At 64.0% G+C, this 47,173-nt stretch carries 54 protein-coding genes and 1 rRNA gene; 29 read left to right on the top strand and 26 right to left on the bottom strand.

Translation table 11 applies throughout. The features are described 5' to 3' along the window. The first annotated feature begins 3 nt into the window (after positions 1 to 3). Positions 4 to 125, top strand: a 5S ribosomal RNA gene (gene rrf / locus RBH26_RS18370). Between the two features lie 151 nt (positions 126 to 276). On the opposite strand, the gene RBH26_RS18365 is transcribed toward rrf, so the two are convergent. Further along, positions 277 to 699: a DUF3006 domain-containing protein gene (locus tag RBH26_RS18365; protein ID WP_306759833.1), complete on the bottom strand. Its 423-nt coding sequence runs from the start codon at positions 697 to 699 to the stop codon at positions 277 to 279. 169 nt (positions 700 to 868) lie between these two features. Here RBH26_RS18365 and RBH26_RS18360 point away from each other — a divergent pair, with 169 nt between their 5' ends. After that, positions 869 to 1,744 carry a universal stress protein gene (locus RBH26_RS18360; RefSeq protein WP_306759832.1) on the top strand — a complete coding sequence of 292 codons (876 nt, stop codon included), beginning with the start codon at positions 869 to 871 and terminating at the stop codon, positions 1,742 to 1,744. A gap of 113 nt (positions 1,745 to 1,857) precedes the next feature. Here the strand turns inward: RBH26_RS18360 and RBH26_RS18355 are convergent, their stop codons facing one another. From RBH26_RS18355 to RBH26_RS18330, 6 genes are all read right to left on the bottom strand, one after another. Further along, a complete protein-coding gene (locus RBH26_RS18355; protein WP_306759831.1) occupies positions 1,858 to 2,658 on the bottom strand; it encodes a ZIP family metal transporter in 801 nt (266 codons plus the stop codon). A gap of 62 nt (positions 2,659 to 2,720) precedes the next feature. Beyond that, the gene (locus tag RBH26_RS18350) at positions 2,721 to 3,143 is read right to left on the bottom strand and encodes a universal stress protein (protein ID WP_306759830.1); all 423 of its coding nucleotides are present in this window, start codon (positions 3,141 to 3,143) and stop codon (positions 2,721 to 2,723) included. A gap of 121 nt (positions 3,144 to 3,264) precedes the next feature. Further along, positions 3,265 to 3,744, bottom strand: coding sequence for a universal stress protein (locus tag RBH26_RS18345; RefSeq protein ID WP_306759829.1), 480 nt, complete (start codon positions 3,742 to 3,744; stop codon positions 3,265 to 3,267). A gap of 117 nt (positions 3,745 to 3,861) precedes the next feature. Next, positions 3,862 to 4,284, bottom strand: coding sequence for a universal stress protein (locus RBH26_RS18340; protein ID WP_306759828.1), 423 nt, complete (start codon positions 4,282 to 4,284; stop codon positions 3,862 to 3,864). A gap of 84 nt (positions 4,285 to 4,368) precedes the next feature. Further along, positions 4,369 to 4,668 (bottom strand): HalOD1 output domain-containing protein, encoded by a 300-nt coding sequence (locus RBH26_RS18335; protein ID WP_306759827.1) that lies wholly within the window; start codon positions 4,666 to 4,668, stop codon positions 4,369 to 4,371. 134 nt (positions 4,669 to 4,802) lie between these two features. After that, positions 4,803 to 5,471 carry a helix-turn-helix domain-containing protein gene (locus RBH26_RS18330; RefSeq protein ID WP_306759826.1) on the bottom strand — a complete coding sequence of 223 codons (669 nt, stop codon included), beginning with the start codon at positions 5,469 to 5,471 and terminating at the stop codon, positions 4,803 to 4,805. 132 nt (positions 5,472 to 5,603) lie between these two features. On the opposite strand from RBH26_RS18330, the gene RBH26_RS18325 reads away from it, so the two are divergent. Continuing rightward, positions 5,604 to 6,473, top strand: a complete 870-nt coding sequence (locus RBH26_RS18325) for a universal stress protein (RefSeq protein ID WP_306759825.1) — start codon at positions 5,604 to 5,606, stop codon at positions 6,471 to 6,473. 99 nt (positions 6,474 to 6,572) lie between these two features. Here the strand turns inward: RBH26_RS18325 and RBH26_RS18320 are convergent, their stop codons facing one another. After that, positions 6,573 to 7,301 carry an SDR family NAD(P)-dependent oxidoreductase gene (locus tag RBH26_RS18320; protein WP_306759824.1) on the bottom strand — a complete coding sequence of 243 codons (729 nt, stop codon included), beginning with the start codon at positions 7,299 to 7,301 and terminating at the stop codon, positions 6,573 to 6,575. Between the two features lie 103 nt (positions 7,302 to 7,404). Here RBH26_RS18320 and RBH26_RS18315 point away from each other — a divergent pair, with 103 nt between their 5' ends. The 3 genes from RBH26_RS18315 to RBH26_RS18305 all read left to right on the top strand — a co-directional run bounded on the left by RBH26_RS18315 (position 7,405) and on the right by RBH26_RS18305 (position 11,845). Then, positions 7,405 to 8,568: a thiolase domain-containing protein gene (locus RBH26_RS18315; protein WP_306759823.1), complete on the top strand. Its 1,164-nt coding sequence runs from the start codon at positions 7,405 to 7,407 to the stop codon at positions 8,566 to 8,568. A gap of 2 nt (positions 8,569 to 8,570) precedes the next feature. Beyond that, complete coding sequence (locus RBH26_RS18310) at positions 8,571 to 8,939, top strand: OB-fold domain-containing protein (RefSeq protein WP_306759822.1); 369 nt, start codon at positions 8,571 to 8,573, stop codon at positions 8,937 to 8,939. Between the two features lie 143 nt (positions 8,940 to 9,082). After that, positions 9,083 to 11,845, top strand: a complete 2,763-nt coding sequence (locus tag RBH26_RS18305; RefSeq protein ID WP_306759821.1) for a cation-transporting P-type ATPase — start codon at positions 9,083 to 9,085, stop codon at positions 11,843 to 11,845. 207 nt (positions 11,846 to 12,052) lie between these two features. Here RBH26_RS18305 and RBH26_RS18300 read toward each other — a convergent pair whose 3' ends face one another. Then, a complete protein-coding gene (locus RBH26_RS18300) occupies positions 12,053 to 12,517 on the bottom strand; it encodes a pyridoxamine 5'-phosphate oxidase family protein (protein WP_306759820.1) in 465 nt (154 codons plus the stop codon). Between the two features lie 124 nt (positions 12,518 to 12,641). On the opposite strand from RBH26_RS18300, the gene RBH26_RS18295 reads away from it, so the two are divergent. Next, positions 12,642 to 13,385, top strand: a complete 744-nt coding sequence (locus RBH26_RS18295; RefSeq protein WP_306759819.1) for a sugar phosphate isomerase/epimerase — start codon at positions 12,642 to 12,644, stop codon at positions 13,383 to 13,385. A gap of 215 nt (positions 13,386 to 13,600) precedes the next feature. On the opposite strand, the gene fer is transcribed toward RBH26_RS18295, so the two are convergent. Further along, positions 13,601 to 14,836: a ferredoxin Fer gene (gene fer, locus RBH26_RS18290; RefSeq protein ID WP_306759818.1), complete on the bottom strand. Its 1,236-nt coding sequence runs from the start codon at positions 14,834 to 14,836 to the stop codon at positions 13,601 to 13,603. Positions 14,837 to 15,107: 271 nt separating this feature from the next. On the opposite strand from fer, the gene RBH26_RS18285 reads away from it, so the two are divergent. Then, on the top strand, positions 15,108 to 16,478 hold the full coding sequence (locus tag RBH26_RS18285) for a chloride channel protein (RefSeq protein WP_306759817.1): 1,371 nt from the start codon (positions 15,108 to 15,110) through the stop codon (positions 16,476 to 16,478). 198 nt (positions 16,479 to 16,676) lie between these two features. Here RBH26_RS18285 and RBH26_RS18280 read toward each other — a convergent pair whose 3' ends face one another. Then, on the bottom strand, positions 16,677 to 17,327 hold the full coding sequence (locus RBH26_RS18280) for a hypothetical protein (protein ID WP_306759816.1): 651 nt from the start codon (positions 17,325 to 17,327) through the stop codon (positions 16,677 to 16,679). A gap of 173 nt (positions 17,328 to 17,500) precedes the next feature. Between RBH26_RS18280 and RBH26_RS18275 the strand changes: the two genes are divergently transcribed. Then, a complete protein-coding gene (locus RBH26_RS18275; RefSeq protein WP_306759835.1) occupies positions 17,501 to 17,734 on the top strand; it encodes a hypothetical protein in 234 nt (77 codons plus the stop codon). A 33-nt stretch (positions 17,735 to 17,767) separates the two neighbouring features. On the opposite strand, the gene RBH26_RS18270 is transcribed toward RBH26_RS18275, so the two are convergent. Beyond that, entirely contained in the window at positions 17,768 to 18,238 is a 471-nt protein-coding gene (locus tag RBH26_RS18270) for a universal stress protein (RefSeq protein ID WP_306759815.1), read from the bottom strand. Between the two features lie 186 nt (positions 18,239 to 18,424). Between RBH26_RS18270 and RBH26_RS18265 the strand changes: the two genes are divergently transcribed. The 8 genes from RBH26_RS18265 to RBH26_RS18230 all read left to right on the top strand — a co-directional run bounded on the left by RBH26_RS18265 (position 18,425) and on the right by RBH26_RS18230 (position 25,118). Next, entirely contained in the window at positions 18,425 to 19,186 is a 762-nt protein-coding gene (locus RBH26_RS18265; protein ID WP_306759814.1) for a PAC2 family protein, read from the top strand. 124 nt (positions 19,187 to 19,310) lie between these two features. Next, on the top strand, positions 19,311 to 19,769 hold the full coding sequence (locus RBH26_RS18260) for a universal stress protein (protein ID WP_306759813.1): 459 nt from the start codon (positions 19,311 to 19,313) through the stop codon (positions 19,767 to 19,769). 91 nt (positions 19,770 to 19,860) lie between these two features. Continuing rightward, positions 19,861 to 20,808 carry a diacylglycerol kinase family protein gene (locus RBH26_RS18255; RefSeq protein ID WP_306759812.1) on the top strand — a complete coding sequence of 316 codons (948 nt, stop codon included), beginning with the start codon at positions 19,861 to 19,863 and terminating at the stop codon, positions 20,806 to 20,808. Between the two features lie 149 nt (positions 20,809 to 20,957). Further along, the gene (locus RBH26_RS18250; RefSeq protein WP_306759811.1) at positions 20,958 to 22,058 is read left to right on the top strand and encodes a glycerol dehydrogenase; all 1,101 of its coding nucleotides are present in this window, start codon (positions 20,958 to 20,960) and stop codon (positions 22,056 to 22,058) included. Positions 22,059 to 22,117: 59 nt separating this feature from the next. After that, positions 22,118 to 22,528: a universal stress protein gene (locus RBH26_RS18245; protein WP_306759810.1), complete on the top strand. Its 411-nt coding sequence runs from the start codon at positions 22,118 to 22,120 to the stop codon at positions 22,526 to 22,528. 162 nt (positions 22,529 to 22,690) lie between these two features. Next, entirely contained in the window at positions 22,691 to 23,110 is a 420-nt protein-coding gene (locus tag RBH26_RS18240; protein WP_306759809.1) for a universal stress protein, read from the top strand. Between the two features lie 101 nt (positions 23,111 to 23,211). After that, a complete protein-coding gene (locus tag RBH26_RS18235) occupies positions 23,212 to 23,697 on the top strand; it encodes a PKD domain-containing protein (protein WP_306759808.1) in 486 nt (161 codons plus the stop codon). Positions 23,698 to 24,623: 926 nt separating this feature from the next. Next, positions 24,624 to 25,118, top strand: a complete 495-nt coding sequence (locus RBH26_RS18230; RefSeq protein ID WP_306759807.1) for a universal stress protein — start codon at positions 24,624 to 24,626, stop codon at positions 25,116 to 25,118. Between the two features lie 93 nt (positions 25,119 to 25,211). Here RBH26_RS18230 and RBH26_RS18225 read toward each other — a convergent pair whose 3' ends face one another. After that, positions 25,212 to 26,690, bottom strand: coding sequence for an AMP phosphorylase (locus RBH26_RS18225; protein ID WP_306759806.1), 1,479 nt, complete (start codon positions 26,688 to 26,690; stop codon positions 25,212 to 25,214). Positions 26,691 to 26,705: 15 nt separating this feature from the next. Further along, complete coding sequence (locus tag RBH26_RS18220) at positions 26,706 to 27,173, bottom strand: coenzyme F420-0:L-glutamate ligase (protein ID WP_306759805.1); 468 nt, start codon at positions 27,171 to 27,173, stop codon at positions 26,706 to 26,708. Positions 27,174 to 27,319: 146 nt separating this feature from the next. Between RBH26_RS18220 and RBH26_RS18215 the strand changes: the two genes are divergently transcribed. Further along, positions 27,320 to 27,775, top strand: a complete 456-nt coding sequence (locus RBH26_RS18215) for an Hsp20/alpha crystallin family protein (RefSeq protein ID WP_306759804.1) — start codon at positions 27,320 to 27,322, stop codon at positions 27,773 to 27,775. A 156-nt stretch (positions 27,776 to 27,931) separates the two neighbouring features. Here the strand turns inward: RBH26_RS18215 and RBH26_RS18210 are convergent, their stop codons facing one another. Beyond that, positions 27,932 to 28,567: a SagB/ThcOx family dehydrogenase gene (locus RBH26_RS18210; RefSeq protein WP_306759803.1), complete on the bottom strand. Its 636-nt coding sequence runs from the start codon at positions 28,565 to 28,567 to the stop codon at positions 27,932 to 27,934. Between the two features lie 199 nt (positions 28,568 to 28,766). Here RBH26_RS18210 and RBH26_RS18205 point away from each other — a divergent pair, with 199 nt between their 5' ends. Both RBH26_RS18205 and RBH26_RS18200 read left to right on the top strand, forming a co-directional pair. Further along, complete coding sequence (locus RBH26_RS18205; RefSeq protein WP_306759802.1) at positions 28,767 to 29,213, top strand: universal stress protein; 447 nt, start codon at positions 28,767 to 28,769, stop codon at positions 29,211 to 29,213. Positions 29,214 to 29,280: 67 nt separating this feature from the next. Continuing rightward, on the top strand, positions 29,281 to 30,153 hold the full coding sequence (locus tag RBH26_RS18200) for a universal stress protein (protein ID WP_306759801.1): 873 nt from the start codon (positions 29,281 to 29,283) through the stop codon (positions 30,151 to 30,153). Between the two features lie 108 nt (positions 30,154 to 30,261). On the opposite strand, the gene RBH26_RS18195 is transcribed toward RBH26_RS18200, so the two are convergent. The 3 genes from RBH26_RS18195 to RBH26_RS18185 form a co-directional block, all read right to left on the bottom strand. After that, complete coding sequence (locus tag RBH26_RS18195; protein WP_306759800.1) at positions 30,262 to 30,750, bottom strand: pyridoxamine 5'-phosphate oxidase family protein; 489 nt, start codon at positions 30,748 to 30,750, stop codon at positions 30,262 to 30,264. 207 nt (positions 30,751 to 30,957) lie between these two features. Beyond that, a complete protein-coding gene (locus tag RBH26_RS18190; protein ID WP_306759799.1) occupies positions 30,958 to 32,346 on the bottom strand; it encodes a nicotinate phosphoribosyltransferase in 1,389 nt (462 codons plus the stop codon). 177 nt (positions 32,347 to 32,523) lie between these two features. Continuing rightward, positions 32,524 to 32,859 carry an ArsR family transcriptional regulator gene (locus RBH26_RS18185; protein WP_306759798.1) on the bottom strand — a complete coding sequence of 112 codons (336 nt, stop codon included), beginning with the start codon at positions 32,857 to 32,859 and terminating at the stop codon, positions 32,524 to 32,526. Positions 32,860 to 33,095: 236 nt separating this feature from the next. On the opposite strand from RBH26_RS18185, the gene RBH26_RS18180 reads away from it, so the two are divergent. Further along, positions 33,096 to 33,527, top strand: coding sequence for a pyridoxamine 5'-phosphate oxidase family protein (locus RBH26_RS18180; RefSeq protein WP_306759797.1), 432 nt, complete (start codon positions 33,096 to 33,098; stop codon positions 33,525 to 33,527). A gap of 103 nt (positions 33,528 to 33,630) precedes the next feature. Here RBH26_RS18180 and RBH26_RS18175 read toward each other — a convergent pair whose 3' ends face one another. Both RBH26_RS18175 and RBH26_RS18170 read right to left on the bottom strand, forming a co-directional pair. Beyond that, positions 33,631 to 34,047, bottom strand: coding sequence for a universal stress protein (locus tag RBH26_RS18175; protein ID WP_306759796.1), 417 nt, complete (start codon positions 34,045 to 34,047; stop codon positions 33,631 to 33,633). Positions 34,048 to 34,196: 149 nt separating this feature from the next. Further along, a complete protein-coding gene (locus RBH26_RS18170; RefSeq protein ID WP_306759795.1) occupies positions 34,197 to 34,802 on the bottom strand; it encodes a metal-dependent hydrolase in 606 nt (201 codons plus the stop codon). 203 nt (positions 34,803 to 35,005) lie between these two features. Between RBH26_RS18170 and RBH26_RS18165 the strand changes: the two genes are divergently transcribed. From RBH26_RS18165 to RBH26_RS18155, 3 genes are all read left to right on the top strand, one after another. Further along, positions 35,006 to 36,310: a hypothetical protein gene (locus tag RBH26_RS18165; RefSeq protein ID WP_306759794.1), complete on the top strand. Its 1,305-nt coding sequence runs from the start codon at positions 35,006 to 35,008 to the stop codon at positions 36,308 to 36,310. A gap of 38 nt (positions 36,311 to 36,348) precedes the next feature. Beyond that, positions 36,349 to 37,980 (top strand): NAD-binding protein, encoded by a 1,632-nt coding sequence (locus RBH26_RS18160; RefSeq protein WP_306759793.1) that lies wholly within the window; start codon positions 36,349 to 36,351, stop codon positions 37,978 to 37,980. Positions 37,981 to 38,169: 189 nt separating this feature from the next. Next, on the top strand, positions 38,170 to 39,075 hold the full coding sequence (locus tag RBH26_RS18155; protein ID WP_306759792.1) for a glycosyltransferase: 906 nt from the start codon (positions 38,170 to 38,172) through the stop codon (positions 39,073 to 39,075). Positions 39,076 to 39,185: 110 nt separating this feature from the next. On the opposite strand, the gene RBH26_RS18150 is transcribed toward RBH26_RS18155, so the two are convergent. Further along, positions 39,186 to 39,941 (bottom strand): diphthine--ammonia ligase, encoded by a 756-nt coding sequence (locus RBH26_RS18150; protein ID WP_306759791.1) that lies wholly within the window; start codon positions 39,939 to 39,941, stop codon positions 39,186 to 39,188. A 200-nt stretch (positions 39,942 to 40,141) separates the two neighbouring features. Between RBH26_RS18150 and RBH26_RS18145 the strand changes: the two genes are divergently transcribed. Beyond that, positions 40,142 to 40,336, top strand: coding sequence for a DUF2196 domain-containing protein (locus RBH26_RS18145; RefSeq protein WP_306759790.1), 195 nt, complete (start codon positions 40,142 to 40,144; stop codon positions 40,334 to 40,336). A gap of 9 nt (positions 40,337 to 40,345) precedes the next feature. Here the strand turns inward: RBH26_RS18145 and RBH26_RS18140 are convergent, their stop codons facing one another. Beyond that, on the bottom strand, positions 40,346 to 40,519 hold the full coding sequence (locus RBH26_RS18140; protein WP_306759789.1) for a hypothetical protein: 174 nt from the start codon (positions 40,517 to 40,519) through the stop codon (positions 40,346 to 40,348). 90 nt (positions 40,520 to 40,609) lie between these two features. Between RBH26_RS18140 and RBH26_RS18135 the strand changes: the two genes are divergently transcribed. Then, a complete protein-coding gene (locus tag RBH26_RS18135; protein ID WP_306759788.1) occupies positions 40,610 to 41,059 on the top strand; it encodes a universal stress protein in 450 nt (149 codons plus the stop codon). 132 nt (positions 41,060 to 41,191) lie between these two features. Here RBH26_RS18135 and RBH26_RS18130 read toward each other — a convergent pair whose 3' ends face one another. After that, a complete protein-coding gene (locus RBH26_RS18130; RefSeq protein WP_306759787.1) occupies positions 41,192 to 42,409 on the bottom strand; it encodes a CBS domain-containing protein in 1,218 nt (405 codons plus the stop codon). 187 nt (positions 42,410 to 42,596) lie between these two features. Further along, positions 42,597 to 43,232 (bottom strand): phosphoribosyltransferase family protein, encoded by a 636-nt coding sequence (locus tag RBH26_RS18125; protein WP_306759786.1) that lies wholly within the window; start codon positions 43,230 to 43,232, stop codon positions 42,597 to 42,599. 112 nt (positions 43,233 to 43,344) lie between these two features. Here RBH26_RS18125 and RBH26_RS18120 point away from each other — a divergent pair, with 112 nt between their 5' ends. Beyond that, positions 43,345 to 43,986 carry an alpha/beta family hydrolase gene (locus RBH26_RS18120; protein ID WP_306759834.1) on the top strand — a complete coding sequence of 214 codons (642 nt, stop codon included), beginning with the start codon at positions 43,345 to 43,347 and terminating at the stop codon, positions 43,984 to 43,986. A gap of 14 nt (positions 43,987 to 44,000) precedes the next feature. Here the strand turns inward: RBH26_RS18120 and RBH26_RS18115 are convergent, their stop codons facing one another. Further along, positions 44,001 to 44,645, bottom strand: coding sequence for an HAD family phosphatase (locus tag RBH26_RS18115; RefSeq protein ID WP_306759785.1), 645 nt, complete (start codon positions 44,643 to 44,645; stop codon positions 44,001 to 44,003). A gap of 124 nt (positions 44,646 to 44,769) precedes the next feature. Here RBH26_RS18115 and RBH26_RS18110 point away from each other — a divergent pair, with 124 nt between their 5' ends. After that, positions 44,770 to 45,291, top strand: a complete 522-nt coding sequence (locus RBH26_RS18110; RefSeq protein ID WP_306759784.1) for a DUF2267 domain-containing protein — start codon at positions 44,770 to 44,772, stop codon at positions 45,289 to 45,291. A gap of 69 nt (positions 45,292 to 45,360) precedes the next feature. On the opposite strand, the gene RBH26_RS18105 is transcribed toward RBH26_RS18110, so the two are convergent. Further along, positions 45,361 to 46,614, bottom strand: coding sequence for a DUF4010 domain-containing protein (locus RBH26_RS18105; protein WP_306759783.1), 1,254 nt, complete (start codon positions 46,612 to 46,614; stop codon positions 45,361 to 45,363). 364 nt (positions 46,615 to 46,978) lie between these two features. Here RBH26_RS18105 and RBH26_RS18100 point away from each other — a divergent pair. Further along, a partial coding sequence (locus RBH26_RS18100) for a hypothetical protein (protein ID WP_306759782.1) occupies positions 46,979 to 47,173 on the top strand: 195 nt, incomplete at its 3' end.

The following is a 47,173-nucleotide window of genomic DNA, read 5'->3' as shown; positions in this document are numbered from 1 at the left end:
CATTACAGCGGCCACAGCGGTGGGGATCCTCCCGTACCCATCCCGAACACGGAAGATAAGCCCGCCTGCGTGTCGGTGAGTACTGGAGTGGGAGACCCTCTGGGAAAAGCGACTCGCCGCTTCTACTCATACTCTTCATACCATAGCGACTGCTACGTGCGATTCAATCCACTGACAATTGACTGTTGGGGAACGAACTGCTTCTGTTCCGCCTCAGGTTGTGTTCGAGTTTGGAATCCGATCACTGTGTCCACACGGGACTCGAGTGTCGGGACGTTATGTCGCTTCGGTCGACGAAACGAGGTCATCGAGCCGATCTCGAGGCGACTCGTCGGTCGCACTTCGGCCCGGTCGTTTCGAAAGCTGTTGTGCCGTGAGAAGTTCGTCGTCCTGTAGGACGACCTGCAGGATAGCGCCTTCGTCGACGTCCTCGAGTTTCGATCGCGGAGCGACGTGTTGATCGACGAGGTCACCGTCGCGCTCAAGAAGCAAGACGACGTGGCGGCCGTCGACGATGCGGTCGACGACGGCGACGTAGCGTGTCGTATCGAGTGGGGTCGATGGCGAGTCGTTGGCCGGTATCGTATCGTCGGAATCGCCGCGTGCGCTAGCAGCTGCCGACGTGGCGACCGTCGCGATACTGAGGGAACCGATCGTTCGGAGGACGGTACGTCGCGTCGAACGGTGTCGAGACGACATACTCCGGTTGGCCGCGGCATATCGGATAAACCCGCGGACGGTAGGGGAAGTCAGAGATCGGCTGAAGTGTGATGAATGAGTCGCCTGCAGTCGGTGCGGGAGTGGCGCAGTCCGATAGCGCAGTGGCGGACAATGATTACGATGGAGAACGTTCAGTCGATTGGTAACGATGACTGAGACTCCTTCGAACGCAGACGGGACGTTGCTCGTTCCGGTCGCGAACGTCGAAACGGCCGAGCGACAGCTCGAGACCGCGATCGATATCGCTACTGATCACTCCTATCGAATTCTTCTCATGTACGTCCTCGAGGTTCCGTCACAGCTCTCATTGCAGGACGGTCGACGATATCTCCTAGAGGAGGAAACCGAGGAGTTGCTTCAGGAAATGGCGACACGCGTTGAGGATCACGGTGTGCCGGTCGATCACCGGATCCGGATCGCACGCGGTGTCGCGACGGGGATCGTCGGGGCAGTCTCGGAGTACGATGTCGAGACGATCCTACTGGGATGGCGCGGTCGGCCGCCGCGACAGGACATCATTCTGGGGAGCCACATCGACAAGGTACTGCGAAACGCCGAGTGTGACGTGCTCGTCGAGCGGATCAAGACACCACGCCCCGACGATATCGAGTCGGTACTCGTTCCAGTCGCCGGCGGTCCACACGAAGCGCTCGCGTCCGAGGCGGCCGCGTCGATCGCTCGACGGAACGACGCGTCAGTCACGCTGTTACACGTATTCGATCCGGAAGAACCGGAGATATCCCGAGAGGAGGCGAGAGCGATACTGGAGGGCACGACGACGACGTTTGACGGCGTTCGATCGGTCGACCGCGAATTCGTCGAGCGCGACGACGTCGCGGGTGCGATCACCGATTGGACGACCGAGCACGACGTCACCGTCCTCGGGGTTTCGCGGGGTGGACTGATCCAGCGAAAGCTTCTCGGGACCGTCTCCGAAGCGGTCGGGAGACACGCCGCTGGAACGGTTATTCTGGCCCGGCGGTACGATCCGGTACCCTCGCGACTTCGACGACTGTTACCGTAACCGACGGTCGAAGATGTCCGGTATGGTCTCGAGTTTTCTCATACGGTCTGCTCTGACGGTCCGAGATACATAACCGAATCCGTGGGTTGCGATACTGACGACAGTGGCCGGTCTCACTCCGTCAGCACCATGACGGGGACCATGATCGCGACGCCGAGGGCGATTCCGGCGGCCAGTTCGCGCCGTCCGTTTCCGGGTAGCTCCGCGCCGTGATCGAGGGCTTCGGGAAAGATGTCGTGTAAGACGAGGTAGATCATCGCGCCAGCCGCAAACCCGAAACCGAAGGGGAGGAATTCACGAGCGAACGTGACGAACACGTACGCGATACCAGCGCCGATCGGCTGTGGGATACTCGAGAAAACGGCCCAGCCGAAGATTTTCCAGTTCGACAGCCCGTAGGTGTGCAGTGGGATCGCGACGGCCAGCCCTTCAGGAATGTTTTGAATCGAGATCGCGATCGTGATGAAAATCGCCAGCGCCGGTATCGCTAGCCCGCCGACGATCAGATCGCCTTCGACGCCGAGATCGGCGAAGGCGACGCCGAGAGCGACGCCTTCGGGGAAGCTGTGAACGGTCAGGACGCCGACGATCAAGACGAGTTTGCGGAAGTCGGCGTCGGGCATCTCATGTGGTTGGAACTCGTAGCCGGAGATGAGTCGATCGGCGGCGACGACGAGGACGATACCGACGAGGAGACCGGTGCCGACCTGCGTGAGCGTTCCCTCGCCGAGGCCCTCGACGATGAAGCCGAACACGGATGCGAACAACATGATGCCACCCGCGAGCCCCCAGAGAACGACGGTGACCCGGTCGCTGACCTCGTCGACGAAGAAAAACGGAACCGTTCCGAGCCCACAGATGATCGCCGTAAACACCCCCGCCGCCAGGACGACCCAAAGGCCCGTTTCGATCATACTATTTCTCGCCACGCACCCCTTTTACGCTTGTTGATAGTTCCGGGAACGTAGAGAACGCGCTATCGGACGACCGTTACCGGCACGTCGGCGCGTCTGACAACGAGTTCGGCGGTGCTGCCGAGCGGTCGGTCCGGACCGCCTGGACCGCGGTTGCCCATCACCACCTGGTCGACATCGGACTCGGCGACGTAGGCGACGATCGTCTGTGGTGGGTTGCCGACAGCGGTGTCCGTCTCGATCGTCGCCGACCCCTCCTCGACATCCCGACGCGCGTTCGCAAAGAGGTCGTCGGCATCGGCTCGCTGCTGGTCGTGCCACTCCTCGGTCAGCCGAGGTAGTCCGGCCTCGTCTGGTGTCACTTCGAACGGATCGATCGCGTGAAAGAGGACGATCCGTGCGTTCGGAAACGTCTCGAGTGCGTACTCGAACGCCGCCTGTGCGTGTTCCGAGCCGTCGTGTGGGACCAGAATCGTCTGGGACATCGTACTGTCTCGTCGTTCGCGTGTCCGAAGCGTAAATCCTTGCCACGATTCTCACCGCTCATACTGTTGGATAGCAGCCAGTGAGACGTCGGTCGCGAACTCGCGGTATGCTGGCACTAACTCACAGCAGTCCGACTGACTCGTCTTCGTCGTCAGCGTCGTCCGGGACGACGATCACGGGAACCGAGGCCTGTCGGATCAGTCGATCGGCAGTGCTGCCGAGCAGCGCTTCTGTGACGCTTCCACGCCCCGTTCGGCCGACGACGATCACGTCGAGTTCGTTCTCGCTTGCGTACGCGAGAATTACGTCTACGGGGCGACCACGACGGATCGCTCCGTGGATCTCGACCTCACGGCCTGCGACGGTCGCGACGATCTCGTCGACGAGCGTTTCCGTGGTCCGGTGGAGTTCTGCGACGTCAGTCACGCCGAACCGCATCGGATTCGAGGATGTATCGACCACGGAGAGGACGTCTACGGTTGCACCCGTTCTCTCGGCCAGGTCCAATGCCCGCTCGAGGGCCGCGTTCGCGGCGTCGCTGCCGTCGGTCGCCACGAGGATCGATTCGAACTCGTCTTCGTCTCGGTCGTCGTCGGTCATCGAACGTTCGTACGTTTGACGAGTGGTCGGGGACTGAAACGGTTGACGACTCGCCGATTCGATGGCGACGATGCTGTCATGTGGACGCCGCGACGAGAGTGACGGCGGACGGGGAAGTCAGCGAACGACCATAACGGGAACGGGGGCCCGACGGACGACGTTCTCCGCGACGCTGCCGAGCAGGATCCGGGAGACACCTTCCCGACCGTGGCTTCCGATCACGACGGTGTCGTACGCCTCTTCTTCGACTCGAGCGACGATCTCGTGGTCCGGCGTTCCAGAGGCGAGTTCGGTCTCGAAGTCGTCGATGTCGTGCTCTTTGGCGACCGCCGTCGCTTCCTCGAGGACCGACTCACCCCGCTTGCGGGCCTCGTCGCTGATCTCGTCGTCGGCGCCTTCGAACGCTCCCCAGTACCCCTCCGGAACCGAGAGGACGTACAACGCGGTAACGTCGGCGTCGGAAAAGTTCTCGAACGCGTACTCGAGTGCCGATTCGGCCGGCTCCGATCCGTCGTAGGGAACGAGGATGTGGTCACTCATACGTACCGATACACCGCGTATCGATATAAGATTCCACCTCGAGTGGCTCACCGCCGCCTTCGCCGACCGTCCGCTTTCAGACGGTCACTGCTTGCAGAGGCGTACGGTTTGCCGACTGACGCGAACGTCGTACCCGGCGTAGGTCATCGAGACGAGCACGCTGTCCGGGACGCCGGCGGAATCGAACAGGTCGTTCAACCCAGCCGGGTCGACGGTGTCGCTAAGCGGCGGCAACTCGAGGGGATCGTGTCCGGTTTCGGCTGCGACCGCCATGACGACCACGTCGCTCGGTTGCTCGTTTCGATCGATCGAAACGGTACGGTCCAACTCGGCAGTCGCTGTGTCGTGTTCGCCCGTCGTCCGCTCGGTGTCGTCCTCTGACATCGAAGTCGTTACTGTGTTTAGATTCAACACACACCAGTACCCGCGCTTCATTTGCAGCGATTTATCCTAAAGCGCTGTCTCTCCCTCGAGGAGGGGTGGTGACAGCAGTCGGTATACGGAACTGACCGCGTCGATCAGGCCGGCTCGTCGTCCGATGGTGGTGTCACGACGAGTGTGTTCGCGATTAGTCCGTCGTGGGCGCGTCGTAATCGCTGTGAGAGCGACTGGTGTGTAATATCGAGCGATTCCGCGACCTCCTCGAGCGTCGTTTGTCGGGGCGTCTCGAAGTAGCCGGCGTTCCACGCGGCCACGAGCGCCTCCCGTTGTTTGTCGGAGAGTCCGTACTGTCCCGCCGTCATCGACTGTGACTCGCGGTAGAGACGCTGCAAGACGAACTGGATGTCGTGGTCCTCGCAAAACGACTGAAACGTCGTGAGCTGTTCCTGTCCGTCGAACCGGATCCGGAGTTCCCAGCCCGTTCCGTCGCCCGACGCCTCGAGAATCACGATGCCGGGCTCGACGAACCCGTGAACCGTCTTTTCGACGCGGTCGGTCCACCGTGCGCGATATAGTCGTTCGTCGTCGAACGTATCGATTCGCTCGAGTTCCTCGAGGGACGGATCCGTGTCGGCGGTCGCCTCGAACGCGTCCAGTCGAGGGCTGTCGACCCAGAAATACGGCGAGAACACACCCTCGCTGACGACGATGCGTTCGATTTCGACGACCGCGTCGGGGCATTCCGACAGGGTTCGAGTGAGCGGAAACGCGTCGAGATCGAACCGGAACTCACCGAACAGGGTCATGCTCCTCGTTCGTCACCAACGGGCAAAAGTACGGAGCCAAACGGCACGCCACGAGTGCCCCCGAGCGGTGGATTCGAACGAGGGGCTCGTCTTTATTTTCTCGGACGACGAACAGCCGACGAGCGCCGCTGTATGTCACGACACGTCCTCGTTCCGATCGACGGCACCGATCCGTCTCTGGGCGCCCTCGAGTACTGTTTTGCGTCGTTTCCGGACGCGGCACTGACCGCGTTGTACGTCGTCGGCCCCAGACACGACCATCGCGGGGGAGTCGAGACCGATCCGGAGCGAGACGGTGATCGCGTACTCGAGCGTGCGGTCGATCTGGCCGACGACCGCGGTCGAGAACTCGAGACCGAGCGGCGGACCGGAAAGCCACACACCGAGATCCTCTCGGTTGCGACCGAGCACGACGTCGATGGGATCGTCCTCGGGAGTCACGGCGAGTCACCGGTGAGCCGCCCGTTTCTGGGACGGGTCAGCGAGGCCGTCGTTCGGCGCTCGCCCGTCACGACGACGGTCGTCCCCGAGCCGGCGACGGACGTCCGCGACCGGAAGCTCCCTGGAACGATCTTGATCCCGATCGACGGCTCCGAACAGGCCGAAGCCGCACTCGCCTATGCTCTCGAGACGTTTCCCGAGGGCACACACACTGCAGTTCACGTCATTTCGCTTCCGTTCGACCGCTCCCGTGGGGACGTCGAGGGGACCTATCTCGACAAGATCCGGACGGCCCACGAGCGGGTCGCCGACGAGATCCTCGAGTCAGCGACGGCCGTCGCTGCGGACCGTGGCGTCGACCTCGAGACGGCGACTGCGTACGGCGATCCGGCGACGGAGATCGGCGCGTACGCCGACGAACACGGATACGACCAACTCGTCATGGGGATCCACGGCCGATCGCTGACGGCTCGACTGCTGACGGGAAGCGTCGCGGAACGCGTCGCGCGCCGATCGACGCGGCCGGTGACGCTGGTCCGAGGAGCGTCGTCGACGAACTGAGACGGACCCCTGTACCGAGTTCCTGCCGATCGCCGCCCCCGTGTGGCGCTCGGTGGCCAGTGACGACAGGAGGCCGTACGAGTGTCCCACCGTCGTTCGTCAGAACGCCGTCCAGCCGCCGTCGACAGGGATGTTCGCGCCGGTGATGTACGACGCCTGGTCGGAGGCGAGAAACGCTGCCATTGGTGCGATCTCCTCGGGTTGGCCGTGGCGATCCATCGGCGTCTTCCGTTCGAGGTAGTCGTAGAACCGTTCGGACTCGAGCAGGTCCTCTGTCATCGGCGTCTCGACGAAGCCCGGACAGATGCTGTTGACGCGGACGCCCTGATCGGCGTAGTCGATCGCGACCTGTTGGGTGAAGTTGACGACGCCGCCTTTGGCGGCCGAGTAGGACGCGGCGCCTTTCCCGCCGACGAGCCCGTAGATCGAGCCCAGATTGATGATACAGCCGTCGGACTCCTTGAGGTGGGGCAGCGCGGCCTTCGTGCCGTGCATCACGCCGTCGAGGTTCGTTTCGACCACGGTCTCCCACTCCTCGAGGTCCATCTCCTCGACGGAGGTCACGCTCGCGACCCCGGCGTTGTTCACCATAACGTCGAGGCCGCCGTGGGCGTCGACGGTCTCTTCCACGACCGTCTCGACCTGGTCGTAGTCGGTGACATCGCAGTGACTGAACTGACAGCCGATCTCCTCTGCGGCCGACTCGCCGTTGTCCTCGTCGATGTCGGCGATGACGACGGTCGCGCCGTCCTCGACGAATCGGTCAGCGATGGCTTTCCCGATACCGACGGCGCCGCCGGTCACGATCGCAATCTGATTGTCGAGCATCGCCCGCCCCCTACACCGAAACCGTATAAATGAGTTAGTGTCTATCGGAAATGTAACCGGTTCCTGTGGGTATTAAGCATCGGATCGTGGTAGCGACCGCCGCATGACCGTTCAGATCGCTGGCGTTGCCAGCACCGAGTTCGGCGAGCACCCCGACTCGTCGACCCGTGAACTGTTTACCGACGCTGCTCTCGAGGCTCTCGAGGACGCCTCGCTGTCCGTCCACGATATCGAGGAACTGTACGCCGGCAACTTCATCGGCGATCTCACCGACGACCAGGCCCACGTCGGTGCGATGCTCGCCGACTACATCGGTGCACGGGAGGCTGCGTCGATGCGTACGGAGAGTGCCTGTGCCTCGGCGAGTTCGGCCGCCCGATCGGGCGCCCAGGCGATCGCGGCCGGTGACGCAGACGTTGCACTCGTCGGCGGCGTCGAGATGATGCACGCGAGTGGGCTCGGTGAGGTCACCGACGCACTGGCAAACGCCGCGGACAACGAGTACGAAAACGAGGCCGGACTCACCTTCCCCGGTATCTACGCGCTGATGGCTCAGGCTTATATGCGCGAGTTCGACGCCGACCAGGAGGACCTCGCTGCAGTCGCAGTGAAAAACTACGAGAACGGGACCACCAACCCGATCGCACAGCGCCTGGAGGAGACCGACGTCGAGAACGTGTTGGATTCGCCGCCGGTCGCGACCCCGCTGAACCTCCAGGACTGCTGTCCGATCACCGACGGCGCGAGCGCTGCGGTGCTCGTCTCCGCGGCCTACGCCGAGGAACACGGCCTCGAGACGACGGTTTCGTTCGAAGGCAGCGGTCAGTCGAGCGATTCGCTCGCGCTGCAGGACCGGCCCGATCTCGCACGGACGCGGGCCGCCGAGCGAGCGGCAGACCAGGCCTACGACAGCGCCGGCATCTCGCCTGACGACGTCGACGTCGTCGAACTCCACGACTGTTTTACCATCGCCGAGATCCTCGCGATCGAGTCGCTCGGCTTCTTCGAGCGCGGCGAGGGAGCCCGCGGTGCCGTCGAGGGTGAGACAGCCGTCGATGGCCGAATCCCGGTCAACACCTCCGGCGGTCTGTTGGCGAAGGGCCATCCAGTCGGCGCGACCGGCGTCGCCCAGCTCGTCGAGATCACCAAGCAACTCGAGGGGCGTCATCCCAACCAGGTCGACGATCCGACGGTCGGACTCACGCATACAGTCGGCGGCAGCGGGGCGAGTTGCGTCGTCAACGTCCTGCGGGCGGGAGGTGAGTGATTATGCAGCAGTGGTTTATCGACTTCGCCGAGCGCATCGACGACGGCGACCCGATCTACCTCGCCTGCGAGGAGTGTGGGACGACGGCCCTGCCGCCACGTTCGGTCTGTCCCGAGTGTGGAACGCGGACGTTCGAGGAACGATCGCTCTCGGAGACGGCGACGGTGACGGCGTCGACGACGATCTTCAGTTCGATCCCGGCGTACGCCGACGAGACACCGTATACGGTCGTCGTCGCGACCTTCGACGAGGGCGTCCGACTCACGGGCCAGCTCCGGGACGCAGACTCGGTCGAGCCTGGGGAGACGGTCACAGTCGACGCCGAGGAGCGTGACGACGGCTGGCTCGTCACGTTCTCGCCGACCGGCTGACGGTTTGCGGGACCGGTTGCCCGACACGGTCGAGATCCGTCTGTACGCGTGTCGGATCCGACGGAAAGCGGTCCGTATGAGTCAATTCCCAACTGTCGGGGATTGCGACTAAGTACTACGCTACTGTCACCAACGATATACACGTGTCACGGACAGAACAATACGAGCGAACCGAGCCCGAGTCCGACCAGGACTGGCACTCGCAGCCACTCGAGGACGTGTACGCGGACCTCGAGACCGACGAGCGGGGGCTCGACTCGGACGAGGCTGCCAAGCGCCTGGAACGTACCGGGCCGAACGAAGTCGAAGCTGAAGAGGGTACGTCGCCGTTGCGGATCTTTCTGGAGCAGTATACGTCCGTCCTCATCTGGGTGCTGATCGTCGCGGCGGGAGTGATGGCTGCGATCGGCGAGACACTCGACGCCGCCGTCATCGCCGGCATCGTCGTCTTCATCACGCTGTTTGGATTCGTTCAGGACTTTCGCGCCGAACAGAGTATTCAGGCGTTAAAGGAGATGTCGACGACGTACGCGATGGCCAGACGCGACGGCGAGAAGACCGAAATCGACGCCACGACGGTCGTCCCTGGCGACGTAGTCTTCGTCGAATCCGGTGACGTCGTCCCCGCGGACGCTCGAGTGATCGAGGCGTCGAATCTGAGCGTCGACGAGTCCGCACTGACCGGCGAGAGCGTTACCGTCTCGAAGCAGCCGGCGACGATCGACGGAGACGTTTCCATCGCCGAGCGCGAGAACGTCATCCACAAAGACACTGTCGTCGAGCGCGGCTCCGGAACGGCGGTCGTCGTCGAAACGGGTCCCGACACCGAGATCGGTCGGATCGCGACCGCGCTCGAGGAAGCCGAGGAGCACGAAACGCCGTTCCAGACCGAACTCGATCGCCTCGGAAAGATCATCGCCGCTGCGGTAGTGGGCGTCGTGACGGTGATCGGCGTCACGGAACTCGTGATCGGCGACACCGAACCCGTCCAGGTGTTCATGACGGCGGTCGCGGTGGCCGTCTCCGCGGTCCCCGAAGGACTACCCGCGGTCGTTACCCTGTCGCTTGCACTCGGTGCCCGCCGGATGGCCGACCAGAACGCGCTCGTTCGACGACTCCCGATCGTCGAGGGATTGGGTTCGGTCGACGTCGTCTGTACCGACAAAACCGGCACGCTAACCGAAGAGGAGATGACGGTCACCCGGATCGCGGCCAACCGCGAGACCTACGAGGTGACTGGGACTGGCTACGACACCGAGGGCGAGTTTCGCGCGGACGGCGAAGCGATCGAGCCCGACCGAATCGAAGAGTTGGTCCGGTGTGGGATGCTGTGTAACAACGTCGAGCTCGGACGGCGGGCAGACAGGGATGCCGAACCGACCGACGAGGACGCCACGGCGGACGCAGCCGACGAAGGAGAAGGCGAAGGCGAACTTACCTATCTCGGTGACCCGACCGAGATCGCGCTGTTTGTCGCCGCCCAGAAAGCCGGCTTCGATCACGACGAACTGACCGACCGCTATCCTCGGATCGGCGAAGTCGAGTTCACGTCCGACCGCAAGCGGATGACGACGCTTCACGAGACTCCCGCTGGCGGGCGCGTCGCCTACATGAAAGGCGCACCCGAGGTCGTCCTCGAGCGCTGCGATCGTGAGTACGTCGACGGCGAAATCGTCGACCTCACGGCCGATCGCCGACGGGAACTCGAGGCGAAAAACGAGTCGTTCGCCGAGGACGCGCTCCGGGTGATGGGCTTTGCCTACCGTCCCGACGCCCCCGCCGAAGCCAGCGAGGACCTCGAGGACGGAATGGTCTTTCTCGGCCTCCAGGGGATGCTCGATCCACCGCGTCCGGAGGTCCGTGGCGCGCTCGCGGCCTGTCTGAACGCCGGTATCGAGGTCGTGATGATCACCGGCGACAACGCGACGACTGCTCGAGCGGTCGGCAAAGAGATCGGTCTCGAGTCAGCACGGGTGATCACCGGACCCGAACTCGAGGAAATGAGCGACGAGGAACTCGCCGACGTCGTCGAGGACGTCGACGTCTTCGCCCGAACGTCGCCGGATCACAAGACACGGATCCTCAAGACGCTCCAGGAGCAGGGACATACGGTGGCGATGACTGGCGACGGCGTCAACGACGCCCCGGCGGTCAAAAACGCCGACGTCGGGGTCGCAATGGGGGTTCGCGGGACGGACGTGACCGAACAGGCGTCGGACATCGTCTTGCTCGACGACAACTTCGCGACGATCAGCGACGCCGTCCGCCAGGGACGGCGGATCTTCGACAACGTTCGTAAGTTCGTCAACTACTTCCTCTCGGCCAACGGCGCACACGTCCTCCTGTTGTTTACCGGAATTATGTCCGGTGCGGGGCTGGTGATGACGCCGATCATGTTCCTGTGGATCAACGTCGTCACCGACGGCATTCCCGCGCTGACACTTGGTGTCGACCCCGAAGCCGACGACGTCATGGACCGGCCGCCGCGTCCCCCGGACGAAGGCGTCATCACCGACCGAATCGTGTCGTCGATCGGTGGCATCGCCGTGCTGATCACGGCCACGTTGTTGCCGCTGTTTTACTACTACAACCAGGTCGTCGGCGATCTGGTGCTCGCACAGACGATGGTGTTTACCGCGTTCGTGTTCATGGCGATCGCCCGTATCGGCGCGATCCGATCGCGGTACGGTCTCGGACTGTTCGCTAACAACCGGTGGCTGGTCCTTGCGATCGCGATCACGCTCACGCTCCAGTTGCTGGTGTTGTACACGCCGCTGAGCGTCCTCTTCGGCGTCACCGCACTCGAGGTCGGCCACTGGCTCCAGATCGCTGGTGTCGTCGCGGTGTTTTCGATCCTGATGGGTGCCTTCGTCAAGGTCCAGGATCGGTTCTTCGACCGGTACTGAGCTACTGAGACGGTTCCCTGTACCGGCTTTTTGCGGTCGAGGACGATCGTTGCCGTGTCGACAGCGACGGACGCCATCTGATTCGACCGTCGCGGCTCGTGGTGTCTCTCGGCGATCGAGTTCGAGCCGTCCCGACTCCGTGCTCTGGTCGTCGGCTACACGAAGACGAAGGGTGGAGTGAGCCCAGACTGGAGTCGCGGGTGACCGTCAGGACTCGGAATCCGATTCCGAGTCGTCCATCGCTCGCCGACCGGTAACCGTCTCCGGAACCAGCCGGAAATCGTGAAACGGAATCTCCGCTCTCGGTCGGTCGAAGATCTCGTACGCCGGAATGTCGACTGCCCACATCCGCTGGATCGCGGCCGACTCCGGCGGTAGCTCCGTGAGCTCCTCGAGTGTCCCCTTGGCGACGACGCTTTTCAACGTGTCGTCGTGTTCACCGAAGACGACGAACGACGCCGGACTGTCGACGACGTCCGATTTGGAACTTCCCGGCGGGAACGAGAGCTTGAAGTAGAAATGACCGGGGTCGTCGAGATAGCCGTACGAGACCGGCAGCGACGCCGGTGGGTCACCACTGTCAGTTGCAAAGGAGAGCACGCCGGTGCCACCGTTGCCGAGGAACTCGGCGCGTTCGTCTTCGGGGAGTTGCACCCAGCGCAGTCCCGTCATACCGTGTGGTTACGACACCGACGATAAAAAAGACGAGTGACGGGTATCCGAAGATACTCTCGGATGGACCTGTTCGAGGCCGTCGTTCCCCGCGGTTTATGTGTTCGCCGACGAATCGATCCGTATGGACGTTGGCCTCACCGTCGGCGACTCGCTCGAGCGACTGGACGAGACGATCGATGGCTTCGACCTGGCGGAGCTTTCGATCGCCGAAGGGAGCGATCCCGACGAGACCGACATCGATCGACTCGAGGCGACTCTCGACGACGCGGACGCCGATCTCTGTGTTCACTTGCCGTTCAAACAGGTCGTCGTGACGCCGGTCCCGGAGATCAACGACGCGATCGTCGACTACCTGGCCCGGCTACTCGAGTGGGCCGGCGACGTAGACGCACAGAAGGCGGTCCTCCACGGAACGGCCAGGAACCCACATAACACGGATCTCCGGCCCCTCTTTGCCGACCAGCTCGAGGCGATCGGTGCGGCCGCCGCCGACGCCGGCGTCGAACTCGTCGTCGAGAACGTCGGCCATCAGAAACGCGGGCTGCAACTGTCCGTGCTCGGTGATCTCGCCCGCGAGACGGGGACGGCCGTCTGTTTCGATGTCGGTCACGCCTATATGGAAGACGGAAACGACGGCGTCGATCGATTTCTCTCGGGGTACGGCGACCTCGTTTCGCACCTCCACGTCCACGACGCCCGCAGCCGCGGCGACACCCACCTCCCGATCGGCGCCGGCGAGATCGACTACGGCGTCGTCACGGACCACCTCGCGGGCTTCGACGGTACCGTCGCGGTCGAGGTGTTCACCGACGACGTTGACCTGTTAACAGATACCGCACAGCGAGCGCGGACGGCACTCGAGTGATCGTCGTTTCGACGCCCCTCCCGCGAGCAAGAACAGCGTCTCCGGTGGCGTGACTACAGCAGTCCGTATGAACGCCTCGGGTCGAACGATCGGGGACGGCTCGCTCATACTGCCGGACAGCAGTCAGTGACCCGTCGGTCGCGAATTCGCGGCTGTCACCGTCGGCAACAGCTGCAGTCGTACGACCGACCGGTGAATCGTTCTGTCCGGCAGTATCAGATGACTCGATCCTGGAGACGGTCGAGATATTTCGCGTTGTAGACGAGCCTGAGCGAGTCGCTGGCCGGTGTGCCGACGCAGGTCAGCCGGAGGTTTTCCTCCTCGACCTCCTCCTCGGAGAGACTCCGCTGGACGTCCATCTCGATCTCGCCTTCGAGGACGATCGCGGCGCAGTTGACACAGCCGCCGGCCCGGCAGTGAAACGGCCAGTCTAAGCCGGCCGATTCGGCCGCATCGAGGACGTACTCCTCGCGGCCAGCCTCGAAGGTTCCGTAGGCGTCGGTCTCGAGGTCGGCCGTCTCGGCTCGCTCGAAGAGGTCGTCGTCGATCGTCCAGTCGTGCTCGTCGACGACCTGGTAGTCGAGGTACTCGACGATCACCGGTTTCGTCCGCGGTGCGCTGAGTCCGACCACCGGGACGTCCGCGAACCGGACGACGCGTTCGGTCGTGCTCCCGAGGAGGTACCGCCGGAGCCCGGTCTCGCCGTGGGTACCCATGACGATCCCGTCGACGTCGTGCTCGGCCGCGACCGCGAGAATCTGCTGATCGACGCGTCCGCTGGGCACCGAAACGTCGACCGACTCCAGGTCCGAGTCGCGGACGCGCTCGATGGCGTCGTCGACGGGTGCTACGCCGACCGTTTCGCCATCGGAATCCGACACGTCGTACGTCACCGTCTCGTCCTCGAGTGGCGCCTCGTCGCTGACGTGTACCAGGTGGAGCCGGCTATCGGTCTCGGTCGCGAGATCGATCGCGTGTGCGAGGGCGGTCGCCGCGCTGTGGCTTTCGTCGACCGGCACCAGCAGTCGATCGAACTCACGATCGAGGGCGGTCTCGTCGTGGACCGTCGCGACCGGAATAGACGACTCCCGTAACGTCTGCTGGGCGACGCTGCCCAGCAGGAACCGATCGAGGCCGCTTCGGCCGTGGGTGCCCATCGCGATGAGGTCGACGTCGTGTTCGTCCGCGTAGGCGAGTATTTCGCCGTGGACCGCGTCGTCGGGATCGCGGACGCTCGTCGTCGCGTCGACGTCTCGCTCGGCTGCGCGCTCGGCGAGGTCCTCGACTGCCTGTTGGCCGTCGTTGCCGTCGCCACCGATGAGTCCACCGTCTTCGGTCACGTAGATGGCGTGAAGCGTCGCGTCGAATCGATCGGCGAGTTCGAGGCCGTACTCGCCGGCACGTTCCGCGACGTCGCTGCCATCGGTCGGGACGAGGATCGTCTCGTACATCTCGGTTGCGTTCGTTCCACGGCCGTCCGGAAGTAGTTCTAGCCTGGCCGGTTTTCGTCGGTGGCGTACATGTCAGACGACCGTTCGGCTCGAGTGAGTGTTCGGCAGTGACGAATGTAGGTTCGGGTTTGATTTCGGCCGTCGGCGTAGATGGGTCCGTAGTCGACGATTCGTACGGTCTCCTGTCGTCGATTACCGCCGATCGCCGACCCGTCCTGGCGATCGGCGGGAACTCGGGACAGCAGTCCGTATCACGCACAGCCACGCCAGTATGTCCCCGATTCGCACCCTCCGTGACGTCCTCTTCGCTGTCGGCCTCCGGCTCGTCAACGCGCTCGAGACGGCGTTTCGCGGCCGACTGTTCGTTCTCGGCGTTCTCGTCGGGATCGCTGGTGGGCTCGGTGCCGTTGCCTTCCAATACCTGCTGATCGGGTTCACGGCCCTGTTTTTCAGCGGGGCGACCTCACAAGCGGAGCTACTCGAGACGGCTGTCGACCTCCCCTGGTACTATCGCGTCCTCGTACCCGCCATCGGCGGCGCGTTCGTCGGGCTGATCGCCAACTACAGTGGTGGCGGTCTGGTGAGAGGGGAGGGTGTCCCCGAGGTGATCGAGGCGATCGATCAAAAGCACGGACGACTCCCGCTGCGTGTCGTTCCGGCGAAAGCGGCTGCGTCGGCGGTCTGTATCGGATCCGGTGGCGCGACCGGCAGGGAAGGACCGATCGTCCAGATCGGCGGCACGATCGGCTCCGCCGTCGGCAGCCGCCTCGAACTCCCCGATCCACAGCCGTCGGTGTTGCTGGCAGCCGGGGCTGGCGCGGGTCTGGGCGGGACGTTCAACGCTCCGATCGGCGGGATGGTCTTCGCCTGGGAAGTCCTGCTCGGGCGAGTTACCAGGGAGAACGCCTTACCGGTCGCGATCGCTGCAGTGGCCGGGACCGCGACGGCGAACGTCATCATCGGTCTCCCGGATCCGATCTTTACGGTCCCGCCGATCTCGGTGGAGAGTCCCTGGGAAGTGATCGCGTACGCCGGTCTCGGTATCGTCGGCGCGGCCGTCGCACTCGTCTTCGCAAACTCCCTCTATGCCATCGAAAGCGGGTTCGATCGACTTCCCGTCCCTACCGCGGTAAAGCCGGCACTGGGTGGGCTCTGTCTCGGCGTCCTCGCACTTTCCGTCCCACAGGTCTACGGCGTCGGCTACCCGGTGATCCAGGACGCACTCGTCGGCACGTTCGCCCTCGAGGTCGTCGTCGTGTTCGCTGTCGCGAAGATCGTCGCGACGAGTGTCACGCTCGGGAGCGGTGGCTCCGGCGGTATCTTCGCCCCCGCGCTTTACGTCGGCGCGATGACTGGTACCGTCTACGGCGCGCTACTGGACGAGACGGTTCCCGTCCCTATCGCCGACCCGACGACGTACGCCGCTGTCGGCATGGGGGCGGTCTTCGCCGGCGCGTCACACGCACCACTGACGGCGATCGTCGTCGTCTACGAGCTGACCGACGACGTCTGGATTATCCCGCCGCTCGTGATCGCCTGTCTCTTCAGTTCGGCGCTGTCACGGCGTGCGAGCGAGGGAAGCATCTACACGATCGGACTCCTCGAGCGTGGTGTCGACGTCGACTCGAGGCGGCTGTTTTGATACGGACTGGGCGTGATACTGTCGGACAGCCGTCAGTGAGACGTCGGTCGCGAACGCGCGGCCGTCACCGTCGGGACGGCCGCAGTCGCGCGACCGATCGTCGAATAGTTCTGTCCAACAGTATGAGAACGTGCTGTCTGTGTGTCACCGAAGAGATGTCGAGGCAACGACCACGAGCGCAACGGACCGAAGCGACGGTCACAGGTCGGTCGGGTACTCGCCGGTTTTTCGATATTCGGAGACGACTGCCACGAACGCGGCCACGTGGAGGACGACAACCACGACGATCATCGCGAGATAGATCAGGTGAAGCGGATCGTCGGAGGGAAACCCCATCTCCTCGTACGGACGGAGATACGCCCGATCGTAGCCGTGGACGGCCACGAGCCAGAAGATGACGTACGTGCCGTGACTCTGGTGCCACTTCCAGGCTTTCGGCCCGAGATAGTCGTAGGCTCGGTTGTTGGACGTAACCGCCAGAACGATCGCGATGAGGACGGCGACGCTGGCACCGAACGCCCACGGACTCATATCGACGAGATAGCCGACGACGTCCCAGTCACGGGCCGCGAAGACGAACAGGACGTGAATAACGGACCAGATAGCGAACCAGATGCCCAGCTCCGACCGCCAGTTTACGGGAAAGTTCCCGGAAAACCGACGCCTGATCGACGGTCGAATGCGTACCAGCGGCCCGATAATCATCACGACAAACAGGATGATAAAGGGGACGGCGGCAACGACTCGCTGCCCACGATATCCGACGCCCCACAACAGGACCGCCACGACGATGCTTGCGACCGCCACGCCCAGATGATGGGTGAGTTCGTTGTTAGTGTCTGATGTCATGATGTCTCCGTGTCACACGGCTATGACCGAACGGACACCGATCGATCAAATAAAACTGTTCCCGTCCCTCACGGTCGCGTGCAGATACATTTGAAACGAGGGCCCCAGCGAATTATCACGCGGCGATCCATGCGACCGTGTGACTTAACTGCTGACAAATGGTATACCTTGACATGGGGCACCTAAACTGGCAGTGCCGGCTGTATGGCCACGACTGGCGCCATCCCTGGGACCACGAAGTCGTCGTGACGTCGAATACGGAGCCGGTCTATCCGCTTCGGTGTCAGCGCTGTGCGGACGTCCAGTTGCTCGACCGCGACGGCGACAGCTGGCGCCTGGACGACGAGGATGGGCCGTCGATCCACGAGCAGGCACTCGAAGTCGAGTCGGCGAGCGACGGGACGTGACGGCAGGAGATCGTATGAGCGCCGGCTCTCGCGTCACCGAACGACCATGACCGGTGCTGGTGCCCGCTTGACGACAGTCTCGGCGACACTTCCCAGCAGGAACCGTTCTGCGCCCGAACGACAGTGACTCCCCATCACGATCCGGTCGACGTCACGTTCCTCCGCGTACTCGAGGATGATCGCGTCGGGTTCGCCGAACTCGAGGACGGTCTCGATGCGTCGATCGTGTTCGGCGGCGGTCTCGCGTGCCTCGTCGAAGACGGCTTTGGCTTTCGACTCGGCCTTTTCGTGCCACTCGCGCCAGTACTCTGGACTGACCGAACCCGGCGGGGCGCCGTCGTCGAACGTCGGACGCATGACGTCGATGAGGCTGAGGCCCGACCCGATCGGATCCATGACGTGTACGACCACGATCTCGGCGTCCGGATAGTCGGCCAGCGCCGTCTCGAGGGCCTTCGTCGAGAGCGGTGATCCCTCCGTGGGAACGAGTATCGTCCTGGACATACCTCGTGTACGGTCCGATCGAGTAAATAGCCACAGGCGGACCGGGACCGACCGCGGGCACGACGGGTCCGTCCCCGCCTCGAGTCGAACTCGATCACGCCGGCGAGTGTCTTCCGGTGACGAATACCATCCGTCGGGAACGCGGCCATACGCTCATATTCGATGCCACTGTAGTCACGGCCGCGCATGAACGATCAGACTCCATCCGCGTCGTTCGAGCAAGTCGCAGACATCTCTCCCGACGCGCCGACTCTCATCGAAGGACTGCCCGGTCACGGTCTCGTCGCGGCGATCGCCGTCGATCAGATCACGACGCAACTCGGCCTCGACCACTGCGGGAACATCGCCGACGACGAGTTCCCGCCCGTCGTCACCTTCGAGGACGGCCTCGTCCAGGATCTGGTTCGTGTCTATGCGGGCGACGATCCGGCCGTGATGACCCTCGAGAGCGACCTCGCGCTCCCGGAGCCGGCGTTCGAACCGCTCTCGAAGTGCGTACTCGAGGAACTCGCCGAGGAGTTCAGCCGTGCGATCTTCCTCGCTGGTGCGCCGGCCGAATCGGAAGCCCAGATCGGCGAGGTGACCGGCGTCGCGACGACCCCGGAAATCAAGGCTGATCTCGAAGACGCGGGCATCGAGGTCCCTGACGAGCGCGGGCTCGTCGGCGGGATCACGGGATCGATGGTGCGGGCGTGTTACCAGGCGGACGTCCCCGCAGCCTTACTGATCGTGCGCTCCCATCCGTTCCTTCCCGATCCGCAGGCGGCCAAGTCGGTGATCGAGACCGCACTCGAGCCGCTCGTCGACTTCGAGATCGACACGACCGAGCTCGACGAACAGGCCGACGAGATCCAACAGCAGATGCAACAGGTCGCCCAGCAGTACCAGCAGATGGCCGAAGAGCAGGGCCAGCAACAACAGCAGGTCCAGACCGGGATGTTCCAGTGATCGTCGGCCGCGCTCGTGCTCTCGGTCGCGTCTCGAGGCCGTTCGACGTCGACGACTCGCATGCGATCGCCCCACCCCATCGTTTTTAGGTCGAACTCGGTGTCAGTCACTGACGAGGGAAACGATGACAGACGATATCGACCAGACGATCGATCGTGCGCGTGAAAACTACCAGCGGATACTCCTCCCAACGGACGGGAGCGACGAAGCACAAATGGCGGCCGAACGCGGTATCGAGATTGCGGCTGCGCTCGATGCGACTGTACACGCCTTCTCGGTGATCCAGAGTTCCGCAGTACTGAAACGAGATCAGTTGCGGACCGACGCGAAGGCAGACGCCAGAGACGCAGTCGAACGCGTCGAAACCGCCGCCGAAAGCGCGGGTGTCGAGGTGACGACCTCGGTCGAGAAGGGTGTATCTCACGAGTCGATCGTCAACTATGCGACGGCAAACGACATCGACATGATCGTGATGGGGACCCACGGCCGAACCGGACTCGACCACGTGATGATCGGAAGCGTCGCCGAACGGGTCGTTCGAACCTCGCCCGTTCCGGTGTTGACGATCCGCCCCCAGGAGTGATCGCAGTCACGACTGCCACGCTCGCCTCCCGACGCTCCCTCGAGTCCGCCGGCCAGCGGTCGCGAAGACTCTCTGTGTTCGACCCTCGATAATGATACGAACCGACGAGACAGGCGTCGAAATCGCGGCCGATCCGGATCGGGTGCTCGTCTGCAATCCCGTGAGTGGAACCGGAGACCACGCTCCCGAGATCCGGTTACGGGGGCTCGAGCATGGGTTCGAAGTCGTCGAGACGACTGCTGCGGGCGACGCACGACGACTCGCACGGCAGGCCGCCGAGCGGGGCGCGTCGCTGGTGGCGGTTGCCGGTGGTGACGGAACCGTAAACGAGGCTGTCCACGGGCTCGTCGACGCCGATGCACTCGAGACGACCGACGTCGCAGTGATCCCGACGGGTACGGCCAACCTCTTTGCGAAGCGACTCGGTCTCTGGGACATCGACCGATCGTTCGAGATCCTCGACCGTGGACACCGACGACGGATCGACGTCGGATTCGCCGACGAGCGGCCGTTTCTCAACACCTGCCTGGCCGGCCTCTCGGCCGAAGCGAACACGGCGACGTCGGACGAATTGAAACGTCGACTGGGTGCTCTCGCCTACGTGGTGACGACGATCCGACTGCTTCCCACCTACGAGGGCGTCCCGCTTCGCGTGACGACCGACGGTGAGTCGCCAACGGACGCGTCGGGGAGCGAAACGTGGCTGGGTAACGCGTTGCTCGTCCTCGTCGGCAACGCCTTTCGACTCCCGAGTATCAGCCGCCGGGACGAATCCGCGTTCACGGACGGCCAACTCGAGGTGACTGCCATCCGCGAGCGGCCATCGCTCGAGGGGATCGAAAGGGGGACGCTCCCGGGGATATTCACCGATTCGACGCCGAGAGAAACCACGTCGGTATCGATCGACACGCTCGCGGACGATCCGGTGTCGTTTAGCCTCGACGGCGAACTGTTCTCGTCGGCTGGCCTCGAGATCGGCGTCCGGGAGCGGTGTCTCTCACTGTTCGTCGATCCGGCCGACGATACCACGAGAGAGTGAGACGGTTTCCTGTCGTCACGCCCCACAGCCGGATCGCGGGTGTGCCGGTACCGACGGCCAGCGGTCCGGCTGAATCGTGTCGTCTGCGGTGTGGTTATATACCGGCGTCGGTCGTACGTAGGGTGTCCGGACTCCGGACGATGACGACCATGACGACACAGCTATTCAGATCTCCAGCGGGATACGTACAGGGACGGACCGTCATCGACGATCTCGGCGACTACGCCGACGACCTCGGGAGCACTGCCCTCGTGCTCGGCGACGACCTCGTCCTCGATCTCGTCGGCGATCGCGTACGCGAGAGTCTCGAGTCGGCCGGGTTCGACGTCGCCCTCGAGGAGTTCGGCGGCGAGTGTTCCGAACGCGAGATCGAGCGCGTCGCGGACGTCCACGCCGAGTACGATGCCGACGTGATCGTCGGAACTGGCGGCGGAAAGGCGATCGACACCGCGAGGGCAGCCCGCGAGCGAGTCGGCGGAGCGCTCGTCTCGCTGCCGACGGTCGCGTCGACCGACGCGCCGACGAGTTCGGTCGCAGTGATCTACACCGAAGACGGCGAGTTCGTCGAGTTCCACGTCTACGAACGTCATCCCGACCTCGTGGTCGTCGACACCGAGGTCGTCGCCGAAGCGCCGACTAGGTTCTTCCGGGGCGGGATCGGGGACGCGCTCGCGACGTGGTTCGAGGCCGACGCCGCGTACCGATCGGGCGCGACGACGATCTTCGGAACGCGATCGACCCGAACGGCCCAGGAGATCGCGAACCTCGCGTACACGACGCTTCGCGACCACGGCCGATCGGCCGTCGATGCCGTCGAGCGAGACGCCGTGACCGAGAGCGTCGAGGCCGTCGTCGAGGCCAACACCTTACTCAGCGGTCTCGGATTCGAGAGCGGCGGGCTCGCAGCAGCCCACGCGATCCACAACGGGCTGACCCAGCTCGAGGCGACCCACGAGGCGACTCACGGTGAGAAGGTGACGATCGGAACGATCGCCCAACTCGTCCTCGAGGGCCGCGAAGACGCGTTCGTCGAGGACGTCGCTGGCTTTGCCGCCTCGGTCGGACTGCCGACGACGCTCGCCGAGATCGGACTCGAGGACCCCACTCGAGACGAGCTGTCGGTCGTCGCTGAGGCCGCCTGTGCCGACGACGAGACGATCCACAACGAGCCCTTCGAGGTGACTCCGGCGGCCGTCCGTGACGCGCTCGTCGGCGCCGATGCGATCGGTCGGCGACTGACCGATCGATAACTGTCGCGTATCACTGACCGAAGTTATATATCCCAGTCGGTGGTGAGGTAGCTACGTTCATGTACGAGACGATCCTCGTTTCGACCGACGGGAGCGAACCGGCGAGCCGTGCGACAGAGCACGCGCTCGACCTCGCTTCGACGTTCGACGCCACCCTCCACGGGATCTACGTCGTCGACACCAGTCGATACGGCAGTTCGATGGTCGCCGACGAAGGTGAGGTCGTCGACGACCTCGAGTCGCGTGGTCGGGATCTCCTCGACGACCTCGCGACGGAGGCGGACGTCGACGTATCGACCGAGATCCGCAGCGGCCGCCCGCATCGCGAGATCGCCGACTACGCCGACGAGATCGACGCGGATCTGGTCGTGCTCGGTAACCGGGGACTGGGCGCCGGTCCCGGCGGCGAGATCGGCAGCACTGCCGAGCGAGTCGTCAGATATCTCGACCGACCGGTCATTACGGCCTGATACGGACGGCCGTCCCGCTCGCCCGCCGATCCTACACGGGGTCGGCGAGTGACGGGCGGTGACGACAGGAGACCGTATGAGATGAGTGGCGACTCGCGTCTCGAACGTATCACCGACCGTACTGTGAACTATTAGGAACCCTCCGACGTGGATACGCCTACGATGTACGATACGATCCTCGTTCCGACCGATGGAAGCGATCCCGCGAACCGTGCAGTCGAACACGCCTTCGAACTCGCAGACCGGTACGACGCCGAGATACACGCGATGTACTGCGTCGAGACGCACCGATACGGCGAGCCGGCACTGAGCAGCGCCGAGATCGTCATCGACAGACTCGAGGACCAGGGCGCGGCGATGCTCGAGGATTTAAGCGATCGCGCGGAGAACCTCGGCATCGACTGTACCTGGGACGTCTGTCACGGCCGCCCCTGGGAGCAACTCCAGGATGCGGCCGACGAGATCGACGCGGATCTGATCGTGATCGGGTTCCAGGGTCAGAGCCACGAACGGCCCGGTAAGATCGGCAGCACCGCTGAACGTATCGTTCGGCAAGCGGATCGACCGGTGTTGACGGCCTGACGGTCCGTTATCGTTCAAATAGACAGACTGCTGTCCGACAGTATGACTGTCACCGCTGTGGTGAATGGGGTTTACCAGTGGTCACGGTGTCGATGGTTCCGATGGAGAACAACGACACCCTTTCGCGGCGCACGATGGTAAAACTCGGTACCGTTGGTGGGATTGCGCTGCTGGCCGGCTGTCCGGATGACGACGACGATCCCGACGACGAAGAGCCCGAAGACGACCTCGAGGATGTCGATATCGAGGAGTGGGAGGAGGTCGACGAGTTTTACTTCGAAGGGGTTATCGAACACTGGGAGGGTATCGAGCCGGAGTTCATCGAGGGGATCGAGAACCCGCCGCTCACGCTGATCGAAGGCCAGGAGTACGACTTCAGGTGGGTCAACGGCGACGGCGTCGAGCACAACCTCGAGATTCGCGACGAGGACGACGAGGTCATCAACGACTACGTCAGCGACGACGTGTCGGAGGAAGGCGAGGAGACGACCCTCGAGGGCGTCGAGGCCACCGAGGAGATGGACGTCTATATCTGTCGGTACCACGAAGAGACACAGGTCGGCGACATCGACGTCGAAACCGAGTGAAACGGTCTTCCGCGTTCCCGACGCGATCGGCAAGATGGGTCACAGTCGCATCGGAACCGACGGTGTACTGACTGCTGTCCGGCAGTATCAGTGCCCATTCGATCGCGTCGCGATGCCTGTCGTCCCGCGAGGGCGTCTCGAGTGCGATCGGTGTGTAGTGTGTTGTCCGGCAGTATGAGTGGCCGTAGGAGGTGTGCGATGACTCACCGATCGGCCACGTGTGCCACTCGTGGCGGGACAAGACTGCTTTTCGTCGACGTACCAACGAGTGGCGCTGCCGTCCCGATCGGTCACTCGACCCGCCATCGACTCGAGTGAGACGGGGTTCTGGATCGATGTCTCGACCCACCGGTAGTAACAACCGAACCTGTTCCCCACACCACTCGCGGGCTCACGAGTCACGTCGGTCCCTGCCGGCCAGTTCACGGGGCTCGCTCCGGTGGTCGCCTCGACCCGCGCTCCCCGGGCGATCGGGTGTGCACTGCCGGTCAGTGGCTACTCTGGGTACGGCAGAGAGGTGTGAGTCGACGGCGCCGACTGACCCAATCCATACGAGTCATGACCTGGATCGAACGTCAGCCACCGAACGATCGGCGCCGCCGGAGAGTAGCCCGTCCGTAACATATATCGAACCATTAACATTAATGCCATATGTTTTGTATGATATGCTTTCGACTGCGTTCGACTACCGACCTTCATTTCCCCACTATATGGTGGTTTACTTTCAGCACTATTACGATGGTACCCCTGTAATACACGGTGGTGGAAAACGATCCATTATCGACGCCGAAACAGTCGTAACTATGGGTGACTTTACATTTATTCGGTACCCGATCGCGTCGGTATCGAGCGATGTCGCCCGGCGACCGCCGTCTCGCTTCGGTCGATCCCGCGGAGTTATTGTTCAGGGAGTAAAGACGTGAGGTATGACGTTCGTCGTGCCGTTCGATGGATCGACACTCGCACAGGCCGCTCTCGCCAGGGCCGTCGAGTACAGCGTCGCACTCGAGGAAGACGTCACGGCTGTCTCCGTGATTCCTGAACGGAAAAAATACGCGCGTGAGAAGGGCTGGATCGCCGACGACGAACCGTACGACGTCGACGCCGTCGTCGACGCGCTTCGCGAGCAGGTCCGGTCACTCGCGCCGGATGCGTCCTACGAGTACGAACGGATCCGAGAGTTCCCACCCGAAGCACGCCTCGCGAATCGGATCGAGGAGTTAGTCGTCGAGCAGGAACCGAGCGTCGTCTTCCTCGGCAGTGACAACGTCGGTCGCGTCGTGACGCCGCTGACCAGCGTCGGCGTCCACCTCGCCGACGAAGAGTCCTACGACGTGTTCATCGTCCGGGACCCATCACCGCCGAAACTCGAGGCGCTCGATCCCCACGAGACGTTCTACGACGCGGACGATTCTGGCTAGGGCGTTTCCAGGCCTGAGCTGCTGGATCGTACGTTACGCAACCCTGCCGTGTGGTTGGTTCGACACAGCAGTCGACGGGTGGACCGGTACTAGCTACCGCCGTTCGACGAGCGCGTCCGCCTTGCTCCGGACGCGAATCGGCTCGAGTCGGTCGGCAAGCGCCGACGCCTCGTCGAGTTTGGCCGACGTCTCGGCGTGGATCGTATAGAGCCGATCGCCGGCGTCGACCTCGTCGCCGGCGGTCCGATGCATCACGACGCCGGCGCAAGCGTCGAGTGGCGCACCCGCACGCCGCGCGAGGTCACAGAGCTGTCTGTTGTCGACCCGCGTCGCGATACCGGTCCGTTCTGCACGAACCGTTCGTGTCTCCTCGCCAGGGGTTAGATCGTCCGATTCGATTTCGGGGTCGCCGTTCTGGGCTTCGATGATCCGACGAAATCGCTCGAGTGCACGCCCAGACTCGAGGATCTCGGTCGCCGAGGCGTCGACGCCACAGTGATCCAACAGCAACTCCGCGAGCCGGAGCGATTTCAGCCGGAGCGACTCCGGCCCCTCACCCTCGAGAACCGAGAGGACGTCCCGTGCCTCGAGGAGGGGACCGACGCCGCGTCCGATCGGGTCGGTCCCGTGGGTGATCGCACAGCTGATGTCCATCTCGAGGTGGTCGCCGACCCGTTTGAAGTCGTCTGCCAGCTTGCGGGCGGCGACGAGGCTCTCGACTTTCGCCCCTTCGCCGTAGGGGATGTCGATTACGACGTGATTCGAGCCGGCGCTTCGTTTCTTCGAGAGCACCGAGGCGATGAGCTGGCCCTGCGGGTCGATCGAGAGGGGGTTCTCGGCGCGGATGATCTCGTCGTCGACCGGTGAGAGATCGACGCCGCCGCCCCAGACGAGACAGCCGTTGGTCTCCGCGACGATCGACTCGATCTCGTTCATCGTGAACTCGACGTCACAGAAGACTTCCATGACGTCGGCCGTCCCCGCCGGGGAGGTCACTGCCCGCGAGGAGGTTTTCGGCATCGTCAGTCCCGCCTCCGTGACGATCGCGACCATGATCGGCGTCACGCAGTTGCCGGCGATGCCGCCGATCGAGTGTTTGTCCGCGACGATCGGTGCGTCCCACGTCAGCCGCTGCCCGACGTCGCTCATCGCCTGTGTCAGATGTTTCGTCTCCTCGAGCGAGAACCCGTTCGTGTAGACGGCCGAGACGTAGGCGCTGAGTTCAACGTCCGAAAGGCGGTTCTCGTGGATGTCCCGAACGATCGTCTCGAGTTCGCGGGCCTCGAGTTCGACGTCGTCGAGTTTCTTGCGGACGTATCGGACGGAGCCGGGCGTTCCGGCGAGCGTGACGTCGATCGCACCGCGGACGTGGTGTAGCGGTTCGGTCATGCCGACCGTCCCTGGCGCGACCAGTTCGTCGGTTCGCTTGACGATCCCCGTCGTCGTCTCACCGTCGTACTCGATCCGGACGCGGTCGAGGGGATGCGCACCGAGTTCGTCCGCGTCGATGCCGTTTAACAGGACCAGGGGCCGGCTCGTCCCGATATCGATCGTCGTTGCCTCGAGTTGCATTCGTCCGTAACGGATTCACCGTGTGGGGAAAACGATGACGGGCGTTCCCGTCGATCTGCGATACGTTCGGTGAATTATCTTCAGTGACTTCTCCGACAGTATCACCGGCGGGGAAACGGGAGTCGTTCGGCCAGTTTGACCTGGACGCTCCGTTTGATCGGCGGCCGACGCCTCTAGACGGTCGCTGGCGATGTCGGCAACCGGGATCGCACCCAGGACTGTCGACTCACGCAGTATGAGTTCGACTTCACGGGGGTCGATTCCCGTTACGTCGGCGATCCGTTCCGCTCGTGGGGAGACGGGGACGCGCTCGAGGGCGACCATTCGCTCCTCGGCGAGCGAGACGACCTTCGAGGAGACGACGAGGACGTCGTCGTCCTGTATCGTCGTTCCGTCGTCGGTCGCCTCGAGGATCAACCCGACGAGGTCCTCACCACCGTCCAGCAGTCCGATATCCAGCCCCTGGTACGTGATTTCGCTCACGACTGTGACCAACCATGGCGAGATACGTATAATGTTGGTCGCCTATCAGTTCGAACGTCTCGACGCGTCCCATAACCGAAGCTCATGAAAGGTTTAACACGAGCGTCGTCGCCGTCTCAACTGGGGGAGACACTCCCAGGATACGCATGGCGACAGATACGAATCCGTTCGAGAACCTCGAGCGCCAGTTCAAGCGCATGCAACGACAGTTCGAGGAGCTACTGGAGATGTGGGACACCGATCGGTCCGGAGCGCCGACGTCCGGCGTCTCGACAATGGGGATCGACCTGACAGACCACGGCGATCAGTTCACGCTGACGGCCGACGTGCCGGGCTTCGAGACCGACGAGATCGATCTCCGGTTCGCCGACGATACGGTGTATATCGCCGCCGAACGCGAGCAAGAACAGACCGAAGAGCATGCAGAAGAGCGCTACCTCAAAAGCGAGCGAACGCGAAGATCGATGAGCCGTACCGTTCGCATCCCGGAACCGGTCGACGAGGAGGCCATCGAGGCGACGTGCAAAAACGGCGTGCTCACGGTGACGCTTCCCAAGAAAGAGCCGGGTGAACCCGACGGACGGTCCATCGACATCGAGTGATACTGTTGGACAGCACGAGTCGACGATCGGTCGCGCGACTGCGGCCGTCCCGACGGTGACGGCCGCGCGTTCGCGACCGACGGCGCACTGACTGCTGTCCGACAGTATGACCGACCACGATCGGAGACGGTCCCGCCAGTCCGAGCGATCGGTCGGTCAGCGATCTCCCGTCCGATGACCGACCGGAAGCAAGTACAGCGCCTCGAGTCGATCCGGGAGCCCGAGGACGTCGGCGACGTCGCCAGCGGAAAACGCGCCGACTGGACAGCAGTTCAACTCGCGAGACTCACAGAGGAGGTGGACGTTCTCGGCCGCGTGTCCGGCCTCCATGTGGACGTATCGTTCGCCGCGGTCGGGATACTGTCGCCGCGTCCGATCGTACGCGCCGGTTAGCACGACCGTCGTCGGGGCGTTTCTTACGACGTCCTGGCCCAGCGCTGCCCGCGTGAGCGCTTCGTGGACGGACCCCTCGAGCGTTCGCTCGAGTCGGTGTGCAGCGGGCTCGTACCGGTAGCAGCCGGGCGCCAGCTCTTCGTTCCCGTCACGTGCGACCTCGAGAAACGCGGTGAGTGGATACGTCGTCCCGGCACTGGGAGTGGCCCGCATGGCGATTCCGTCTCTGGTGTGGGTGATCCCCTGTGCGGCCCACAGCAACTGTGAGACGTCCGTGAGTGCAAGCGGTCTCGAGGCGAACGACCGGCGACTCTCTCTGTCCGCGATCGCTCGTTCGACGCTGCTCGTCTCGTCGGACTCGAGTTCGGGCTCGGGATCGGGGAGTTCGATCGACGCCATACGACTCGTTCGCCGGCGTCGGGGAAAACGTCACGCCCGGGCCGACCCCGTTCGGATTCGGACCGAACGCGTAGAATCGCCAGCGGTACTATAGTAGCCACTGCAAGTCATTGCACACCTGATCGCCAGACGGATCGGCGATCAGTGTGTAAACCGTTGCAGTTGTTACTATATTAGCTCTCGAGACGAATCCGCGTTCATGTCCCGCCACGTTCTCGTCCCGGTCGACGGCTCGCCGCTCTCGGAGCGTGCCCTGCGTCATGCACTCCAGGAGTTTCCGGATGCAGACGTCACGGCGTATCACGTCGTCGACCTGTTCGAACCCGAGTACGGAACGCGCGACGACTTCGACTCGGTGTACGAACCGATGCTCGGCTCCGAGGAGTGGCACCGGTTCGTCACCGAGGAGACGGACCGACTCTTCGAGCGGATCGGCGAAATCGCCGCCGACGACGATCGATCGGTCACGACCGACTCCGATATCGGCCAGCCCGCACGTCTCATCGTCGAGTACGCCACCGAGGAGGACGTCGACCACGTCGTCGTCGGTTCTCACGGCCGCCTCGATGCGGACCGGCCCCTCTTTGGCAGCGTCGCCGAGACCGTCGCCCGGCGGTCGCCGGTCCCGGTCACCGTGCTTCGATAACACCGGCTGCCAGCAACCGGACGCGAGTACGGGAAGGCTTGATACTGGTTCGCGTCGAACGACCACTATGCTCGAGACGATACTCGTCCCGACCGACGGCAGTCCCGGCGCCGAGGCGACGATCGGCCACGCGATCGAACTCGCGACGACCCACGGTGGGGCCGTCCACGCGCTCTCGGTCGTCGATCCGCCGTCCGGATCGGCGACGCTCTCGGCCGACGATCGGGAGGAACTCTCGACTGCGTCCGAGAAACGCGCCCGCGAGATGACGATCCGCATCACGGATCAGGCCGAGGAACACGGCGTCGACGCCGCTCGAGCGGTCCGCGAGGGCGTTCCCCACGAGGAGATCCTCGCCTACGTCGACGAGCACGACGTCGACATGATCGTGATGGGGACCCACGGCAGGACCGGCGCCGACCGCGCTCGCCTGGGTAGTACCACCGAACGCGTGATCACGCTCGCCGACGTCCCGGTGCTTTCGGTACGGCTGACCGACGACCCGGACGTCGACGCCGTCGACGGCTACGATCGGATCGTCGTCCCGACGGACGGCAGTGATGACGCCGAGCGTGCCGCCGAGTACGCGCTGGACATCGCCGAAGGGTACGACGCCGAAGTGTATGCCGTCTACGTGGTCGATACGACGACGTACGCACTCGAGGACGCCCCACGGAGCATCATCGGGCTACTCGAGGAAGGCGGGCGCAATGCAACCGAGACGGTCGCGGAGATGGCTCGCGAACGGGACCTCGACGTGACGACAACCGTCAGACGGGGCGATCCCGCCGCGGAACTGCTCGAGTACGCCCCCGGGGTCGACGCCGACCTCCTCGCGATGGGAACGCGGGGGGAAGCCGTCGGCACGGGCCGACTGCTCGGGAGCACGACGGCCCGTGTCGTCCGTCGCTCGGAGATCCCCGTCGTGACGCTTGGCTAGCTGCTCGAGCGGTCAGACGGTCCGTCTCATACGGACTGCTGTAACTATTTACCACCGATCGCCAGGACGGGGTCGGCGATCAGCGGTAATTGACTACAGGAGACCGTATCACTCGTCGGCCGCGTCGATCTTCGACTCGAGTGCGGGCGGCAGTCCCTGGTGTTTGATCCCAGTGTAGTCGTCGATCCGGTACTCGAAGACCTGGACCTCCCCGGACAGATCCACGTCCTCGAAGAGGTCCGGACGCCAGACGTCCGAGAGGTAATCGTCGATCTCGTCCCACTCGGACTCCGGAACGGTCGAGAGCCGCCCCGACAGGAGGACACTCTGCCAGTTGTACATCGTATCGACCGTGTAGACGAGGAAGCTCGCCGCGTCGGCTGCCTCGCTCAGCGTTGCTTTCCGGCTCTCTTCGCCCTCGAGATAGGTAAAGTAGAGCCGACTGTCCTCGTCGTAGCCGTACGAGATCGGGAAGAGATAGGGGCCGCCCTCGTCGGGGAGGCTGAGAACGCCGGTTTTTCGGGACGACAGGAAATTCCGAATCTCGTCGTCGGTCATCTCGTTCAGTCCAAACTCCTGGAGTTCGTCGATCGACATACCCGAGTAGACGACGGGGGTCACGAAAAAAGCTCCCCACCGAAACGTCTCGCGAGAAATCAGCTATTCGATGATTGGTATCGCCGTCGAGCTCGAGGGACCGGTCTCGATCGACTCCAGTTGACAGACGGACTGCTGTACCGAGTTCGCGGCGCAACCGCAGATCCGGGTCGTGGTTGTGCCGGCACTGACGGACAGCGGTCCGTATCAGGGTTCGTCGCCGCCGCTCGCTTCGACCCGTGACTCGAGTGTCGCCTGCAGGTCGTCGGTCTTCCGCTGGAGGCCGTCGCTGATTTGGACGTCGTACGGTTCGGGATCCTCGATCCGGCGGTGCCGCTCCGGGAGCTTTCGTCGTTTCTCGTCGGCCCGCTCCCGGATCGTCTCGAGGTCCGGGACGTCGTAGACGCACTCGCCGTCCTCGATGATGGTGACGAGCTGTTCGGTCCCGGGGAGGTCCTCGTCGCGGAGCCCGAGGACGTCACCGGTATACTCGCCGTCCGACTCGGTCCGGCGGACGCTTTTCGCGCCGGGGTACGTGACTTTCCCCGGCGACAGCTTCATCGTCGGCTGCATCTCTCCGTCGCGTTCGACGGCCACGAGCTTGTAGACGCCCTCGACTTTCGGTGCGTCCGTACTCGTTACCAGTGCGGTTCCCGGCCCGAAGCCGTCGCCGACGCCGTCGCGGTCGAAAAACTCCGCGATCGCGTACTCGTCGATGCCCGAGGAGATGTACTCATCGACGTCGGGAAGCACCTCGTCGACCTCCTTCGAGAGGGCGGCTAGGTCGCCCGAGTCGAGGCGAACGCCGTCCAGCGAGACGTCGGCCTCCTCGGCGACGTCCTTGGCGAGTTCGGCACCCGCGACGGTGTCGTAGGTGTCGATCAGGAGCACGCTCTCCGATCCGTACTCGTCGACGAACGCCTCGAAGGAATCGCGCTCCCGGTCGAAGCTCTGGACCCACGAGTGGGCCATCGTTCCGGCGACGGGGACGCCGAAGGCCTCGCCGGCGGCGACGTTCGAGGTCGCGTCGAAGCCGCCGACGTAGGCGGCCCGCGCGGCCTTGATCCCGGCGTCGGTCCCGTGTGATCGCCGCGAGCCGAAATCGACGAGGCGTTGTCCGTCACCCCGTCGGTCGATCACGTCGCGCATTCGACTCGCCTTCGTCGCAATCAGCGACTGGTAGCCGACCTGGTTGATCAGTGCCGTCTCGAGTAGCTGTGCTTGTAGGATCGGCGCCGTCACCTCGAGCAACGGCTCGTTTGCGAACACCGGTGTCCCCTCCGGCAGCGCCCGCACGTCGCCGGTGAACTCGAACGTCGCCAACTGCTCGAGGAACCCCTCGTCGAACCCCTGTTCGGTCAGGAACTCGAGAGTCCGCGCGCCAAAGGAGAGGTTCTCGATGTAGTGAATCGCCTGCTCGAGGCCCGCAGCGATCATGTAGCCGCGGTTCGGCGGCAGATCACGGGTAAAGAGGCTGAACGTCGCTTTCGGATTGTGATCCTGGTTGAACGACGCCTGCATCATCCGCAGCTCGTAGAGGTCGGTAAACAGCGGGACGTTCTCCTCGGTCAGGAACCCAAACGTTGTGTCGCTCATCGTCGTGCGTTACAACTCGACGCGGCGTGGGATAACTCTCGGTGGTCGTTCCCACACTCGTCGGCGGTCCCGGTCCAACTGCAGGGCGTCGCGGGTGTGTCGGGACCGACGAACAGCAGTCCGTATCAGTTCCCGTCCGATCGTGTCCCACGGCCAAGACGCCAGCGGCCGCGTTCCCTATTCGGTCGCCTCGAGCACGCGCTGGACCAGCTCGCAGCGATAACAGCGAACTGCACCGCTGCGTCGGTCGTACTCGACTAGCCCCATATCGTCGAGCATCGGGAGGGTGACGTGGTGGAGTTCGGTCTCCCAGTCGACCGACGACTCCACGTCGTCGGCCACCCGCCGCCGGAGCGTCTCGACGTCGACCCAGTCGTCCTCTCCCTGGTTCAACGCGGCCACGATCCGCCGACGGCGGCTGTCTGCCAGGAGCCGAAGGACGTCGCCCGTTTCACACCGGCTCTGGACGACCCCGGTCTCGTCGACGATCTGGCGTTCTGTCATGGCTTCCATTGTGGCCGTATTCGACTGGGTGCCGGATATACCCTCCATCGTATTCCCACGGCGTGAAAGTACATCTTTCCCAGTACTATATCGTTCATACGACTTATTATTTTGCGTGTATAAATACGCCCTCATACGGACCGCTGTCTTCGTCGTTCGTTTCTCCGCTGCGATGACGGTCTCACCTCGCTACAAGTCACCGTATCTTCTTAAGCGAGAGTGTGGTCTAGCCGCCCGGTGTTCACATGACAGCACAGTGGTACGGTAAGTCGATGGCAGCAGACGAGATCACCGATTTTCTGAACGACCAGGCAACCGGCGTCCTCTCGCTTGCAAGCGACCGTCGCGCCTACGGCGTCCCGATGTCGTTCGCGTACGACGACGACGAACAGCGGGCGATCATGGACCTCGGGTTCGCCGACGAGAGCAAGAAACGCGAGTTCATCGAGACGAGCGAGGAGGTCTGTCTGACCGTCTACGACTGGAACAGCCCACACGACTGGACGAGCGTGATCGCCAGCGGTTCCCTCGAGTCCCTCGACGAGAGTGACGTCGACGACGATATCGAAGCGTGGTACTATCGCGTCGCGAAGGATATCGACGTCGAGGGTGACGTCGAACTCGAGTGGTACGAACTTCGGGTCGACGAGCTATCGGGAGTTGCGCTCTCCGAGTGAGACGGTCTGCTGTACCGATGTCCCGGCGCAACCGCAGACGAGACGCGGTCGTGCCGGTAGATGACAGCAGTCCGAAGGAGACCGACCGGTCGCTGACGACCGGTTATCGGACGACCGTCACCGGAACCGTTGCGCGGCGGACGACCTGTTCGGCGACGCTGCCAAGCAGGACGCGTGAGACGCCCGAGCGACCGTGGCTCCCGAGGACGATTTGATCGACGTCGTTCTCGTCCGCGAACTCGACGATTGCTCGTGCGGGCGCACCGATCATCGTCTCGGTCGTCAGCGACGTATCGTGTTCGTCGGCCAACTCCTCGGCCATCTCGAACAGCGTCTCGGCGGTTTCTTCCTCGAGTTCGATGAACCGCTCGAAGTTGAACGACGTGTCGCCGCGGTACATCGACATCGACGGGTTGACGACGTGTAACGCCGTGACATCGGCGTCCGGATAGATCTCGAAGGCGTGCTCGAGTGCGTCGCGGGCGGGCTCGGAGTCGTCGAGTGGCACCAGTACGTGCATACGTTACCGTTCGACGACCGAACGGATATACGGTCGGGATATTCCCACCGGTTGATCTGCCGTCCCGCCGGAACGTCTCCGCTGTCGGTCAGCGCCGGTACACCGATGAGTCGGCCGTGCGGTCGCCGGGGGTGAGGGTCGTGACCGTATCACCCCTTGCGATAGCGGGCGGGGAGATAGGGAACGAGCGGCGCCGGAACGAGGCCGGCGACGTACTCGGCGACGGTTGCGAGTGGCTTGCGCAACAGGACGTAGCCGGCCGAGACTGTGACGAATGCGAGCGTGACAGCGGTGGCGATCTCGTTTCCGACCACGAGCAGCGGGACCGCCGCGACGCCGGCGAGTGCGAGGTCTTCCGGGGCACCGTCGTACCGGACCCAGCGTCGAGGCTGGACCCAGCGGTCGTGGTAGTGGCTGTAGACCGCTCGCTCGGAGGTCCCCTCCCAGGGCCGGAGCTCGAGACCGCCGCCGAAGACGTCCGAAACGGCGTGTAACGCCGCCGCGGCCAGACCGACGGCGAGCGCGACCGTCAGCGTCGATGGGAACAGAAACGCGAGGCCGATCGCCGGAATCGTCGCCAGCGACGCGTAGACGGGATAGTGAAGCGTCTTCCGGTGGCCCGTATAGAGGTCGAGGTCGGGCGCCAGCCCGCCGACCAACCCCGCGACGAGCGCGATCGGGGCGAACTCCGGTGTGACTGCGTACACCGGTAGCGCGAGGACCATCCCCCAGAGCGCGTGGGTCGTCGCCATCATCGTGACCGTTCGTAGGCAACGGAAATACAAGTGTGTTTCCCGCGGCCGAACTCGAGTGCTGGCGACTCGAGTCGTCTAGTACCGTTCCAACCGTCGACTGATGGGTCGAATCGGACGACACCGCAGGATTCGACCCATCAGTGCAGGCTTGGACCGCCACTAGTGGGGATACGGATTTGGTCGGTCCCGCCCAACGAAGGCGCATGGAGCGAACCGACGACCTGGGGGCGTTGCTCTCGGAGACGGGGCCGAACGCGATCGTGGGGTGGGTGCTCGTCGTCGTCCTCTCACTGACCGCCGTCGTGACCGCTCTCGAGGGTGCATTCGACTGGACGCTCATCGCGATACTCGTCGTCACGATCGTTCTGGTACCCGCGACCGCGTTTCGTGACCCACGCGTCATGCCGCCGTGGGAACTCGTGGTGATCGCTGCCCTCCCGGTGGTGTGGCAGGCACTCCTCGCGCGGCCGTTCGCGACCGATATCGCGACGTATCTCGCGGTTGCCGCGCTGGCACTGCTGATCGCCGTGGAACTCCACCGATTCACGGCCGTTCGAATGACCCATCGGTTCGCTATCGTCCTCGTCGTTCTCACGACGCTCGCAGTAGCCGGCGTCTGGAACGTATTGCAGTGGCTCGCCGACGTCGTCCTGGGAACGTCGTTCGTACTCGACGGCCGCTCGCAGGACGCGATCAACGCCGACGTGATGGTCGAGTTTATCTACGCGGGGATTGCCGGTATCGGCGGCGGACTCGTCTTCGATCTGTACTTCAGGTCACAGGATCGGACGCCGACCGAGCGCACCGCCGTTCCGCCGACGGCGACCGAAGACCGGCACTCGTCGACCGATGGGGGTGAATCGCCGAAACTTCGGGATCGGCTCGGAATCTCCCCGCGTCGACAGCGACAGACGAGCCGAGCAATGCAGGTCGTACTCGTTGTCATCCTCCTCTGGGGCCTTTTTCTCCGGGATCTGCCGACGATCGCCAACGCCGCCGTCGCGCTCGCGATCACGTTCGTGCCGGCGATCTTCGAACACGAGTACGACCTGCCGATGGACGCGGGTCTGGTCCTCTGGATCACCGCCGCAGTCTTCCTCCACGCCCTGGGATCGGCTGGACTGTACGACGCTGTCGATCCGTGGGACCACCTCACTCACGCGCTGTCGGCGTCGGTCGTCGCCGCCACGGGCTATGCGCTCTTTCGGGCCGTCCACGTCCACACGGACGACGTCCATATCCCACCGACGGTGATGGGCGTGTTCATCCTCGTCTTCGTCCTCGCTGCCGGCGTCGTCTGGGAGATCCTCGAGTTCGTCATCGATCAGAGCGCGATCGTTCTCGGACTCGAGGCCGTCCTCGCCCAGCACGGGATCGACGACACGATGCTCGATCTCGTCTTCAACGTCGTCGGGGCCGTCATCGTCACCCTGTGGGGAACGGCCTATCTCACCGACGTCTCCGACTCGATCTCCGAGCGATTCGATCGCCGGTTCGAGACCGAGTGATCGACGGATTCTAGAGTGTCTAGTGACTGTGAGTAGCCATGTCGAACTGGTGGTCTCGCCGTACCGTGTACTACCTCGCGTTGGTCGTCGTGACGACGGCCGTTTTCACGGTCGCGTACAACGTCGGGATGGCGACCTGGGAAGAGCAGCCACAGCCGCTGATTCGGTCCCTCGAGGTCGTCTTCCAGAGTTTCACGACGACCGGCTACGGGCAGGACGCACCCTGGGAGACGACCCAGATGAACGTGTTGGTGATCGGGATGCAACTGGCCGGGGTCGGACTGATCCTCGCGGCGATCAACGCCTTCATCGTCCCCTGGTTCCGGACCGCCTTCGAGACGTCGCCGCCGACGGCAGCGCTCGATCTCGAAGACCACGTCGTCATCTGTGGGCATACGCCCCGGACGGAGTCGTTCGCGACCGAACTCGAGGCCAGAGACAGGCGGTTCGTCGTCGTCGAGTCCGACCTCGAGTCGGCGAGTGCGTTACACGAGGCTGGGTGGCGGGTCGTCCACGGCGATCCGGAATCCGTCGACGTCCTCGAGCGGGTAGGGATCAAGGCGGCGACCGCCGTCGTCGCGGACGCCCCGGACGACGTGAACGCGAGTATCGTGCTGTCGGTTCGGGAAGTGGACTCCGAGATTCCGGTGATAACGGTCGTCGAAGACGAAGAACTGGGCGAGTATCACCGAATCGCGGGGGCCGACGCAGTGTTGTCCCCTCGCCAACTGCTCGGTGAGAGTCTCGCAGGACGAGTCCCGACGGCGGTCACGACTGCAGTCGACGAGAGCGTCGCGATCAGCGACGACCTCGAACTGGTCGAGGTCTCGATCGCTGCCGGGAGTGACCTCTGTGATCGATCAATCGGGGAGTGTCGGTTCCCCGACCGATTCGGCGTCCGGGTCATCGGTGCCTGGCTCGACGGCGAGTTCGTGAGCCCGGTCGGATCGGAGTTCGAGGTCGACGCCGAGACACGACTCCTCGTCGCTGGCGCTCCGGACGGCGTCGAGGCGCTCCGATCGGAAGCGGCGTCGACCGTCCGTGAACTGGCCCCACAGCGAGTACTGATAGCCGGGTACGGCGAGTCAGGAACGGCGGCCGCTGGCGCGTTCGCAGAGACGAACACCGACGTGACCGTCCTCGACATCGAGGAGAAACCGACTGTCGACGTCGTAGGAGATGCCCGAGAACCGTCGACACTCCGCGAAGCAGGTGTCGAGGACGTCTCTGCGGTGATCGTCACCGTCGGCGACGACACGACCGCGATCTTCACCACGCTGATCGCTCGAGATTTAAATCCCGACGTCGATATCTTCGTCAGAGCGAACCAGGAGGCGGACGTAGCCAAACTCTATCGCGCCGGCGCAGACGACGTGCAATCGCTGGCGACGGTCAGCGGCCGGATGATGGCCGCCACCGTCTTAGAGGAGGAGGCGGCACTGGCGTTCGACAAGCAGGTCAGAGTGGTGACGGTTCCCGTCGGCGACCTGGCCGGACAGACGCCTGCCGACGTCGACCGAGAGATCGGCGTGACCCTTCTCGCCGTCGTCAGAGACGGTGAGGCGATCATCGACGTCGACGGACGGGAGTTAGCACTCGAGGCCGACGACGAACTCGTCCTGGCCGGAACCGACGAGAGCGTCAGCCAGTTCGAACGAACGTACGAGTAGCCATCACTGATACGGATTGCTGTACCTGTTTCCCGGCGCAACCACCGCCCGGGTCGCGGTTGCGCCGGCACTGACGGACAGGAAACCGTATGACTGCTGTCCGACAGTATCAGTCACGTGCCTCGAGTGGGGCCGCTGGCGGCCGACCGATCCCGAAACCATTAGTTTCGGTTCGATGAACTGGAATCGATGGCGAGTATCATCTTGCCGACGTTCGAGTGGACGACGTCCTGCGAGCAGGTGGCTCGTCAACTCGAGGCCGACGACGAACTGCTGGTCGTCTGTGACAGCCCGGCCGACCCCGTCGCGAGCGCAGACCTCCCCGAAGCGGCCGACCTGCTGGTCGCCGGCGACCCCGAAGGCTGTTCGGGGAAGGCAAACGCCGTCGCGCACGCGCTGGAACACGTCGCCCAGGATCGGATCGTCCTGACCGACGACGACGTCGACCGTGACGACGACTGGCTGGCCACGATCAAACGCCTCGGCGAGGAACACGGGACAGTGACGGCGATTCCCGTCTTCTACAGCGAGGAGTACCCGTTCAAACTGCTCGAGCCGCTGTGTATCGTGGTTGCTTCTATCGTCGTCGATCGGACGAACTGGGTGACCTGGGGCGGTGGCGTCACGTTCGACCGGCGCGAGATCGACGTCGACGCCTACGTCGACGACCTGCGCCGGACCGTCTCCGACGACGCGTTGCTCGCCGAGTACACCGACGAGGTCGTCGCCTCCCGAGCACTCGTCAACGGGGTCCGGGTTCCGGGTGGACCACGGGCGACCTACGAACGGCTCACGCGGTTCGTCACGATTTTCTACCGGTTCGCGCCGCGCCGGACGCTCGCGATCCTCGCGCTGTTCCTCGCGATCCTCGTGGTCGGCGTCGTCGCGCCACTGCTCGTCGCCGCGGGCGTGACCGCCCTCGCGTACGACCGCTACCGTGCGCTCGGCGTCGACCGACGGACGTGGCTCTTTGCGGTTCCGTCGCTCGTCCTCACGCCGTTTCTCGGGGTCGCCGGTATCGCCAGACCGACGTTCGTCTGGGGCGGGCGGCGGTATCGCTGGGACGACACGTTCGACGTGGTCGTCGTCGACTGAGACGGTCTCCTGTCGTCACGTCCTGCCGATCGCCAGGGCGTGGCCGGCGATCGGTGGGAGATCGGGACAGCAGTCCGTATGACGATGTGGACTCGGTACCGTCGTCCGTCTCACTCGTCAGCCGGGTCTTCGAGCCACGCGTCGGTGATCCGCACTCGGCCCCAGGACCCGTGCCACTCCCGTTCGAACTCGAGGCCGATCGGCCGGGACATGTGTGGCCCGTCGGTCACGACCGTCTCGAACTCGCCGCCCTCGCCGAGGAGGGAGACGTCGTACTCGTGGCCGAGTCTTTCGAGGTCGGCGAGTGCCTCGTAATCCAGCTGCCGGCCGAGCCAGCGCTCGTCGAACCCGGGTGCGGTCACCTCGACGACGACGATCTCGAGGCCGCCGTCGAGCATCGCTTCCGCGAGTTCGCGTGGCTCTGCCCCCCACAGCGGCGCCCGAAACGCACAGCCGACGCGGTCACAGATCGACCGGACGCGGTCTGCCCGGTGTTGGTCCGTGACCGTCCCGACGACGATTCCCGCGAGCCCGTCCGCGAGTGCGTCCGCCAGCTCGCGAACGGTCTCCTCGAGTGGGCGCAGGTCGGCGTCGGCTCCCGCTGGATCGGCCACGACGTCGGGCGGTTCGGCGTCAATAGTGGGGAGTCCGGCGTCGACGAGGGGGAGCCCGATGCTCCGCGCGGCGAGTCGGACGACCGGCGTGGCCGGTGTGTGATACGCCGAGGTGTCGGCCGCGTGGACGTAGACCAGTCGACGGACGTCGAGCCCCGACGCCTGGCTCCGGTGGAGTGTCCACGCCGACTCTTTGCCGCCCGAAAAGAGGACGATCCAGCCGCCGTCGTGGTCGCTTGTCGTGTCGGTCATACTATCTTCCCTGATCACCGATCCAGGGGCCGACGGAACTGACGTACCCGACGTACGGCCGGCCCCAGGTCGAGCGATGCTACACCGACGAGCCACATAGCCGCTGTGCTGGTGCGCGTGACTCCCACTCGAGCCAACAGGACGACGTGCTCGAGACCGACACAATCCTCTAAGGGAATCGCCGTCGTTGGGAGACTCGTATGTCCGCAGACCTGCCAACGCGGGACGAACTCGTCCAGGGAATGACCGTCGAGATCGAACAGGAAAACGGTGACCGGATCGTCGGCGAGGTCGGCGCCGTCCTCTCCGACGAGCGGACCCATCCCGAGGGCATTCTCGTCAAACTCAAGTCCGGCGCGCGGGGACGAGTCAAGCGCATCGGACCGGACGTCTGATCGGCTGTCCTACTCGAGGCCGAACGGGGTGTCGTACTCGGTCGGACGCTGTGGACGTCCGCTCGAGTTCCTGGGATGGAACGACGTCACAGCGGTACTCTCTCGACCCCCCTCGCGTACGGTCTCGAGCGGTGGCGTTCGTTCGGCGCTACCGTCCCCGTCGCTGTGGTCGAGTGCGCTCACGTGAATTGGGAGTCCTCCACCCCAGGGGGTGAGAAAGGTGGACCGGTCGCGCGGGGACGTTTTAACTCCGTGGACGGCGAACGGAGACCCATGCAGTTCCTCGTGGCCGTCGACGGCTCCGAAGAGTCCGAGAACGCACTCGCCTACGCCGCCGACATCGCGGACGCGATGGATGGCTCGATCACGGTTGCCTACGCGGCCGACCCCACCGTCCACGACGAGGGCGGGGACGAACCGACAGTCTCACTGTGGGACGCCGACCAGCGACTCGTCCTCGAGAGCATCGACGACGCCGAACAGCGGGGGCTCGATCTCCTCGAGGACGTCTCGGCGTTCGCCGACGAACTCGGACACGACGTCGAGACCGAACTGCTCTACGGCGATCCGGTCACGGCGATTACCGACTTCGCCGAGGACGAGGGGATCGACACGATTTTCGTCGGTCACCGCGGCCGCTCCGAGCGGACGGATGCGATGGTCGGCAGCGTCGCGAAGTCGATCGTCGAACGGGCGACCGTTCCGGTGACCGTCGTGCGCTGATACGGACTGTCGTCCCGATCTCCCGCCGATCGCCGACCCCGTGTGGCCGTGTTGGCGATCGGCGGTCAGTGACGACAGGAGACCGTATGACGCTGCCGTAACCGTTGCTTATACTGCCGGAGTCCGACAGTATCACTCTTCGAGCATCCAGCCGAAGCGTTTCTCCCAGAACTCCTCGCTTGGCGGTTTCTTCGACCGGCCGTAGGTCTTGCGGTCGCGGATCTGTCGCTCCAAGACGTCGCGGGCCTCGTTTATCGCGTGACTCGCGCCGTACCCCTCCCCGGAGGCGACGTACAGCCCCCGGTCGGTGTGCAGGCGGATTCGGGCGAGCAACAGCGGCGTTCCACGCCGTTTCTCGTTGTGTTCGTGGAGGTGAACCTTCGCGTCTAAGACGTTCATCCCGTGGTCTTTGTCGTCGAAGTTCTCGACCATCGCCACGATCTCGTCGTAGGTCATGTCGTCGATCAGGTTGGTGCCGTAAACCTGGACACCGCGATTGCCGCCGGCTTCCCACGTCAGCGAGTCGAGGACGTCGGTCTTCGTGACGATGCCGTGTGGCGAGCCGTTTCTGGTTACGACCAGTGACGAGGCGTCGATCTCGAACATCTCCTCGACGGCGACGTCGAGCGTCTCCTCCGGGTGAATCGTGCGAACCGGCGACGTCATCACGTCACGGATCGGGAGATCGAGCATCCGATCGGATTCGCCCTCCCGCGCTCCGTACCCGCCACGGCGCGATCGGGCCGTACTCGAGGAGATCTCGCCACCGAAGGGATCGGTGCCGCCGGCGTCGCCGCCCTGGCTCTGGACCTCCGCACGCACCGTCATCGTGGTCACGTCGTATAAGCTGAGGATGCCGACCGCCGAATCGTTCTCGACGACCGGCAGATGCGTGATACGGTGTTCCCGAAACCGGTTGAGTGCGTCGCCGATGGTCGAATCGGGATCCAGCGAGATCAGATCCGCGGAGTGGGCTTCGGCGACCGTCGCCGCGTCGAGATACGGCGTCACTTTCTCGAGGATCGCGTCGGCGGTGACGACCCCGATCAGCTCTTGCCCCTCGAAGACGGGCAGGAGCTGTGAGTCGCTGTCGATCATCAGCTGTGCGACCTTGCGGATGTCCTCGTCGGGGGCGAGTCGCGGCACGTGCCAGACCAGCGAGCCGAGCTTTTCGTTTGGCTGGCGGTGTGACGTAGCGAGCTGTCGCCGGGTGACGACGCCCTCGAACGCGTCGTCGCGGACGACGACGCCCTCGACGTCGGAATCGGAAAACGTTCCGACGAGCTTCGAGACGGTTGTTTCTGGTGTGAATTCGGCGAACTTCTCTGAGACGATATCTTCGATGTTCATGGTTGTGGCCTCTCGGTCGGTCGTTCGGACGGTGTCTGTACAGCGGTCGACGAGCGCCGTTATCGGACCTTCATCGTTCGGTCTCAAGTAGTCGGTGGTCGTTCCCACGACCTCGAAGCCGGCTCCGACACGACGCTTCGATCCCGGCCTGGTTTCGATTTGCGGTCCGTGGCCGGTCGATCCGCGCTTACGACTCCAGATACGCCATCGCCTCTTCGTCGGACACCTGCTCGAAGTTCTGGTAGAACTGTCCGACGCCCCTGAAGCCGGCAGGAGTCTCGAGACAGACGACCTCGTCGACCGTCTCCTCGAGTTCGGCGATCGTGTCCGGCGGGCCGACCGGCACCGCCAGTATGATCCGTTCGGCATCGGAGTTTGTGAGCTGCTCGAGACAGGCTCTGGCGGTCGATCCCGTCGCGACGCCGTCGTCGACGACCACGACGGTCTTGTCGGTCAGATCGGGTTTCGGTCGCCCGTCGCGATACCGCTTGGCCTTCTGGCGTGCGTTTTCCGCCTCCGTCTCGCGTTGTTCCTCGAAGTACTCCTCGTCGGTCCGCGTCCCGCTGATCGCGCGTTCGTTACGCCAGACGCTGCCGTCGCTTGCGACGGCGCCGACGGCATACTCCGGATTTCCGGGCGCGCCGATCTTCTTCGCGACGACGATATCGAGTGGCACGTCGAGTGCGTCGGCGACCGCGCGGCCGAGCGGTAGTCCCCCTCGCGGAATCGCGAGTGCGATGTCCGCGTCGATCCCACGTTCGAGGAGTTCCTCCCCGAGTCGCTCTCCGGCGTCGGTTCTGTCCGTGAATCGTCGTGTAGCCATCGGTTCGGACCTGTGAACGATGTGTGGACATATATAACGTACAGGTGAGCGAGGTGACCGACGACCGTGACGACCCCCGTCCATGAAGTACGCTGCCGTCGTCGAAACAGGTATGACACAGCCGACGGATACCCTCGTCGACATCCCGGTCGACGACGTTACTCTCGAGGGCATGCTCGAGATTCCGGCCGACGCGTCGGGCGTGGTCGTCTTCGCCCACGGCAGCGGTTCCAGTCGAAAGAGCCCGCGTAACAACTACGTCGCGGAGGTCATCCGCGAGCGTGGACTCGGGACCCTGCTGTTCGACCTGCTCACCGAGGCGGAAGACCAGTACCGCGAGAACCGCTTCGACATCCCGTTGCTCACTGACCGACTCGTCGGCGCCACCGAGTGGCTGTGGGACCGCGAGGACACGCGGGACGTCGACGTCGGCTACTTCGGCTCGAGTACGGGTGCCGCGTCCGCGCTTCGAGCGGCAGCACGCATGCAGGACGACGTCGACGCCGTCGTTTCGCGTGGCGGCCGCGTCGACATGGCCGCCGAGGTACTCGATGAGGTCCGGGCACCGTCTCTGTTTATCGTCGGCGGCAACGACACGCAGGTACTCGAACGCAACCGCGAGGCCCGCGCTCAACTCACCTGCGAGAACGAACTCCACGTCGTCGAGGGCGCGGGCCACCTCTTCGAAGGCGAGGGCGAACTCGAGGAGGTCGCCGAGGTCGCGGCTGACTGGTTTGCCGACGAGGTGGCTTGACCTCCTCCGACGGTTCAGTTCGCCTCGACGATCCCGTGTTGTTCGAAGTAGAGCTGGAGCCGCTGCATCGACGTCACGACGACGTCGCAGTGTCGCTCGACGACCGGCTCCGGAGCGAACCCGACGGCGGTGCCCGCGACACGGAGCATCGGTGCGTCGAGCGCTCCGTTGCCGACCGCGACGGTCCGATCGAGGTCGACGCCCTCGGCAGTCGCGAGTTCGGTCAGCGCCCGGTCTTTTCCACCCTCGAGTAAGGGGCCCTCGACGTCACCCGTCAGCGCCTCGTTTTCCACCACGAGACGGTTCGCCACGACGTGGTCGGCCGTGACCCCAGCCTCCTCGAGTGCTGCCTCGACGGCCCGCTCGAAACTCCCCGTGACGATCGCGACCGGAACGTCCGACCGCCGCAGGTCGCTGATCAACTCGGCGGCGCCGTCGCGCAACGTCGTCCGTTCGAACGCCGTCTCGACCCGTCGTTCCGGCATTCCCTCGAGAAGGGACACCCGCTGTCGAAGGGTCGTTTCGAACGCCGTCTCGCCCTGGAATCCCTGTTCGACGAGTCCGCGGATCTCGCCTGCGACGTCGTACTCCTGTCCGAGGAGGACGCTCGGGTCGGACTGGGAGAGCGTTTCGTCGAAGTCGAACGCGACGAGTGTCATGCGTTCCCGTTCACCGATACTCCTCTTAATAGAGTGTCGCCGGCGTCCGGTCGCTCTCCCGGACGGTCTCGTGGCGAAACACGTCCCCTGTAGCTTGACGTCCCTGCTCGACGAGTGTCAGCCTATGAACTTCGACGAGTTCACCGGCGAAGTACAGCACCGACTCGAGTTTCCCGACACCGGTCGGACCGTCCGCGCGATCCGGGCGACGCTGATGACGCTTGGACAGCGGATTCCGGAGGGTGCGGCCGAAGACCTCGCCGCTTCGCTCCCGATGGAAGTCAAGTGGTACATGACCGGTGCCGTCCAGGAACACGGGCAACGATTCGACTGGCAGGAGTTCATCGAACGCGTCAGCGAGATCGAGGGCGATCGGACCGATCCACCGGAAGCCGCGTACCACGCCCGGATCATCGTCGACCTCGTGGAGTCGCTCGTGCCACCGTCGGACTTCCAGCAACTCCGCGACCAGCTTCCGGAGAGTCAGGACGACGAGAACTGGCGGAAGCTGTTCGAGGTCGTCGACGCCGGCGGCTGGGGTGACGCCCAGGAGGCACAGACCGGCGGCGGACCCCAGCCCGACCCCGAAACGCGGGCCGAACCCGGTCCGGCGGGCGACGAGCCGCGGACTGACGTCGACGAGTGACGTCCCTCGAGCGGGGAGTGGCGCTTTCGCATCCGTGCCACCCTGCGGAACCGGGCGTCCGGCTTCGAGTCACGTAAGCGCGAAGACGACGATTCCGACGACGGCGATCAGCGCCATCGGTGCTGCGGCCTTCGATCGCATTCGTCCACTCACGACCTCGACCAGGACGATCTTCGCGGTCAGGCTCGCCGTGATCCCCAGTACGACCATTCCGGCTGCCTGGTTCGTGCCGACGGTTCCATCGTTGAACACCGTCGCCGCACTCACTGCGACGGCGGCCGACGATACGAGACCCCCCGCAAACGCCGTCGCGTACAGCCCGAGGTTCCCGAACCACGTCTCGGCGACGACCGAGACGAGCAGGATGGCCGCGTACGCGGCCGAGAACTTCGCGGCTGCCGCAAGCGAGAGCGGCGACTCGAGGTCGAGATCGAACTGCTCGTAGACGTCACCTCGAGTCCACAGGACGATCGTGATCGCGACGGTCACTCCCACCATCGCCACGATCGGCTGCCAGAGCGCCCAGAGCAGCCCGGTCGCGAGAACGACGGCGATCCCGGTGTTTCGTACGATCATCGAGACGGTCGCCAACAACAACGCGGCCGACGCCGCATCGAGCACGTCGCGCGACTGGTTCGAAATCCGGGCGAGGACACCGGCCGCCGCAAAGGAGTTTGCCCCTCCTGCGAGGAGCCCGGTGATGGCCAGGCCTCTCGAGCCACCCAGTTGTTGCATCGATACGTACGAGGTAAACTCGATCAGCAACACGAAGATCGCAAACAGGAGCACCTCGCGAAGTGACAGCACGCCGAACGGGTCGATCGGCGCGGCCGGGACGATCGGGTACAGGATGAACACCAGGGCACCGAGTTTCAGCGAGTCGAGCAGCTCCCGGTCGGAGACGTTTTCGACGTAGCGGTGGAGCCGTTCCTTTTCCGAGAGGAGCACGACCAGAACGATGGCGATCGACGTCGACTCGAAGAACTGTTCGTAGCCGACGAGGATACCAAGCAGTGCGACGAGGAACACGGTGACAGACGTCGTCAGCCCGACGTCCTCCTCGGTGAGAACGAATCGAACGTAGACGACGGCGAGCGCGAAGGCGGCAGCGAGGCCGAGATAGATCACGATGACGAGGGGTTGGCCCTCCTGATGGGCGATATGGACGGCGATCGGTCCGCCACCACACAGCAACGCCAGCGTCCGAAGCCCTGCGAACTTCCGTCTTGGCCGTCGCTCCCGCTCTAGTCCGATCAGGCCGCCCGTGGCGATGGCTATGAGCACCTGAATCAGCAACTCCGACACTGCAATCGTCTCGATCATCACTGTACTGCTCGCTCTCTCCAACTCCCGTGTTGTCTCCCGTCGTCCCGCGACTGTCGATGCATCCGTTCGCCGTTCACGATAGCGTCTCCACGGTTATATATATCGACGACTATCCGGACGCGGAAGACGCCCGTCCTGCGATCGGGACTCGAGCGCACCCAGCTATCGTATAGTAGCTACTGCTATCCGGCAGTATGACTACAGGAGACCGTATGGAGAAGGACGAAACGTACCAGCGAGAAGTGGTTATTCACGGCGAAGGCGAGTACGAGATGGGGCTTTTGATTACTTGTGGTGAAGTCCCCGAGGCATAAGCCAACGAGAGATCGGCCCCGGAGCCAGTCGGTTTCGTGTTCGGAACATGGCCCATTCAAGTACCAGCTTCGGAAAGATAAACAGAAGGAGTGCTCGAATTCCGACTCCAGTTTCTGGGTCAATACCTCCGACATACACAATCGGAGATATAATCATCATGAACAAAACACCAAAAGGCAAGATGATTAGGAGCCAGTACATCCCTGCATTTTCTGGGATCTCTGCAATCGTAGCCCCTGAA

Origin of the sequence: Natronolimnohabitans sp. A-GB9, from assembly GCF_030848565.1 — an archaeon.
Lineage (GTDB): Archaea > Halobacteriota > Halobacteria > Halobacteriales > Natrialbaceae > Natronolimnohabitans.
Note: the sequence above shows the minus strand (reverse complement) of the source record. Positions and strands in the feature narration are given on the sequence as shown.

What these genes read in the sequence shown, in the direction of transcription:
- RBH26_RS18365 (WP_306759833.1), bottom strand. Translation starts at nt 699, where the DNA reads ATGTCGTCTCGACACCGTTCGACGCGACGTACCGTCCTCCGAACGATC.
- RBH26_RS18360 (WP_306759832.1), top strand. Translation starts at nt 869, where the DNA reads ATGACTGAGACTCCTTCGAACGCAGACGGGACGTTGCTCGTTCCGGTC.
- RBH26_RS18355 (WP_306759831.1), bottom strand. Translation starts at nt 2,658, where the DNA reads ATGATCGAAACGGGCCTTTGGGTCGTCCTGGCGGCGGGGGTGTTTACG.
- RBH26_RS18350 (WP_306759830.1), bottom strand. Translation starts at nt 3,143, where the DNA reads ATGTCCCAGACGATTCTGGTCCCACACGACGGCTCGGAACACGCACAG.
- RBH26_RS18345 (WP_306759829.1), bottom strand. Translation starts at nt 3,744, where the DNA reads ATGACCGACGACGACCGAGACGAAGACGAGTTCGAATCGATCCTCGTG.
- RBH26_RS18340 (WP_306759828.1), bottom strand. Translation starts at nt 4,284, where the DNA reads ATGAGTGACCACATCCTCGTTCCCTACGACGGATCGGAGCCGGCCGAA.
- RBH26_RS18335 (WP_306759827.1), bottom strand. Translation starts at nt 4,668, where the DNA reads ATGTCAGAGGACGACACCGAGCGGACGACGGGCGAACACGACACAGCG.
- RBH26_RS18330 (WP_306759826.1), bottom strand. Translation starts at nt 5,471, where the DNA reads ATGACCCTGTTCGGTGAGTTCCGGTTCGATCTCGACGCGTTTCCGCTC.
- RBH26_RS18325 (WP_306759825.1), top strand. Translation starts at nt 5,604, where the DNA reads ATGTCACGACACGTCCTCGTTCCGATCGACGGCACCGATCCGTCTCTG.
- RBH26_RS18320 (WP_306759824.1), bottom strand. Translation starts at nt 7,301, where the DNA reads ATGCTCGACAATCAGATTGCGATCGTGACCGGCGGCGCCGTCGGTATC.
- RBH26_RS18315 (WP_306759823.1), top strand. Translation starts at nt 7,405, where the DNA reads ATGACCGTTCAGATCGCTGGCGTTGCCAGCACCGAGTTCGGCGAGCAC.
- RBH26_RS18310 (WP_306759822.1), top strand. Translation starts at nt 8,571, where the DNA reads ATGCAGCAGTGGTTTATCGACTTCGCCGAGCGCATCGACGACGGCGAC.
- RBH26_RS18300 (WP_306759820.1), bottom strand. Translation starts at nt 12,517, where the DNA reads ATGACGGGACTGCGCTGGGTGCAACTCCCCGAAGACGAACGCGCCGAG.
- RBH26_RS18295 (WP_306759819.1), top strand. Translation starts at nt 12,642, where the DNA reads ATGGACGTTGGCCTCACCGTCGGCGACTCGCTCGAGCGACTGGACGAG.
- fer (WP_306759818.1), bottom strand. Translation starts at nt 14,836, where the DNA reads ATGTACGAGACGATCCTCGTCCCGACCGATGGCAGCGACGTCGCGGAA.
- RBH26_RS18285 (WP_306759817.1), top strand. Translation starts at nt 15,108, where the DNA reads ATGTCCCCGATTCGCACCCTCCGTGACGTCCTCTTCGCTGTCGGCCTC.
- RBH26_RS18280 (WP_306759816.1), bottom strand. Translation starts at nt 17,327, where the DNA reads ATGACATCAGACACTAACAACGAACTCACCCATCATCTGGGCGTGGCG.
- RBH26_RS18275 (WP_306759835.1), top strand. Translation starts at nt 17,501, where the DNA reads ATGGGGCACCTAAACTGGCAGTGCCGGCTGTATGGCCACGACTGGCGC.
- RBH26_RS18270 (WP_306759815.1), bottom strand. Translation starts at nt 18,238, where the DNA reads ATGTCCAGGACGATACTCGTTCCCACGGAGGGATCACCGCTCTCGACG.
- RBH26_RS18265 (WP_306759814.1), top strand. Translation starts at nt 18,425, where the DNA reads ATGAACGATCAGACTCCATCCGCGTCGTTCGAGCAAGTCGCAGACATC.
- RBH26_RS18260 (WP_306759813.1), top strand. Translation starts at nt 19,311, where the DNA reads ATGACAGACGATATCGACCAGACGATCGATCGTGCGCGTGAAAACTAC.
- RBH26_RS18255 (WP_306759812.1), top strand. Translation starts at nt 19,861, where the DNA reads ATGATACGAACCGACGAGACAGGCGTCGAAATCGCGGCCGATCCGGAT.
- RBH26_RS18250 (WP_306759811.1), top strand. Translation starts at nt 20,958, where the DNA reads ATGACGACACAGCTATTCAGATCTCCAGCGGGATACGTACAGGGACGG.
- RBH26_RS18245 (WP_306759810.1), top strand. Translation starts at nt 22,118, where the DNA reads ATGTACGAGACGATCCTCGTTTCGACCGACGGGAGCGAACCGGCGAGC.
- RBH26_RS18240 (WP_306759809.1), top strand. Translation starts at nt 22,691, where the DNA reads ATGTACGATACGATCCTCGTTCCGACCGATGGAAGCGATCCCGCGAAC.
- RBH26_RS18235 (WP_306759808.1), top strand. Translation starts at nt 23,212, where the DNA reads ATGGAGAACAACGACACCCTTTCGCGGCGCACGATGGTAAAACTCGGT.
- RBH26_RS18230 (WP_306759807.1), top strand. Translation starts at nt 24,624, where the DNA reads ATGACGTTCGTCGTGCCGTTCGATGGATCGACACTCGCACAGGCCGCT.
- RBH26_RS18225 (WP_306759806.1), bottom strand. Translation starts at nt 26,690, where the DNA reads ATGCAACTCGAGGCAACGACGATCGATATCGGGACGAGCCGGCCCCTG.
- RBH26_RS18215 (WP_306759804.1), top strand. Translation starts at nt 27,320, where the DNA reads ATGGCGACAGATACGAATCCGTTCGAGAACCTCGAGCGCCAGTTCAAG.
- RBH26_RS18210 (WP_306759803.1), bottom strand. Translation starts at nt 28,567, where the DNA reads ATGGCGTCGATCGAACTCCCCGATCCCGAGCCCGAACTCGAGTCCGAC.
- RBH26_RS18205 (WP_306759802.1), top strand. Translation starts at nt 28,767, where the DNA reads ATGTCCCGCCACGTTCTCGTCCCGGTCGACGGCTCGCCGCTCTCGGAG.
- RBH26_RS18200 (WP_306759801.1), top strand. Translation starts at nt 29,281, where the DNA reads ATGCTCGAGACGATACTCGTCCCGACCGACGGCAGTCCCGGCGCCGAG.
- RBH26_RS18195 (WP_306759800.1), bottom strand. Translation starts at nt 30,750, where the DNA reads ATGTCGATCGACGAACTCCAGGAGTTTGGACTGAACGAGATGACCGAC.
- RBH26_RS18190 (WP_306759799.1), bottom strand. Translation starts at nt 32,346, where the DNA reads ATGAGCGACACAACGTTTGGGTTCCTGACCGAGGAGAACGTCCCGCTG.
- RBH26_RS18185 (WP_306759798.1), bottom strand. Translation starts at nt 32,859, where the DNA reads ATGGAAGCCATGACAGAACGCCAGATCGTCGACGAGACCGGGGTCGTC.
- RBH26_RS18180 (WP_306759797.1), top strand. Translation starts at nt 33,096, where the DNA reads ATGACAGCACAGTGGTACGGTAAGTCGATGGCAGCAGACGAGATCACC.
- RBH26_RS18175 (WP_306759796.1), bottom strand. Translation starts at nt 34,047, where the DNA reads ATGCACGTACTGGTGCCACTCGACGACTCCGAGCCCGCCCGCGACGCA.
- RBH26_RS18170 (WP_306759795.1), bottom strand. Translation starts at nt 34,802, where the DNA reads ATGATGGCGACGACCCACGCGCTCTGGGGGATGGTCCTCGCGCTACCG.
- RBH26_RS18165 (WP_306759794.1), top strand. Translation starts at nt 35,006, where the DNA reads ATGGAGCGAACCGACGACCTGGGGGCGTTGCTCTCGGAGACGGGGCCG.
- RBH26_RS18160 (WP_306759793.1), top strand. Translation starts at nt 36,349, where the DNA reads ATGTCGAACTGGTGGTCTCGCCGTACCGTGTACTACCTCGCGTTGGTC.
- RBH26_RS18155 (WP_306759792.1), top strand. Translation starts at nt 38,170, where the DNA reads ATGGCGAGTATCATCTTGCCGACGTTCGAGTGGACGACGTCCTGCGAG.
- RBH26_RS18150 (WP_306759791.1), bottom strand. Translation starts at nt 39,941, where the DNA reads ATGACCGACACGACAAGCGACCACGACGGCGGCTGGATCGTCCTCTTT.
- RBH26_RS18145 (WP_306759790.1), top strand. Translation starts at nt 40,142, where the DNA reads ATGTCCGCAGACCTGCCAACGCGGGACGAACTCGTCCAGGGAATGACC.
- RBH26_RS18135 (WP_306759788.1), top strand. Translation starts at nt 40,610, where the DNA reads ATGCAGTTCCTCGTGGCCGTCGACGGCTCCGAAGAGTCCGAGAACGCA.
- RBH26_RS18130 (WP_306759787.1), bottom strand. Translation starts at nt 42,409, where the DNA reads ATGAACATCGAAGATATCGTCTCAGAGAAGTTCGCCGAATTCACACCA.
- RBH26_RS18125 (WP_306759786.1), bottom strand. Translation starts at nt 43,232, where the DNA reads ATGGCTACACGACGATTCACGGACAGAACCGACGCCGGAGAGCGACTC.
- RBH26_RS18120 (WP_306759834.1), top strand. Translation starts at nt 43,345, where the DNA reads ATGACACAGCCGACGGATACCCTCGTCGACATCCCGGTCGACGACGTT.
- RBH26_RS18115 (WP_306759785.1), bottom strand. Translation starts at nt 44,645, where the DNA reads ATGACACTCGTCGCGTTCGACTTCGACGAAACGCTCTCCCAGTCCGAC.
- RBH26_RS18110 (WP_306759784.1), top strand. Translation starts at nt 44,770, where the DNA reads ATGAACTTCGACGAGTTCACCGGCGAAGTACAGCACCGACTCGAGTTT.
- RBH26_RS18105 (WP_306759783.1), bottom strand. Translation starts at nt 46,614, where the DNA reads ATGATCGAGACGATTGCAGTGTCGGAGTTGCTGATTCAGGTGCTCATA.